Genomic DNA, 56,699 nt, shown 5'->3' on the forward strand with positions numbered 1-56,699 from the left:
GCCGGCGCCACGACCGGGCTGTATCCGTCGACGCTGTTCGAAGGCGATCCACTGTTCAAGGCCGGCCAGGAGCCGAGCAAGGAAGAGCGAGCCTCATACCTGGAGCAGATCTGGACGCCGTACCATGACACCCTGCGCAACGAGCTCGATCGCCTGCGCGACGAGTTCGGTTATGCGCTGCTGTTCGACGCCCATTCGATTCGGGGTCATATTCCGCACCTGTTCAAAGGTCGACTGCCGGATTTCAACCTCGGCACGTTCAACGGTGCCAGCTGCGACGCGTCTCTGGCTCAGCGCCTCGAAGCCACCTGTGCCGCCGCCAGTCACTACAGCCACGTGCTGAACGGGCGCTTCAAGGGCGGCCACATCACCCGTCACTACGGCAATCCCGCCGAACACATTCACGCCGTGCAGCTGGAACTGGCGCAAAGCACCTACATGGATGAGTTCGTCCCGTTCCACTACCGCACCGATCTGGCCGAACCCACCCGCGCAGTACTGAAGGCACTGCTCGAAGACATGATCGCCTGGGGACGCGAGAAATACGGTAGGTAATATGCGCGTGGCCGCCAAGAGGCCGATGCATCCGCTGAAGATGCATCGGCAGACACCCCGCCTTCGTGAGCAAGCTCACTCCCACAAGGGCCCAGCGATGTTCTGCTGATCGTAGCCACGCCGGAGCGCGCTTGCCCGCGAAGAGGCCAGGGCATCCGCTGGGAGATGCATCGCCAGACACTCAGCCTTCGTCAGCAAGCTCACACATGGATCTGCGGGCATTCCAAATTCTCCGGCAAGACACAAATCCCGTGGGAGCGAGCTTGCTCGCGAAGACTGATTTCCAGCCGCTGCATCTCAACAGCCTGCACCGGCCTCTTCCCGGCCGAAGCCGGTCCTACAGACGCCGCAAGCTCTTCGTAGGACCGGCCTTAGCCGGGAAGGCGTCGGGTGTTTCGCCGCTGATCGAAAGGGGCGTTGAAGACAGCAAGCTCACTCCCACAAGAGCCCAGCGATGTTCTGCTGATCGGAGCCACGCCGGAGCGCGCTTGCCCGCGAATAGGCCAGGGCATCCGCTGGGAGATGCATCGGCAGACACCCCGCCTTCGTGAGCAAGCTCACACATGGATCTGCGGGCATTCCAAATTCTCCGGCAAGACACGAATCCCGTGGGAGCGAGCTTGCTCGCGAAGACTGATTTCCAGCCGCTGCATCTCTACAGCCTGCACCGGCCTTTTCCCGGCTGAAGCCGGTCCTACAGCCGCCGCAAGCTCTTCGTAGGACCGGCTTTAGCCGGGAAGGCGTCGCGTGTTTCGCCGCTGATCGAAAGGGGCGTTAAAGACAGCTGGCTCACTCCCACAATGGCCCTGCAGTGTTTTGCTGATCGGAGCCACGCCGCAATTCAGGTAGGAGCGCGCTTGCCCGCGAATAGGCCAGGGCATCCGCTGGGAGATGCATCGTCAGACACCCCGCCTTCGTGAGCAAGCTCACACATGGATCTGCGGGCATTTCAAATTCTCCGGCAAGACACGAATCCCGTGGGAGCGAGCTTGCTCGCGAAGACTGATTTCCAGCCGCTGCATCTCTACAGCCTGCACCGGCCTTTTCCCGGCTGAAGCCGGTCCTACAGCCGCCGCAAGCTCTCCGTAGGACCGGCTTTAGCCGGGAAGGCGTCGGGCGTTACGCCGCTGATCGAACGGGGCGTTAAAGACAACTGGCTCACTCCCACAAGGGCCCTGTGATGTTCTGCTGATCGGAGCCACGCCGCATTCCAACACATTTTGCGCAGCGCATTCACGGAGGACGTCGGACCGCTTACTTCCTCAATAACCGCAAGCCGTTGAACACCACCAGCAGGCTCACGCCCATGTCGGCGAAGACAGCCATCCACATGGTGGCAACGCCGGCAAACGTCACTGCCAGGAAGATCGCCTTGATCACCAGGGCCAGGGCGATGTTTTGCTTGAGCACCGCCGAGGTGTCTCGGGACAGGCGAATGAATGCCGGAATCTTGCGCAGGTCGTCATCCATCAACGCCACATCCGCAGTCTCGATAGCGGTATCGGTTCCCGCAGCGGCCATCGCGAAGCCGATCTCGGCCCGCGCCAAGGCCGGAGCGTCGTTGATGCCGTCGCCGACCATACCGACACGATGATGCTGTGCGTAAAGGTCCTCGATGGCCTGAAGCTTGTCGCCCGGCATGAGGTTGCCGCGGGCCTGATCGATGCCCACCTGCGCAGCAATCGCCTTCGCCGTATGCGGATTGTCGCCGGTCAGCATCACGGTTTTGACACCCAGTGCGTACAGCTGGCCTATGGCTTCGCGGCTGCTTTCCTTGACCGTATCGGCCACTGCGAAAAGCGCCAGAGGACCCGATGCATCGAACAACAGCACCACGGTCTTGCCTTGGGTCTCCAGCGCTTCAAGCCGCTCTTCGAGTGCCGGCGAGCACAGACCGGCGTCGTGCACCAGACGATGATTGCCCAAATGGTACAGACGCCCCTGCACCTCGCCTTTCACACCAAGGCCCGGCAGCGCCTCGAACGCTTCGACCGGCAGCTGCGCAGGCAGCTGCGCCGCATTGGCAACGGCTTGGGAAACCGGATGATCCGAGCGTGCGGCCAGGCTTGCTGAAATCGTCAGCGCCTGTTCGCCCAGGGAGTCGTCAAGCAGCACATAATCGGTCTGCACCGGCTTGCCATGAGTGATCGTCCCGGTCTTGTCCAGCGCCAGATAGTCGAGCTTGTGGCCCATTTCAAGATAGACGCCGCCCTTGACCAGAATGCCTTTGCGCGCCGCAGCCGCCAGCCCGCTGACGATACTCACGGGCGTCGAAATCACCAGTGCGCAAGGGCAGGCAACCACCAGCAACACCAGCGCGCGGTAGATCCAGTCGAACCATGGCGCGCCCATGAACAACGGCGCAATGACTGCCACGGCCAACGCCAGAGCGAACACTGCAGGGGTGTAGATCTTCGAGAAGCTGTCGACGAAGCGCTGGGTTGGCGCCCGCGCGCCCTGCGCTGCTTCGACTGCATGAATGATCCGCGCCAGCGTCGAGTTGTTCGCAGCAGCGGTCACTTTGTATTCCAGCGAGCCGGCCTGGTTGATGGTCCCGGCGAACACTTTGTCGCCCACGCCCTTCTCTACCGGCAGGCTCTCACCGGTGATCGGAGCCTGATCAATGCTCGACTGACCGGCTACAACTTCACCGTCCAGACCAATGCGCTCGCCCGGCTTCACACGGACGGTACTGCCCAGCGCAATGCTCTTGACCTCGACTTCGCGCCACTCACCCTCCTGCAGCACCGTCGCGGTGTCAGGCGTCAGCTGCATCAGCCCGCCAATGGCGTTGCGCGCGCGGTCCAGGGATTTGGCCTCGATCAGCTCGGCCACGGTGAACAGAAACATCACCATGGCCGCTTCTGGCCATTGCCCGATCAATACGGCGCCGGTCACCGCGATGCTCATCAGCGCATTGATATTCAGATTGTAGTTCTTCAGGGCGATCCAGCCCTTTTTATAGGTCGTCAGTCCGCCGCTGAAAATCGCGACCAGCGCAATCAGTGCCACTACCCAGGTCGGCGCGGCGTCCGTGAAGTGGACGACTTCGGCAACCACCGCGGCGATGCCAGACAACGCCAGGGGCCACCAGGGCTTTCTGGCCGCAGGCAGCGATTCGGTGTCCTTGTCTGCGCCTTCTTCAATGACGTCAGCCTGCATGCCCAGCGAGCCAATCGCGTCAGTGATCGGCTCGGTCGAAGGCAACTCGTGCCACACGCCGAGCACGCGATTGATCAGGTTGAACTCAAGCTTCTGAATGCCCGGCATCTTGCCAAGCTTGTTTTGGATCAGCGTCTGCTCGGTGGGGCAATCCATGGCTTCGATGCGAAAACTGCTCAAGCGCCCATCGGCGCTCGAACCATTACCCACCGTCACCACCGCCGGCGCGCTGTCATGGGAGCAGCACGCATGCGCGTGAGGCTCGTGTTTGTGCACGGGTGTGAACTTGCCGGTGGCTTGATTCTGCGCAGGGTCATGCGCTGCGTGATCGTGGCCTGCGTGATCGTGGGGAGAATGCTTGTGTACAGAGTCACTCATCGGTTGAGTCTCTTGGTGTGCGTGTTGCCTAGTGAACACCCTGTAGCCACTATAGGGTCAAGCCACTAATGGAGGTCGACAGCGATGAAAGCGTCTTTCAAGATCGGCGAGCTGGCAAAGCTCACGGATTGCCCGGTGGAAACCATTCGTTACTACGAACGCGAAGGCCTGCTGGCGGAGCCCGCTCGCAGTGAAGGCAACTACCGGCTGTACTCGCAAGAACACGTGGAACGGCTGACGTTCATCCGCAACTGCCGCAGTCTCGACATGACGCTGGATGAAATCCGCAGCCTGCTGGCGCTGCGCGACAGTCCACAGGACCAGTGCGAGAGCGTGAATGCGCTGATTGACGAGCACATCCAGCATGTCAGCGCTCGTATCTCGAGCCTGCTGGCGTTGCAGGAGCAACTGATTGATTTGCGTCAGCGCTGCAGCGAAGGCGCGCCGGATCATTGCGGGATTCTGGATCGGCTGGAAGTGAGCGGTGGCGTTGTTCAGCCTGATATCGAACATTCCCATGTCGGCCGCAGCCACGGTCACTGACCCGAAACGGAAAAGTGCGAGGCACAAATGCACTTGCCCGCGAACAGGTTCAGCCAATCGACTTATCGTCGCTGACAGTCCCCGATCGCGGGCAAGCGTGTTTCAACAACGCTGTCGATCAACCGTGGTGAATGCGCTCGACCGCCTCGGTGACGCCTGCGCCGTACTCAGGATCGGCCAGCGTGCAGTGCTCGATGTGCAGCTGAATGATCGGCGCCGACACACCTCTGAGCGAGCGAGCCGTGTTGTCGAACAACGATTGCTTCTCCTGCGCACTCATCAAGCGGAACAGATTGCCCGGCTGTGAGTAGTAATCACCGTCGACCCGATGGTTCCAGTGGCCCGCCGCACCTTCGATGGACAGCGGAGGCTCTCTGAAGTCGGGTTGTTCCTGGAACGCACCCTTGGTATTTGGCTCGTAAGACGTCATGCCGCCCCGGTTGCCGTCGATACGCATCAGGCCGTCGCGGTGGTAGCTGTTCACATGCAACGCGGCACGCGGCGAGTTCACCGGGATCTGATGGTGGTTAACGCTCAACCGGTAGCGCTGAGCATCACCGTAAGAGAACAGACGACCCTGCAACATTTTGTCCGGCGAGAAACTGATGCCCGGCACCACGTTGGAAGGCGCGAAAGCAGCCTGCTCGACGTCGGCGAAGTTGTTTTCCGGGTTGCGATTGAGCTCCACGACACCCACTTCGATCAGCGGATAATCAGCCTTCGGCCAGACTTTGGTCAGGTCGAACGGGTTGATGTGGTAAGCGCCCGCCTCCTTCTCCGGCATGATCTGCACGAACAGTTTCCAGCGCGGGAAGTTGCCGTTTTCAATGTTTTCGTACAGGTCGCGGTGGTGAGACTCACGATCCTTGCCGACCAGTACTTCGGCTTCGGCGTCGCTCAAGTTGGCGATGCCCTGTTGCGAGACGAAGTGAAACTTGACCCAGAAGCGCTCGTGCTGCGCGTTGAGGAAACTGTAAGTATGGCTGCCGAAACCATGCATCTCGCGGTAGCTGCGCGGGATACCGCGCTCGCTCATGACGATCGTGACCTGATGCAGCGCTTCGGGCAGTTGCGTCCAGAAGTCCCAGTTGTTCTCGGCGCTGCGCATACCGGTGCGCGGATCGCGTTTGACCGCGTGGTTCAGGTCGGGAAACTTCAGCGGGTCGCGCAAGAAGAACACCGGCGTGTTGTTGCCGACCATGTCCCAGTTGCCTTCCTCGGTATAGAACTTGAACGCGAAACCGCGGATGTCGCGTTCAGCGTCCGCAGCGCCCCGCTCGCCGGCGACCGTCGAGAAACGGGCGAACATCTCGGTTTGTTTGCCGATCTGAGAAAAGATTTTGGCGCGAGTAAAGCGCGTGATGTCGTGGGTCACCGTGAAGGTGCCAAATGCGCCCGAACCCTTGGCGTGCATGCGGCGCTCAGGAATGACTTCGCGATCGAAATGCGCCAGCTTCTCCAGGAACCACACATCCTGCAGCAGCGCGGGGCCATTGGGGCCGGCAGTCTGGATGTTCTGGTTGTCAACGACGGGGGCGCCGAAGGCGGTGGTCAATTTGTTGCTCATGCGCATTTCTCCACAAGTGATCGCTGTTCGGAAGGCCCCTTGAGCGGCCTGCCTTTATGTGTTCGATGTGGAGAACGATAAGCAAAACCCGGCGCGTAAGCTCATTGTGATGGCGCACTGGGTGAATAGAGGAATTCAATCGTTTGTTCGTTAGCCGATAGGCAGGACGGATTGCCGGTCCATTAACGATTGCAGGAGCGCACTGGCTTAAGCCGCAATCGTCTGAATGCGACTCAGAGCCAGCGTGCTCCTGCGGAGACGGGGCTTACTCAAATCTGGCTGCGGTGGTATCCATGCGGCACGCCGCCCTTGGACAGCACCCATTGCCACAACTGAATATCACGCGCACGGAAAGCGCCGGCACAGGACAGCAGGTAATAACGCCACATGCGATAGAAGCGCTCACCCAACTGATCCTGGAACTGCGGCCAGGCCTTCATGAAGTTATCGTGCCACGCCATGAGAGTCTTGTCGTAGTCCGCGCCAAAGTTGTGCAAATCTTCGACGACAAACAAGCCATCCATGGCATCGCCCATTTGGCCAATGGACGGCAAGTCGCCATTGGGAAATATGTATTTGTCGATCCATGGGTCAGGATAAGAGTTGCGCTGGTTCTTGCCGATGGTATGCAGGAGGAAAAGACCACCCGGCTTCAAACACCGATGAGCCAGTTCCATGTATTCACGGTGGTTCCTGCGCCCGACATGTTCAAACATCCCCACGCTGGCAATAGCGTCGAACTCTTCATCGAGCTCACGGTAGTCCTGAAAACGAAACTCCAGTGGCAGATGCTTGTAACGCTCCTTAGCCCAGGCGATCTGCTCTTTGGAAATGCTCACGCCAACGGCTTCTACCCCATAGTGCTCCGCTGCATAGCTCATGAAGCTGCCCCAGCCACAGCCGATATCCAGCACGCGCATGCCGGGCTTGAGCTGCAACTTGCGGCAGATGAGGTCCAGCTTGGCGGCCTGCGCTTCTTCCAGATTGCTCGCGTTCTCCCAATAACCACAGGTGTAGGTCATCCGCGAATCGAGCATATTGGAATAGAACTCGTTGCCGAGATCGTAATGCACCTCGCCCACGGTCTTGGAGCGCTGGATGTTCTGCCTGTTCATGAACTTGGCCATGAGCGCGTAGAACACCAGCCGTATTGGCTTGACGTCGTCGGTCATGCCGGTTTTCAGCAGTCGGTGGAAGAATTCGTCGAGTTGCTCACTGTCCCACTGGCCATCCATGTAGGCCTCGCCCAGCCCCAGATTGCCCTGCGCGAAGGCGCGCTCGATGACGCCCGGCCCATTGAAGCGGATATCGGAGGGTGCCGACCCGTTAATCTGAATGCCTGCTTCGTTGAGGATGCGCGCTGCGGTGCGATACAAGCCGGAGGTATGCTCCGAAAAGGTGTCCGTGCTGAAGTTCGTCGTGGTCATGGATGATTAATTCCAAACGCGTGTCAGGCTAAAGACTTATAGGAAGACCTCGACTATAGAACAACCCATCAACGGATTTAAACTCGATAAAGACACTCAATAGATTGAAAATATCTATCGTGCCGATTTTGTTTACGAACGTGCAAAACACTTATTACGCGGCTGCAACAATACGACTTCACCCTAGACCTTCATATGATAGACAGGTGACTTTTAACCAGATGGAACATAGTAAGTATGTGCTCTTTTATATAGCCACATTGCGCGAGAGGACATAACAATTCCGGTAGTCTTCAATATGAACAGCGCATCCCCTGTCACTTGGCATATGACGATAACTGGTTGATTTGGCACAGCAAAAATAACGACGGGAGCACACTGGCTCCCGTCGATTGCATAAAGGCTAGCCTTGCGGCCCCCGGTCAGACGGCGACCGGCGCCTTGATGCTCGGATCCGCTTCGTAACCTACGATCTCGAAATCCTCGAAACGGTAGTCGTAGATGGTGACCGGGCGACGCTTGATGTTCAGCTGCGGCAGCTTTTTCGGCGTGCGGGTCAGCTGAGTGGCGATCTGTTCTTCGTGGTTGGAATACGCATGCGTGTCGCCAAGACTGACGATGATCTCGTGAGGGATCAGGTCGCACTGCTGGGCCAGCATATGGGTGAGCAATGCCAGCGCCGCGATGTTGTAAGGCAAACCAAGGAATACATCGGAACTGCGGATATACAGCTGCATCGACAGCTTGCCGTCAGCAACGAACGCTTGATACAGCAGGTGACACACAGCCAGCGCCTGACGACCCGCCTTCACGTTTTCCTGCGGAGACAGCTTTTCATCCGGCAGGTATTCGGTGTTCCAGCCGTGGAAGAGGATGCGGCGGCTGTTGGGGTTGTTCTTCAGGCAATCGACCATGTAGTCGATCTGGTTGATCTTGCCGCCATCCTTCGTCGGCCAGCCCGTCCACTGCGCGCCATACACCGGGCCCAGATCGCCTTCTTCAGTCGCCCATTCATCCCAGATGGTCACGCCATTGTCGTTGAGCCATTTAGTGTTGGTGTTGCCGCTGAGCATCCAGATCAACTCATTGGCAATGCTTTTGAAGTGCAGCTTTTTGGTGGTCAAAAGCGGAAAGCCATCGGCCAGGTTGTGACGGATCTGACGCCCGAACACCGCAGTGGTGCCGGTGCCGGTGCGGTCGCCCTTACGGGTTCCGTTGGTAATGACGTCCTGTAACAGCTCAAGGTATTGCTTCATGCCCAAAGGCCCTCTGTAGCGTGAATCCGCCGAGCCCGGGGCCCGGCGATTCGAATCAAACGGCTGCGTTGTTGGCAGCAGGCGCGCGGTGGTAAGCCAGCCAGATCAGCACCAGACCACCAATGATCATCGGCAGGCTGAGAATTTGACCCATGGTGACCCAGCCCCAGGCCAGATAACCCAACTGGGCGTCCGGCACGCGGACGAACTCCACGATGAAACGGAAGATCCCGTAGAACAGCGCGAACATGCCGGATACCGCCATGGTCGGACGCGGCTTGCGCGAGAAGAAATAGAGAATGACGAACAATGCCACACCTTCCAGCGCAAACTGATAAAGCTGCGACGGGTGACGCGGCAACTGAGCAGGGTCGCTGTAGGGTGGGAAAATCATGGCCCACGGCAGGTCGGTCGGTTTACCCCATAACTCGCCGTTGATGAAGTTGCCGATGCGTCCGGCGCCAAGGCCGATCGGCACCATCGGTGCGATGAAGTCCATCAGTTGGAAGAACGATTTGCCGTTGCGCTTACCGAACCAGTACGTCGCGATCATCACGCCGATGAAGCCGCCATGGAACGCCATGCCGCCCTTCCAGACTTCGAAGATCAGCAACGGATTGGCGATGTAATTCGGCAGATCGTAGAAAAGCACGTAACCCAGCCGCCCCCCGACAATCACACCCATCGCGACCCAGAAGATCATGTCCGAAAGTTTTTCCTTGGTCCATGTCGGGTCGAAGCGATTCAGGCGACGGGACGCCAGATACCAGGCACTGCCGATACCGACCAGATACATCAGGCCGTACCAGTGAATTTGCAGCGGACCGATGGCCACGGCTACCGGATCAATCTGCGGGTAAGGCAGCATTGCGACTCCTTAAAATAGAACGCTCACTGAGCGACAAAGCAAAACTAGATCAGAAAACTGGTACCGACGACTACGAGCAGCAGCGCGAACAGTCGTTTCAGCAGCCTGGGTGACAGTTTGTGCGCAAGCCTGGCACCGAATCGCGCAAAGAACATGCTGGTCACGGCAATGCCGATCAGGGCCGGCAGATACACGAAACCGAGACTATGCGGTGGCAACAGCGGATCGTGCCACCCAAGAATCATGAAACTTATGGCACTGGCCACCGCGATCGGAAATCCGCAGGCCGACGACGTCGCGACCGCTTGCTGCATGGTCAGGCTGCGCCATGTGAGAAACGGCACTGTCAGCGAGCCGCCGCCTATCCCGAAAATCGCCGAGGCCCAGCCAATGACGATACCTGCTGCGGTCAATCCGGGCTTGCCCGGCACCCCTCGGCTGGCTTTGGGTTTCAAGTCCAGAGCCATCTGAATGGCGACCAGTATGGCGAACACGCCGATGATTTTCTGCAGATGCGGCCCGGCAATGTAGCTGGCTGTCAGCGAGCCCAGGCCCGCACCGATCAGGATACCGACGGTCATCCACGCGAACACCGCCCAGCGCACGGCGCCCATGCGGTGGTGCGCGCGAACCGACTGGATCGAAGTGAAGACAATGGTTGCCAGCGACGTGCCGACCGCCAGATGGGTCAGAACCAAACTGTCGAAACCTTGCAACGTGAAGCTGAACACCAGCACCGGCACGATGATGATGCCGCCGCCCACGCCGAATAATCCCGCCAGCACCCCGGCGCATGCCCCCAAAGCCAGATAGAGCAGAAATTCCATGGGCGTCTCCCGAAATCAGTGCGGCATGTTACCGGAGCGCGCCGATCGGCTCTAGCAGCGTGCGATGGATGTCAGGGCCGGGTGTGGGTAGAGTGGCAAAAAAGGAGTCATTCATGTGCCTGATCGTCTTTGCCTGGCGCCCGACCCATGCGCAGCCGCTGGTGCTGGCAGCCAACCGTGACGAGTTTTACGCGCGACCCACGCTGCCACTGGGCCGCTGGGAGGAAGTACTGCAAGTCTGCGCCGGCCGTGATCTGGAAGCCGGCGGCACCTGGCTTGGCGTGAATGAAGACGGCCGCTTTGCAGCCCTGACCAACATCCGCGATCCGGACCAACCCATGGGCCGGCGGTCGAGGGGGGAGCTGGTTGCTCATTTTCTGACCGGCACGCTGTCCATCGACGACTACCTGCGTGAAGTTGCTGCACGCGCTAGCGAATATGGCGGTTTCAACCTGCTGGTGGGCAACCGCGAGCAGTTGCACTTCCTCAACGCTGCCAACCCGACGCCGTTGCGCTTGCAGGCGGGAATCTACGGCGTCTCCAACGCAGGACTTGATACGCCTTGGCCCAAGCTGGTGAAAGCCAAAGCGCAGCTGTCGGCGCATCTGGACGATCCACGACCTGACGCGCTGCTGCAATTACTCGCCGATCCCCAACCTGCGCCAGACGCAGAACTGCCGAACACCGGTGTCGGGCTGGCGACCGAGAAACTGCTGTCGAGTGTGTTCATCGCCAGCCCCAATTACGGAACGCGCGCCAGCACCGTGCTTTTCGTGAACGCCGACGGCAGCCGCAGGTTGATCGAGCGCAGCTTCGGCCCGTATGGCGGGCGATTGGGAGAGATAGACCTGCAGCTCTGATTGACGCTGCGAACCGAACATTGTGGGACTGGACCCCGTGGAACCCGATTTTGTGGGCGGCCCCTGGCAGGACCGGCCCAGACTCAATGACCCTTGACGGACCCCGGATTGATCATCCGCGCCAACCCCAGGTTTCTCAGCGCCAGCTGCAGCGAACTGCTGATGACCTGCGGGTTGTCGTTCTTCATCAGTTGATCGAGCAGTTCCTTGGCTTTGCTGAGGTTGATCTGGCGCAGCATCCACTTCACTTTTGGCAAGTTGGTAGCGTTCATCGAAAGACTGTCGAAGCCCATCGCCATCAACAGCACCGCCGCTGCCGGATCACCCGCCATTTCGCCACAGATACTCACCGGCTTGCCTTCGGCATGGGCATCGCGAACGACATTCTGCAGCGCCTGCAGCACCGCAGGGTGCAGATAGTCGTACAGATCAGCCACCCGTGGGTTGTTGCGGTCGACCGCGAGCAAGTATTGCGTCAGGTCGTTGGAGCCCACGGAGAGGAAGTCCACCTGACGCGCCAGCTCGCGGGTCTGATACACCGCAGCCGGGACTTCGATCATCACGCCCACCGGCGGCATCGGCACATCGGTGCCTTCGTCACGCACCTCGCCCCACGCACGGTGGATCAGGTGCAGAGCTTCCTCGGTTTCGTGAGTGCCGGAAATCATCGGCAGCAGAATCCGCAGGTTGTTCAGGCCTTCACTGGCCTTGAGCATGGCGCGGGTCTGCACCAGGAAAATCTCAGGGTGATCGAGCGTGACCCGGATGCCGCGCCAGCCCAGGAACGGGTTGTCTTCCTTGATCGGGAAATACGACAGCGCCTTGTCACCGCCGATATCCAGCGTACGCATGGTCACAGGCAGCGGGTGGAAAGCAGCCAGTTGCTCGCGGTAGATCGCCAGCTGTTCCTTTTCGCTCGGGAAACGCTGGTTGATCATGAAGGGGACTTCGGTGCGGTACAGCCCGACGCCTTCTGCACCGCGCTGCTGCGCGCGGGCAACGTCGGCCAGCAGACCGGTGTTGACCCACAATGGCATGCGATGCCCGTCCAGAGTAACGCACGGCAACTCGCGCAGGGCATCGAGCCCCTGGGACAGCTGGCGCTCTTCCTCGACGACCACCGAATACTGCTTGCGCAGCACTTCGCTCGGGTTGGTGTAGACCTCGCCGTGGTAGCCATCGACGATCAGCTCGATGCCATCGACCTTGGAATACGGCAGATCGACCGCGCCCATGACGGTAGGAATACCCATGGCCCGGGCCAGAATCGCCACGTGGGAGTTACCCGAACCCAGTACCGAAACCAGACCGACAAGCTTGCCTTCCGGCACTTCACCCAGCATCGCCGGGGACAATTCTTCACTGACCAGAATGGTGTTGTCGGGATATATCAGTGCCTGCTGACGCGCTTCCTGCAGGTACGCCAGCAAGCGACGGCCGAGGTCTTTGACGTCCGATGCACGTTCGCGCAGGTAGGCGTCGTCCATCAGCTCGAAACGTTTGACGTGTTCGTTGACCACCGAGCGCAGCGCGCCCTGCGCCCACTGGCCGGTCTTGATGACATTGGTGACTTCGCTGCCCAGCGATGCATCGTCGAGCATCATCAGGTAGACGTCGAACAACGCGCGCTCTTCCGGGCGCAATTGCGTAGCCAATTTCGCCGAAAGCGTGCGCATATCGCTACGAACGCCCTCTAGGGCGTTCTGGAAGAGCTTGAGCTCGGCGTCGATGTCGGTGACGGACTTGTCCGGGACCACTTCAAGATCGGCCGGCGGGAGCATGACCAGCGCCGTGCCCACTGCCGCGCCGGGCGAACCTGGCACGCCGACGAATTTGGCTTCCTGAATACCTTTGCCTTGCCGGCCCAGGCCGCGAATCGAGCCGGTGGCTTCGGCATGGGCGATGACGCCCGCGAGCTGCGCGCTCATGGTCACCAGGAAGGCTTCTTCACCTTCGTCGAACTGACGACGTTCCTTTTGCTGAATGACCAGCACGCCCACCACACGCCGGTGGTGGATGATCGGTGCACCGAGGAAGGAGGCAAAACGTTCTTCGCCGGTCTCCGCGAAATAGCGATAACGCGGGTGATCGGCGGCGTTTTCAAGATTCAGCGGCTCTTCGCGCGTACCCACCAGACCGACCAGGCCTTCGTTGGGGGCCATGCTGACTTTGCCGATTGAGCGCTTGTTCAGGCCCTCGGTCGCCATCAGCACGAAGCGATTGGATTCGGGGTCGAGCAAATAGACCGAGCAGACCTGGCTGCTCATGGCCTCCTTGACGCGCAACACAATAATCCCCAACGCCGCCTTGAGATCCTTGGCGGAGTTAACTTCCTGGACGATCTTGCGCAGCGTATTGAGCATGGCTCGGGGTCGAACTCCGTGTCAGTCGCGCGCCAACAGGCGCGGGGCAAGCTCTTTGAGTGCGCGTCGATACACCTCGCGCTTGAATGTCACCACCTGGCCCAACGGATACCAATAACTGACCCAGCGCCAGCCATCGAACTCCGGTTTACCGGTCAAATCCATCCGCACCCGCTGCTCATTGGAGATCAGGCGCAGGAGAAACCATTTCTGCTTCTGGCCGATGCACAGCGGCTGGCTGTGCGTGCGGACCAAACGTTGCGGCAGACGATAGCGCAACCAACCGCGGGTGCAGGCAAGAATTTCAACGTCATGCCTTTCCAGCCCGACTTCTTCATTCAATTCACGATAGAGCGCGTCTTCCGGCGTTTCCTGAGGGTTGATTCCCCCTTGCGGAAACTGCCAGGCATCTTGATTGATACGGCGAGCCCATAAGACCTGGCCAGCATCATTTGTCAGAATTATCCCGACATTAGGGCGGAAACCATCGGGGTCGATCACGGCTACAACCTCGCAAACGCATGTCGCCGCATTGTTCCACAAAGATCGTGAAGGCAGCAACGAGCCGTCGACAGCTTATCGTGACAACTGCATTAATAGATGCGATCTCTTGGTCAAACCTCGTATTCTTGTGCTCTTTTTTCAGCTATTTCAGCGAGTAACCCCATGCGCCTGGCATTATTCGACCTCGACAACACCCTCCTCGGCGGCGACAGCGATCACGCTTGGGGCGACTATCTGTGTGAGCGGGGCATTCTTGATGGCGCCGCCTACAAGGCCCGCAACGACGCGTTTTATCAGGACTATCTGGCCGGAACGCTGAACCTGACCGATTACCTGAATTTCAGCCTGGAAATCCTGGGTCGCACCGAGATGGCGCAACTTGACGAGTGGCATGGGGATTTCATGCGCGACTGCATCGAGCCGCTGATTCTGCCCAAGGCCATGGCTCTGATTGCCAGGCATCGGGATGCTGGCGACAAGCTGGTCGTCATCACCGCGACCAACCGCTTCGTCACTGCGCCGGTAGTTGCGCGCCTGGGCATCGACACGTTGCTGGCGACCGAATGTGAGATAGTCGACGGCCGGTACACAGGTCGCACGACCGACGTACCGTGCTTTCGCGAGGGCAAGGTGACGCGCCTGAACCGCTGGATCGAGGAAAACGGCTTCAATCTGGAAGACAGCTACTTCTATAGCGACTCCATGAATGATCTGCCGTTGCTGGAGCAGGTCGCGAATCCGGTGGCCGTCGATCCTGACGAGAAGCTGCGCGCCGAAGCGACCCGTCGCGGCTGGCCGGTGATTTCGCTGCGCGACTGACGAAGACGATCTGCCGGGGCAAGCCGATCAAGGCTTATTCAGACGGGCTTGGCGCCCATCAACCCGGCAATCGACACGAAGCAGACAGCGCTAAAGATTGCCAGCGCCACCGTGAACCTGGGATTACCCACGATCACCGGACGGCGCAGGCGATTGACGCGCACTGCGAGCCACGCCCAGCTCAGTGCGCCAAAGGTGTACAACACGCTCGCAGCCAGCAGCCAGGTCTGCCCCAAAGGCCAACCGGCGTAATGCACCAGCCACCAGCCACTGACCGGCAAGGTCAGCAGACACAACCCCATCAGCAACCAGACAAACACCCAAGGCTTCTGCATGGCACGATTCTGCACCGTCAGATCCCCGGCCCTGCGGCCGCGAACGATCCAGACGATCATCGCCAGCGCACCAACGAACAAGAGTGCCGTGGTGACCATGTGCAGGATTTTCAATGCGGCGAAGTGTTCCATCGCGGTTTGTTTCCTTATATAGAAGCCATGCTCTGAGCGTAGCCGTACGCGTAGAAGCGCGCTTGTTCTGGGAACGGCCACAGGACCTGTAGGAGTGAGCTTGCTCGCGAAGACTGACTCCCGGGCGCTGAGTATCCGGCGGATGTACCAGCCTCTTTCCGGCTAAAGCCGGTCCTACAGATGCCGCAAGCTTTTCGTAGGACCGGCTTTAGCCGGGAAGGTGTCGGAGTGTTCGCCGCAGACTTACGGGGCGTTAGAGACCGTTGGCTCACTCCCTTCGGGATCCGCAATGGCGACTCAGCCGAGAAACAGTTTGTACGCCGGGTTGTTGCTCTCGTCCCAATACGGATAACCGATTTCCGCCAGCGCTTGCGGCACCAGATGGCGCTCCTCCTCTGGCACAACCAGACCAGCGACCACGCGGCCGTCGGCGGCGCCGTGGTTGCGGTAGTGAAACATCGAGATGTTCCACTTGCCGCCCAGTTTGTTGAGGAAGTTGAACAGCGCGCCCGGCCGCTCGGGGAATTCGAAGCGCAGCACCACTTCATCGCTGACCCGTTCCGAATGCCCGCCGACCATGTGCCGCAGGTGCAGCTTGGCCAGTTCGTTGTCGGTCAGGTCCAGCACCGGAAAGCCCTGCGCTCGCAGGCTGGCGATCAGCGCCTTGCGCGGGTCGTTTTCCGGGTGGGTTTGCACGCCGACGAAGATGTGCGCCTCGCGGTCGGTGTGGTAGCGGTAGTTGAATTCGGTGATCTGGCGCTTGCCGACTGCCTCGCAGAACGCCTTGAAACTGCCCGGCTGCTCGGGGATGGTCACGGCAATGATCGCCTCGCGACCTTCGCCCAGTTCGGCGCGCTCGGCGACATGGCGCAGGCGGTCGAAATTGACGTTGGCGCCCGAGTCGATGGCGACGAACGTCTGCCCGGTGACGCCGTATTCTTCGGTGTACTTCTTGATGCCCGCCACGCCCAGAGCTCCGGCCGGCTCGGTGATCGAGCGGGTGTCGTCGTAGATGTCCTTGATCGCCGCGCAGATTTCGTCGGTGCTGACCGTGATCACCTCGTCGACGTAGTCCTTGCAGATGTCGAAGGTGTGCTGGCCGATCTGCGCCACAGCGACGCCGTCGGCAAACAGCCCGACCTGCTGCAGCACCACGCGCTCGCCGTAGGCCATGGCCTGCTGCAGGCAGTTGGAATCGTCCGGTTCGACGCCGATCACCTTGATCTCGGGACGCAGGTATTTGACGTACGCCGCGATACCGGCGATCAGCCCGCCGCCGCCAACCGGCACGAAGATCGCGTCGAGCTTGCCCTGATGCTGACGCAGGATTTCCATGGCGACCGTGCCTTGTCCGGCGATGGTGTCAGGGTCGTCGTAAGGGTGAATGTAGACGTAGCCTTTTTCCTCGACCAGCTTCAGGGAATACGCCAGCGCCTCGGGGAAAGAGTCGCCGTGCAGCACCACTTTGCCGCCGCGCGAGCGCACGCCTTCGACCTTGATCTCCGGCGTCGTCTTGGGCATGACGATGGTGGCCTTGATGCCCAGCTTTCTGGCCGCCAGCGCCAGCCCCTGCGCGTGGTTGCCCGCCGAAGCCGTGACCACGCCGCGGGCAAGCTCCTCGGCGCTCAGTTGCGCCAGCTTGTTGTACGCGCCGCGAATCTTGAAGGAGAACACCGGCTGCAGGTCTTCGCGCTTGAGCAGCACCTGGTTGCCGAGTCGCTCGGACAACTGACGAGCGCCCTGCAGCGGGGTTTCCACGGCGACGTCGTAGACGCGGGAGGTGAGGATTTTCTTCACGTACTGTTCGAGCATCGGAAAGCATCACTGGCGAAAGGGCAAGACCGGGAAGTCTACCCCGCGTCCCGACGCACGACCACACCAAGAGTCAGGCTTTAACGACGGCATGTCGCTATAATGCCCGCCCTCGGCATATCGCTATCCCTTACAGGAGCGCGCTTGCCCACGAACGCGCAGTGCCAGCCGATCCATTGGCCACAGTCACAACGCCGTCGTGGGCAAACGCGCCTCTGCCGGGGACATTTTTCACTGGAGCCAAACCCCGCATGACCCAGGATCAACTCAAACAGGCCGTCGCCCAGGCCGCCGTCGACTTCATCCTTCCCAAGCTCGACGACAAAAGCATCGTGGGCGTCGGCACCGGCTCCACCGCCAATTGCTTCATCGATGCGCTGGCACAACACAAAGGCGCATTCGACGGCGCGGTCGCCAGTTCCGAAGCCACCGCAGCGCGCCTGAAAGGCCATGGCATTCCGGTGTATGAACTCAACACGGTCAGTGACCTTGAGTTCTACATCGACGGCGCCGATGAAAGCGACGAGCACTTGAACCTGATCAAGGGCGGCGGCGCAGCACTGACCCGCGAAAAAATCGTCGCGGCGGTCGCCAAGACATTCATCTGCATTGCCGATGGCAGCAAGCTTGTGCCGGTGCTGGGTGCGTTCCCGCTGCCCGTTGAAGTCATCCCGATGGCACGCAGTCATGTGGCGCGGCAACTGGTGAAACTGGGCGGTGATCCGGTTTATCGCGAAGGCGTGGTGACGGACAACGGCAACATCATTCTCGACGTTCACAACATGAACATCACCCGTCCGGCGGAGCTTGAAGCACAGATCAACGCCATCGTGGGCGTGGTCACCAACGGCCTGTTCGCAGCGCGCTCAGCCGATCTGCTGCTTTTGGGCACTCAGGAAGGCGTGAAAACCCTGACGCGCTGATCATCAACATATCCCACGCGCCGTGGCAGTTGAGCAACACAGCCTTCGTGATCAGCCTCACTGCCACTGTTCGATGCGCGCGCAAAGCGTGACTGAGCGGCTTATTTCTTCCTGAACGCGTAAAACAGGTTCGGCTCGCTCACCACGTACAGCGTTCCGTCATCACCCATCGCGATGCCCTCGGCCTGAGGCACACTGCGTTCAAGGCCCATGCTGCCTTTGCTCAGCGACACGTTTGCCACCGGCCGCCCCTGAGTATCGAGCTCGAGAATCTGCCGCGATTCATCCGACAGCGCCAGCAAATGCCCGCTGCGCTCATCGAATTGCAAACTGGACAGGTCGCGCACGAACAACCCGGCATAGCGCTGCTTGCTCGAAGTGACTTCCAGAATATTCGTCGGATCGGCATTGGCGCGGGGGAAGCCGCGCACTTCAATGATCTGAACCGGCTTGCGCTCCTTGGCCACAAACAGGCGCTGCCCCTGGTTGTCATAGGCCAATCCTTCAAAACCGCTGTTGCCGCCGGCGCCCACCCCAAGCGTCAGCTGCTCGGCTTGCCCGGCATCGAGGGCGACGGTGGCATCGTCGACCTGCACCTTGATCAAACGCTGACCATGCTCATCGCTGATCACATAAGTGCCGGGGCTGATGTACTCCACCGCTTCGGCATCGCCAAACCCGGTCAGACGAATGCGCCGCAGCACCTGCCCGTCCAGACTCAGCTCGACGAGTTCGGGGTGTTTATTGGTGACGGTGAAGAGGGTTTTGCGCTGCGGGTCGTAGCTGAGTGCTGAAACGTCGTCGAGCCCCTCAATGACTTTGCCTTCGACCACCACTTCGAATTCATCAAGCCCCAGCGCCTGTGCGTTGGTGGATTGCCAGAACACATGCCAGTTGAACCAAAGCCGCTCGATGACGCGGTAGTCGCGGGCGGTGAAGTACAAAGCCGCAAGCACAATGACGACGAGCAAGGTGAGCAGGACGCTCTTGAGAGGCGACAGACGGGTCATGCGAACGGCTCAGCATCGAAAAGGGGCCGCTTTAATACCACTTTTCGATGAAGCCTGGCTTAACAACTGCTGCCGAGGTCATCGGCGGACACAAAAAACAGTGCGGTCAGGTCACTGCTTTTTCTTGAACGAGTAAAACAGGTTCGGCTCGCTCACCATATAAAGAGTGCCGTTTTCATCCATCGTCACGCCTTCTGCGCGCGGGATCGTCTCGCTCAATCCATTGAAGCCGTGCAGCAGGGTCATGAAGCTCACCTGATTCCCCTTCTCGTCCAGCTCCAGCAGCATGTGCGACTCGGCAGACAGCACCAGCAGATGCCCGGTCTTCTGGTGCGCATACAGCGAGGACAGGTTGCGCACGATGAGGTTGTCGTTGATCAGTTTCTTTTTCGTGCCGTCCACTTTGCCGCTGACGTCAGCCTTCAGGCTGTACAGCGCCGGCGGCCGCTCCTCGCCAAACAGGAACTGTTGGTTGCGCGGATCCCAGGCGATCCCTTCGAAGGCTTTGTTCTGATCCTTCGAAGGGCCAAGGTCATATTTGGGGAAGTCAGCAATGTTCAGCGTCTTGGTGTCCGGCGTCACCGTGACCACAGTCACCAGATGCTGACGTTCGTCGACGATCGCGATCTGGCCATTACCCAGAACAGCCAGGGCCTCCGGATTGCTCCAGCCTACGAGCGGAATCTTGCGGATGACATCGCCTGTCAGGGTCAATTGCGACAGGAATGCATTTTTGCCCATGACCGCATACAGCGTCTTGCTCGCCGGGTCGTAGGACACATCGGACGCCTCGTCCTTTTCCATCCCCGCCAGCGGCTTGGCGTCGATGTCGACCTGATAATCCGGCAGCCAGACGCTCGCCGCCCGTTCGGCGGGCGTTACGCCGCGCTCACGCAACCACAACAGCCCCCGGTCATTCCAGTCCCACGCGAACGACAGACCGGCCAGGATCACCAGAACGGCGATCAGTAACCACGCCCAGCGCATGCGCCGGCGGCTCTTGGTTGGGGTCAGCGTTTGAGCATTAACGGCCATCGAAGCAATCCTGAGAAAGTACGTCCATGGGCACAGCGCGGCGCCGCGGTCGGCGAGGAATTATCCAGATCGTTTGTGAAAAAAACGGCAACGCTTGGGTCTGGAACAGGCATTCAACCGGTAAAACAAAAAAGGCCGCCTGCACAGGTTCGCAGGCGGCCTTTACTGGCCGGGCCGGATCGATCAGCGCACGTCGCTTTCAAAACGGCTGTGACCGGGCAGCTCCAGCACGATCTGATCGCCGACGTTGAACGGCCCAACGCCAGCGGGCGTGCCGGTCATGATCAAGTCGCCCGCCTGCAGGGAAAACTGCGAGGCCATGTGCTGAATCATCGGCACGATAGGGTTGAGCATCTGGCTGCTGTTGCCATCCTGACGAACCTTACCGTTGATGCTCAGCCGAATGGCGATATCGGTGAGGTCAGGGTAACGGTCCGCCGAGACGAATGGAGCGATAACCGCCGCACCGTCAAAGGACTTGGCGATTTCCCACGGCAGCCCTTTTTCCTTGAGACGCGATTGCACATCGCGCAGCGTCAGATCCAGCCCCGGTGCGAAGCCGGAAATGGCGTCCAGCACCTCTTCACGGCTCGGATTCTTGCTCAGCGGTTTACCGATCAGCACCACGATTTCGGCCTCGTAATGCACCGAACCGCGATCCTGCGGAATGCTGAACCCGCCTTCGAGCTCGACGACGCAGCTGCCGGGCTTGATGAACAGCAGCGGCTCGGTCGGCACCGGGTTGTCCAGCTCCTTGGCGTGTTCGGCGTAATTGCGGCCGATGCAGACGACCTTGCCCAGTGGAAAGTGCACCTTCGTTCCGTCGACATACTTGTGCTGGTAGCTCATGAGCGCTCCTGAATACGAGATCGGCTTGTTATAGGTGAGAACCGTCGCTTAAACCGCGAAGATCTTGCCCGGGTTCATGATGCCGTTCGGATCGAACACCGCTTTAACTGCCTTCATGTATTCGATTTCCACAGCCGAGCGGCTGTACTCCAGATAGTCGCGCTTGGTCATGCCCACGCCGTGTTCAGCGGAGATGGAGCCGTTGTAGCGCTGAACGATCTCGAACACCCACTTGTTCACCGTCGCACATTTGGCGAAAAACTCATCCTTGCTCAAGTTTTCAGGCTTGAGGATGTTCAGGTGCAGGTTACCGTCGCCGATGTGACCGAACCAGACAATCTCGAAGTCCGGGTAATGCTGGCCGACGATGGCGTCGACATCGGCCAGGAACGCCGGGACTTTCGAGACGGTCACGGAGATGTCGTTCTTGTAAGGAGTGAAGTGCGAGATGGTCTCGGAAATGAACTCGCGCAGCTTCCACAGATTCTGCAGCTGCTGCTCGCTCTGGCTCATCACGCCGTCCAGCACCCAGCCCTGCTCGACGCAGTGCTCGAATGTTTCCAGTGCGTGGTTGGCCACCTCTTCGGTCGTGGCTTCGAATTCGAGCAGCGCATAGAACGGGCACTCGGTCGCAAACGGCGACGGGACATCGCCTCGCGCCATGACTTTGGCCAGCGCCTTGTCGGAGAAGAACTCGAACGCGGTCAGGTCCAGCTTGCTCTGGAAGGCGTGCAGCACCGGCATGATCGCGTTGAAGTCAGTGGTGCCGAGCACCATCGCCGTCAGGTTTTTCGGAGCGCGATCCAGACGCATCGTCGCTTCGACCACAAAGCCCAGCGTGCCCTCGGCGCCAATGAACAGCTGACGCATGTCGTAGCCGGTCGCGTTCTTGATCAGGTCCTTGTTCAGCTCGAGAATGTCGCCCTTGCCGGTGACGACTTTCATGCCAGCGACCCAGTTACGGGTCATGCCGTAACGGATGACCTTGATCCCGCCCGCATTGGTACCGATGTTGCCGCCGATATGACTCGAACCGGACGAGGCGAAGTCGACCGGGTAATACAGGCCGTTCTCTTCCGCCAGGTGCTGCAGCTGCTTGGTGACCACGCCAGGCTGGCAGACAGCGGTACGGTCGGTGAGATTGAGCTCCAGCACCTGATTCATGTAATCGAACGCAACGACCACTTCGCCATTGGACGCCACGGCCGCTGCCGAGAGCCCGGTCCGGCCGCCCGATGGCACCAGTGCGACCTTGCGTTCGTTAGCCCAGCGGACGATGGCCTGAACCTGCTCGGTGGTCTTCGGGAACACGATTGCCATCGGCGCAGGCGCGAAGTGCTTGGTGTGATCCTTGCCGTAAAACTCAAGGGAATCGGCGTCGGCAAGTACTTTGCCAGGCTCAACCAGGGTCTTCAGTTCATCAATCAGGGCAGGATGTGTCATCGACAGAACTCTCGAACAATTCATGGTGATCCTGAGAACGGCTCACGTCGCAGGAGCGGGTATTTAGCGGGGCACATATGCTAGCATACCGCCCCCGCAGAGACGTGCCTGAGGCCGACCTGCGGAGGCGCCGTTGCGCCGTGCGGCCAGCTTTGAGGCTGACCATTCCCTGCCATTTTTTCTCCGGGACACAGGTTTACGCAGATGAGCAAGACTTCCCTCGACAAGAGCAAGATCAAGTTCCTTCTTCTCGAAGGCGTCCATCAATCCGCAGTCGACGTCCTCAAGGCCGCCGGTTACACCAGCATCGAGTACCACACCAAGTCTCTGCCGGAAGCCGAGCTGAAGGAAAAGATTGCCGACGCTCACTTCATCGGTATCCGCTCCCGCACCCAACTGACCGAAGAACTGTTCGACAGTGCCAAGAAACTGGTCGCAGTGGGCTGCTTCTGCATCGGCACCAACCAGGTTGACCTGAACGCCGCCCGCGAGCGCGGCATTGCCGTGTTCAACGCCCCTTACTCCAACACCCGTTCGGTCGCCGAACTGGTGCTGGCAGAGGCGATTCTGCTGCTGCGCGGCATCCCGGAGAAAAATGCGTCCTGCCACCGTGGCGGCTGGATCAAGAGCGCAGCCAACTCTTTCGAAATCCGTGGCAAGAAGCTGGGCATCATCGGTTACGGCTCGATCGGTACGCAGTTGTCGGTTCTGGCCGAAGGCCTGGGCATGCAAGTGTTCTTCTACGATCCACTGACCAAGCTGCCACTGGGCAACGCGACCCAGGTTCCGAGCCTGCATGAGCTGCTGGGTCTGGCTGACATCGTCTCCCTGCACGTACCCGAGCTGCCGTCCACCCAAATGATGATTGGCGAGAGCGAAATCCGCGCCATGAAGAAAGGCGCAATCCTGATCAACGCCGCACGTGGCACCGTGGTCGATCTCGACGCACTGGCCGGCGCGATCAAGGACAAGCACCTCATCGGCGCCGCCATCGACGTGTTCCCGGTCGAGCCGCGCTCCAATGACGACGAGTTCGAAAGCCCGTTGCGTGGCCTGGATAACGTCATCCTGACCCCGCACATTGGTGGCTCGACTGCCGAAGCCCAGGCCAACATCGGTCTGGAAGTGGCGGAAAAACTGGTCAAGTACAGCGACAACGGGACGTCCGTGTCTTCGGTCAACTTCCCTGAAGTGGCCCTGCCTGCTCACCCGGGCAAGCATCGCCTGCTGCACATCCACGAAAACATTCCGGGCGTGCTCAGCGAAATCAACAAGGTGTTCGCGGAAAACGGCATCAACATCTCCGGTCAGTTCCTGCAGACCAACGAGAACGTCGGTTACGTGGTGATCGACGTCGACGCCGAATACTCCGATCTGGCGCAAGAAAAGCTGCAGCAGATCAAAGGCACCATCCGCAGCCGCGTGTTGTTCTAAGCCCTGTTGACGGGCGTAAAAAAGGAGACCTTCGGGTCTCCTTTTTTGTGCCTGGCGATGGCGAGGATCGACGCGTTATTTGACGGTGATCGTGATCTTCTGCGACTCAACCACCGGGTTCAGCGGCACGTGGTTCTTGTCGCCCACCAGCAACTGCAACGTGTGCTGGCCCGGGGTGAGGTTCAGCTCGGTCTCGGTCTGGCCTTTGCCGAAGTGGCGAATATTGTCGGTGGTGGGCAACGGTGCGCTCATGTCAGGCTGGTCTTTGACGTCGATCAGCAAGTGGTGATGACCGGTCTCGGGCACATCGACGCCCGCCGGCGCAACGCCCATGCCTTTCAAACCGAACTGCACTTTAAAGGTGCCGTTCACCGTCGCTCCGTCCTTGGGCGAGATGATGTACACCTCTGCCCCGGCAGGCGAAGGCGTGCGCGGGACATCCGCCGCCTGAGCCACACATGCAGCCCCCAGCAACAGCGCGGCGAAGGCAGTTTTTGCAAATAAGGTCTTCATGATCTCTCCCGTTCTGGATTTTATAGGCGCTCAGTGCTGACGAAAGCTCGGCTCAGCAGGCAGGGAACGCTCAAGTACGGTCTTTACCTTAGCGCTATCCAGCCATGGGCACGTCGGGCGAACGGATTTATGTAGAAGATTTCATTTTTGCAGACGCCGTCATCGGGCAATGCCGTTGCAGCGGCAGCCGTCAGAGTTCCAGCGGATCGTTGCCGCGGCGGCGGAACCATCCGGTCAGCGACAGGCGCTCACGCGTGGACGGCAAGACCTCGTGTGGCATATCGCCCGACAGAAACACCACCAGGCAGCCACCAGTGGGCTGTACGTCGTACTCGATGCCATCCTTGAGGTACATGCGCAACTGACCACCATGCTCGGGCAACCAGGCGTCGTTGAGGTAGATCACCGCAGACACCATGCGCTTGTCGTCATCGCGAAAGCGGTCGACGTGCTTTCGGTAGAAAGCGCCCGGCGGATACAGCGCGAAATGGCTTTCGAAGTCTTCAAGCCCCAGGAACAAGCCGCGATTGAGGGCCTGACGCAAGCTGTCCATCAGTGCCAGATAACGATCGCAAGGCTCGGCCTGACCGGCCTCCAGCCACTGAATGTGATCACCGCGAATGCCCTCGCGAATCTCCTGTGCTGGCCCGCGTCCGACGGCAGCAGGCGCAAGCTCGCCTTCGGCTGCGCGCGTGCGGCACTCGAGCGCCAGCTCGCGGGTCAGGCTGTCGGGCAGGAAGATGTTCTGCTGCGACCAGCCACGCTCGGCCAGGTCGTCGACGATTCGCAACAGCAACGGGTGATCGGGGGATATGTGCATGGCGCGCATAGTATCCATACGCCGGTGAATCCGACAGAGCCCGCGGTCTGCCGGAACAAGAATATTTTGTCACCGGGGAAAACCCGCCGCACACCGACACGAAAACGGCCGAACCCACGGGTTTTCTTGGGGTCTGGCAACTGTTAACTCGACAAATCCCCGCCGCCCCGCCGAGAATAGCTGCCTGCCGACAGGAGTCTCTAATGCGCCGTCTGTTTTTCCTGCTGTTGATGTTCTGCACCATGCCCGTTTGGGCAGACGGCCACGACCAGCTGTACAAGGTCGCCGGCTGGCCAGAACAGCGCGCGCATTTCACCGACGCCCTCAAAGCCGCGCAGCAGCGCTACCGCAACAGCCTGCCGCCGGCGGTCTTCGATGCACTGGTCAACAACAGCAATCAGCGGTTTGCCGCGCAAGCGATGGATCAGCGCGCCGAACAGAAGCTGCGCCAGAGCCTGCAAGACCCCAATCCCGCACTGCAGTTTTTCCAGTCGCCGCTGGGCCGCAAGATCGTCAATGCCGAGCTGACGGCAACCCGCCCCGATCAACTGGCCAAAAACGCTCAGGGACTTCCGCACATTCAGGCCGATGACAATCGCACGCTGATTATCGGCCACCTGGCCAACGCCCTGCCCGCCCGCGAGGCTGGCGCCGAAGTGAGCCTGGCCATCGCCGGCGTCGCAGCCGATAGCCTGAGTTCGATGATTCCGGGACTGATGGGAAGCGGCTCGACCCAGGCCATGCTCGACGGCCAGCGCCAGCGCCTGATGGCGCAGATCGGCAATGACCTCAACAACACGCTGCTGTATGTCTACCGGGACTTGTCCGATGCGGAGCTGGATGAGTTCGCCACGTTCGCCGAGTCCAGCGAAGGCAAGGCTTATTATCAGGCCGCACTGGCCGCGATCCGTGCAGGCCTGGCGGTCGGCCAGAACGTGAAGTAACGCCGCACGCCGAAACCTTTCAACGCACGGCGATCAGGATTGCTTCATCCGCTGCGTCAGAAACTCGAAAAACTGCGCCCGCAATTCCGGCAGCTCATTGGCCAGGTGATGCCGCGCCTCATGCAGCATGAATACTTGCGGCTGCTCGAACTTGTCGTTGAGCACGGCCAGATTGTGGCTCCAGTCCACCGTCATGTCCGACTCGCCCTGAATGATCAAAGGACTGCGACGGCTGCGCGGCGCGCTTTCGATGCGTTCGATCCACTTGGCCAGCGCACCGACCCACGCGGTCGGCAAGCGCCTGGGCTGCAGCGGGTCGGCCATCAGAAACGGCAGAAAAGCGGGCGCGTTGGAGTTTTCGCTGAAACGCCGGTCGATGCCTTTTACGAAGGCGCGCAGCAGGTAATAGCTGACCTTGGACAACGTCCAGCCACGCGGGCGCACCAGAGGCGCTAGCAGAATCGACTGGCCTTGCGCCGGACTTTCATTGCCACGACTGAGCAGATGATCGATGACGATCGCACCGCCGGTGCTCTGCCCGCAGAGATGCCATGGCTTGGGCAACTGCAGCGTGGCGGCTTCGACGAACAGACGCTCCAACACCAGCTGGTATTCGGCGAAATCAGTAATGCTCGCCCTCGTTCCGCTGGACAGGCCATGGCCTGGCAAGTCACAGGAAATCACCGCAAATCCCAGCTCCAGCGCCCATTCGACGACGTGACGATACAGCCCCATGTGATCGTAGAAACCATGCACCAGCACGAGGGTAGCCACAGGCCGTTCTGGCATCCACAGCTGAGTGACGATTTCATAGCCGCCAATTTCGAAACGCCCCAGCCGGCTGTTTACCGCACCCTCGCGGCCCAGCCCCAGCATGTTGTAGAAACGCTGGTACGCCAGACCTTCTTCGGAAAGCGCCAGGTTCGCACTGAGCGGCTGAAGCCCGGCGCGCAGGTGATCGGGGTCGAACGAGTCGGACATCGGTATTCCAGATCAGGCAGGTTTAGGGTTTGGGGGCGCCGCTGCTTGCGAGTTTCTTCTGTCCGTCAAGGCGTGGCAAGCTACGGCATCCAAATCGAAGCCGCCTCATGACTGCTCATTCCCGCATTCGACGCCGCACTGTAATCGCGCTGATCGCCCTCGCCTGCGCGGCAGTTCTGTGGCTTGGCTTCACGTGGTTTGAGGGTCGATACCTTCGGACGTTCAGTGACACGACCGCCTTGTTCGCCGGGGACAGCTTGAGGCTACCGCCAGAGCTTGCCGGCCCCGGACCGATCCGTGTCGTGCATTTCTGGGACCCTGCCTGCCCGTGCAACGTCGGTAATCAGGAGCATCTGAGCGAACTGGTCGCGCATTACGCCGGGGTCGGCGGCGTGGCGTTTTACGCGGTGCAAAAACCAGGCACTCGCGGGCAATTGCCGGTCACGCTGAACGCGATCAAACCGCTGAGCCACCTGCCCGGCGCCGAGCGAATGACATCCAGCCCGGCCATTGCCATCTGGGATCGCCAAGGCAAACTGGCGTATTTCGGCCCTTACAGCGAGGGGTTGGTGTGCAATTCACAGAACAGCTTCGTCGAGCCCATTCTTCAAGCGCTCAGCGCCAATCGCCCGGTCAACGCCACACACACCATGGCGGTGGGGTGTTATTGCCCATGGCAAACCCCCGACTGAAACGCCCTGCCGTGGTCAGTGCGTGCTCTTGTAGTCGATCACATAGGGCAGCTTTTCACTGGCGGTCCTGGTCAGGACCTTGCGCTTGACCGACTTGAATCCACCGAGCTGCCTGGCGGTCATGCCGCCGCCCACCGACTTGCTCGACGGCGGCTTGACCATCAGATCACTCGCCGCCTGCAATGCCTGGTGATAGCCGCTGCGCTCGCTGAGGTTGAAGTCCGCCAACTTGAGCCGGTCACGCAGCCAGTCTGCCCAGTAGAACTCCAGAAACTCGGGCGACACCTCGCCTGCCTTTGGCTTGTCGTAGGCAGCGCCACGCACGAAGTACACAATGCTGCGCAGGATGTCGTTCTGCATGGATTTGAGGCCGACATGGGCCGGCAATTGATCGGGCGCGATGGCCTGACCGTTGCCGTCCTTGAGCCAGACCTTGTGTGTCTGCTGCATGCGCGCCCAGAAGGCAGGCATGTCGGCGCTGTCGCTGAAGACATCGGTGATGCGTACCTTCATTTTCATCTGCGGACCTGCGCCGGGCTGTTCCCACAGCGCGCTGAACGTGTGGTGTCCGTCGGTGAGATAAAAATCGCCGCCCGGGCCCACGACCATGGTCTTCATCTGTTGCGGATGGGCATTGGGCTCGTCCTTGCAGGCAAAGCTTTCCGGCTTCAAAGGGTCGGCAGACTCACTTACCGGCCGGGCCTTGACCTGGCCATTGCTCTCGCAGATCTCGTCGAACAGCGCCTGCCGGTCTTTGGCGAAACGCTCCAGCTTGTAATAGACCTGATCGAAGCCGATCACCGCCTGCGTGGGGTGGACCTGATCAAGCGTGACCTCAACGACGTCACCCGGCTTGGGCCCAGTGAAGGCACACGCCTGAGCTGAAAGCAGGAGCAAAAGGATCGTAAGCCTGCAGGATTGGATGCGCATGGTTCGGGACTCTCCAGGACGTCGGCTCAGCTTAATGCAATAACCACCTGACACAACCTGCATGCGGCGCGATTAATCCAGCGCACGAAGACGCTCCCGGTGATCACCTTCTACCCAGCCAGGCGACAAATCTGTAGCCTGCCAATCCTTCTCGATCCTTTTTTGAGTCCCGCATGAAACGCAGTTTCTACGTCATTGCCGTCGTGCTTGTCCTCATCGCGGGCGGCGGCGCCTGGTACGTCCACAGCAAGCAACCGGTGCGCGACGGCGAGATGAAGCTGGCGCACTTGAACGCGCCGGTCAGCGTGCGCTACGACGAGCGCGGCGTGCCGCATATCAAGGCCGATAACGAAGACGATCTGTACCGCGCGCTGGGCTACGTGCATGCGCAGGATCGCCTGTTTCAGATGGAAATCCTGCGCAGGCTGGCGCGCGGCGAGCTGGCTGAAATCCTCGGTCCGAAGCTGGTGAATAACGATAAATTGTTCCGCAGCCTGCGTATTCGCGAGCACGCAGACGAGTACGTTGCCCGCCAGGACAAGAACACCCCGGCGTGGAAAGCACTTCAGGCCTATCTGGATGGCGTGAACCAGTATCAGGATACGCATTCCAGCCCCATTGAGTTCGACGTACTGGGCATCGAAAAGCGTCCGTTCACGGCGCAGGACACGCTGAGTATCGGCGGTTATCTGGCTTACAGCTTTGCAGCAGCTTTTCGCACCGAACCGTTGATGACGTTCGTGCGTGATCGGCTCGGCCCGGATTACCTCAAGGTTTTCGACCAGCCCTGGCAGCCCGACGGCGCGCTGACGCAGGCAGCCGTCTTGAGCGACAGGGATTGGCAAGGTTTGGGTGATCTTGCGCTGCTGAGCCATCAGGCCCTGGAAAAAGCCGGCCTGCCGCAGTTCGAGGGCAGCAATGCCTGGGCCGTGTCGGGCAGTCGTACACAGAGTGGCAAGCCGCTGCTGGCGGGTGATCCGCATATTCGCTTTTCAGTGCCCGCGGTGTGGTACGAGGCGCAGCTCTCGGCGCCCGGTTTCGAGCTCTATGGTCACTTTCAGGCGCTCAACCCCTTCGCGCTGCTGGGCCACAACATGGATTTCGGTTGGAGCCTGACCATGTTCCAGAATGACGACCTGGATTTGATCGCCGAAAAGACCAATCCCGACAATCCCGGTCAAGTCTGGTATCACGGCGCCTGGGCGGACATGACATCGCGCCAGGAGCAGATCAAGGTCAAAGGCCAGGCGCCTGTCACGTTCATGTTGCGTCAGTCCCCACACGGTCCGATCGTCAATGACGCGCTCGGCAACGCTGCGCCCGACACGCCTGTTGCGATGTGGTGGTCATTTTTGGAGTCGGAGAACCCGATCCTTCAGGGCTTCTACGAGGCGAACCGCGCCGACACGCTGGAAAAGATGCGCACTGCCGCTCAAAAGATCCAGTCACCGGGCCTCAACGTGGTCTACGCCAATGCCCACGGCGACATCGGTTGGTGGGCCGCCGCTCAGTTGCCCGCACGTCCGGCGGGCGTGAATCCGACATTCATACTCGACGGCAGCACCGATCAGGCCGACAAGAATGGCTTTTACCCCTTCACAGCCAATCCGCAGGAAGAAAACCCTGCACGTGGCTATATCGTCTCGGCCAATTTCCAGCCGGTCTCGCCGACCGGCATCGAAATTCCAGGCTATTACAACCTTGCCGAGCGCGGCCGTCAGCTCGACAAACAGCTGAGCGACCCTGAGGTGAAGTGGACGCTGGAAAAGAGTAAAGCCTTACAGTTGGGCACGACGACTGACTACGCAGCGCAGATCCTGACGCCACTGATTCCGGTGCTGCGCCGGGTCATCAGCGACTCCGAAGAGCACGATCTGATCGAGCGCCTTGCAGCCTGGAAGGGTGACTACCCGGTGGATTCGGTAGGGGCCACGCTGTTCAACCAGTTCCTGTTCAATCTGAGCGATCAGGCGTTCCATGACGAACTGGGCGACGGGCTGTTCACGACCTTGCTGTCAACCCGAATGATCGACATGGCGCTGCCGCGACTGGCCGCCGATGCGAATTCTGTGTGGTGGAACAATCGCAATTCGAACGAACCCGAAAGCCGGGACAACACCGTGAAAGTGGCCTGGCATGCGACGGTTTCGCATCTTAAATCTCTCTACGGCGTGAACCCGGACGAATGGACCTGGGGCAAGGCGCACACGCTGACCCACGAACATCCGCTGGGCCGTCAGCCGCCGCTGGACATGCTGTTCAACGTCGGCCCGTTCGCTGCACCGGGCACCCATGAAGTGCCGAACAACCTCTCGGCCGGCATCGGCAATGCGCCATGGCCTGTGAGTTATGGGCCTTCGACGCGACGACTGATCGACTTCGCCGACCCGGCACACGCGCTGGGTATCAACCCGGTCGGACAAAGCGGCGTGCTCTTCGACAAACACTATGCCGATCAGGCAACGCGCTACATCAACGGCGAATACGTGCCGGAGCGTTTCAGCGAACAGGATGTGGAGGGGAACAGCGAGGCGGTATTGAAGTTAGTGCCAGGGCGATAACCCCGTCAGACCTGCAGCCCGACAGCAGTCCCCAACGTGTAAGACAGGCTGGAGTTCGAACCCGTAGGACCGGCTTTAGCCGGGAAGACTCTGGAGTTCCAAACCGTAGGACCGGCTTTAGCCGGGAAGGCGTCGGGCGTCACACCGCAGAATCTCAGCGCTCACACTGGCCTCTTCCCGGCTGAAGCCGGTCCTACAACAAACATCGCGTACATTCAGCGGGACCTATTGGAATACCAACCCGAGGACCGGCTTTAGCCGGGAAGACTCTGGAGTTCCAAACCGTAGGACCGGCTTTAGCCGGGAAGGCGTCGGGCGTAACGCCGCAGAATCTCAGCGCTCACACTGGCCTCTTCCCGGCTCCTACAACAAACATCGCCTGCATCCTGCGGGATGCATCCCATTGAAACTGCGCTGATCAAACCGATTCGACCACCTTCGCGCGTCGTACATCAGGCTGTTTCCAGCCGTCTGCGGCAGCTTCTTCGATGGCTTGTTGAATGGCCTTCTTGCGCTTTTCTTCGGCGCGGCGGCTGAAGAACCACACCAGGAAGGTCGCGATCGACACGGCAAGTAGAATCAAGCTCGCAATCGCGTTGATCTCAGGCTTGACGCCCAGTCGCACCGCCGAGAAGACTTCCATCGGTAGCGTGGTAGAGCCCGGTCCGGACACGAAGCTGGCGAGTACCAGATCGTCCAGCGACAAGGCGAAGGACATCATCGCACCCGCCGCCAGCGACGGCGCGATCATCGGAATGGTGATCAGGAAGAACACTTTCCACGGCCGCGCACCCAGATCCATCGCGGCTTCCTCGATGGACATGTCGAGCTCACGCAGGCGTGCCGATACCACAACCGCCACATACGCCGCGCAGAACGTCGTGTGGGCGATCCAGATGGTGACGATGCCCCGCTCCTGCGGCCAGCCGATCAACTGCGCCATGGCCACGAACAGCAGCAACAGCGACAGACCGGTGATGACCTCCGGCATGACCAGCGGCGCGGTGACCAGACCACCAAAGAACGTACGCCCTTTGAAACGAGTGACGCGGGTCAGCACGAAGGCCGCCATCGTCCCCAGGGCCACGGCCGCGATCGAGGTGTACAGCGCGATTTCCAGCGAGCGCATGACCGCACTCATCAGTTGGGTGTTGTCCAGCAGACCGACGTACCACTTCACCGACCAGCCGCCCCACACGGTCACCAGCTTGGAGGCGTTGAACGAGTAGATCACCAGAATGACCATCGGCGCGTAGATGAACGTCAGCCCGAGTACCAGCATCAGGTTCGAGAATCGGAAGCCTCTCATGCTTTGCCCTCCAGTTCTTTGGCCTGGCTGCGGTTGAACAGGATGATTGGCACGATCAGGATCAGCAGCATGACCACCGCCAGCGAAGATGCCACCGGCCAGTCGCGGTTGTTGAAGAACTCTTGCCACAGGACCTTGCCGATCATCAGCGTCTCGGGACCGCCGAGCAATTCAGGGATGACGAACTCGCCCACCACCGGAATGAACACCAGCATGCAGCCGGCAATGATGCCGTTCTTGGACAGCGGAACGGTGATTTTCCAGAAACTGTTGAAGGTGCTCGAACCCAGGTCGGACGCCGCCTCCAGCAGGCTCTGATCGTGCTTCACCAGGTTGGCGTACAGCGGCAGAATCATGAACGGCAGGTACGAATAGACCACGCCGATGTACACCGCCAGGTTGGTGTTCAGAATCTGCAGCGGCTCACTGATAACACCCAGCCACATCAGGAAGGCGTTGAGCAGACCGTTGTTGCTCAGAATCCCCATCCACGCATAAACGCGGATCAGGATGGCCGTCCAGGTCGGCATCATGATCAACAGCAGCAGCACCGTCTGCATCTCTTTGCGCGCGATGGAGATGCCGTATGCCATCGGGTAGCCGATCAACAGGCACAGCAAGGTGCTGAAGAAGGCCATCTTCAACGAGCCCAGATACGCCGAAATGTACAGATCGTCGCCGGTCAGCAATGCGTAATTGGCGAAATTGAGCACGATGTCGAGCTTCTGCTCGGCGTAGGTGAAGATCTCGGTGTAGGGCGGAATCGCGACGTCGGCCTCAGCGAAACTGATCTTGATGACGATCAGAAATGGCAGCGCGAAGAACAGAAACAGCCACAGGAACGGAACGCCGATGACCGCCTGACGGCCATTGGGCGTTATGCGATTGAGCGCGCGTTTGATCTTGCGGATTTTCATGAGCGAAGCACCACGCCGCTGTCATCTTCCCACCAGACGTACACTTCGTCGTCCCAGGTCGGACGCGCGCCGCGGCGCTCGGCGTTGGCGACGAAGGACTGCACCAGCTTCCCACACGCCAGCTGCACGTAGAACACCGAGTGGCCGCCCAGGTAGGCGATGTCGTGGACCTTGCCGCGCGACCAGTTGTATTGGTAGGTGGGCTGTTCGGTGGTGATCAACAGCTTTTCCGGGCGAATTGCGTAAGTGATGTGCTTGTCTTCGACCGAGGTGCTGATGCCGTGACCGACATAGATCTCGCGCTCCAGCTCAGGACTGCGGATCAGCGCGTGGCCTTCCATGTCTTCGATGACTTCGCCGTCGAACAGATTGACGTTGCCGATGAATTCACAGACCAGCCGGCTGGTCGGGGTTTCGTAGATGTCCACCGGACTGCCGATCTGGGCGATCCAGCCCAGGTGCATGATCGCGATGCGCTGAGCCATGGTCATGGCTTCTTCCTGGTCGTGGGTCACCATGACGCAGGTCACGCCCACACGCTCGATGATTTCCACCAACTCCAGTTGCATCTGCGAGCGCAGCTTCTTGTCCAGCGCGCCCATGGGCTCATCGAGCAGCAGCAGCTTCGGTTTCTTAGCCAGTGAGCGCGCCAGTGCCACACGTTGACGCTGACCGCCCGACAACTGATGCGGCTTGCGCTTGGCGTACTGGGTCATCTGCACCAGCTTGAGCATTTCGGTCACGCGTGCGTCGATCTCGGCCTTGGGCAGTTTGTCCTGCTGCAGGCCGAAGGCGATGTTCTGTGCCACGGTCATGTGCGGGAACAGCGCATAGGACTGGAACATCATGTTGATCGGACGCTCGTATGGCGGCATGTCGGTGATGTCGACGCCATCGAGAAAAATGCGGCCTTCGGTCGGCCGTTCAAAACCGGCAAGCATGCGCAGCAAGGTGGATTTCCCCGAGCCCGATCCGCCGAGCAAGGCGAAGATTTCACCCTTGTTGATCTGCAGAGACACATCGTCCACAGCAACCGTCTCGTCGAACTTTTTCGTGACCCGATCGATTTTGACCAGCACCGGTTTCGGTTGCTGACCACCCTCAAGGGCTTTCTTGTAGGCGCCGGAGGCAACTGCCATGGGTGAAACTCCCAACTGTTTGTGCGCCCGGCCGACGGGGCCGGGCGCCTTGGTCTTTATTTACCGGTTTTGATCTTGGTCCAGCTGCGCGTCATGGCACGCTGAATCTTGGGCGGCAGCTCAGAGTTGACGTACAGACGTTCCTGCACCTCTTTGGACGGGTAGACCGATTCGTCGGTGCGGATTTCCTGGTCCATCAGTTCACCCGATGCAGGGTTCGGGTTGGCGTAACCGACCTGATCGCTGACCTTGGCGATCACATCAGGCTTGAGGATGTAGTTGATGAACGCGTGAGCCGCCTTGACGTCCGGCGCATCGGCGGGGATCGCCAGCATGTCGAACCAGAGGTTGCCGCCCTCTTTGGGGATCGAGTAAGCGATGTTGACGCCCTTGCCTGCTTCCTCGGCACGCGCCTTGGCCTGGAAGATGTCACCGGAGAAACCTGCCGCGATGCAGATGTCACCGTTGGCCAGGTCAGTGATGTATTTGGAGGAATTGAAGTAGGTGACGTATGGCCGCACCTTCAGCAGCTTCTCCTCAGCCTTTTTGTAGTCTTTCTCGTCGGTGCTGTTCGGGTTCAGGCCCATGTAGTTGAGCACCGCAGGCAGCATTTCGTCCGCCGAATCCAGGAACGCGACGCCGCACTGCTTCAGCTTTTTCATGTTCTCGGGTTCGAACAGCACGGCCCAGGAATCGATGGTGTCGACGCCCAGCACTTTTTTGATCTTGTCGACGTTGTAACCAATCCCGTTGGTGCCCCACAGGTACGGCACGGCGTACTGATTGCCCGGATCGTTCTTCTCCAGGCGCTTCATCAGCTCGGGGTCGAGATTGGAGTAGTTGGGGAGTTGCGACTTGTCGAGTTTCTGAAACGCACCTGCCTTGATCTGCTTGCCAAGGAAGTGGTTGGAAGGGACTACCACGTCATAACCGGTGTGGCCGGCGAGCAGCTTGCCTTCCAGGGTTTCGTTGGAGTCGAAGACGTCGTATTTGGTCTTGATGCCGGTGGTGGATTCGAAATCCGCCAGCGTCGTGGTGCCGATGTAATCGGACCAGTTATAAATGCGGACAGTGGAGCTTTCCGCGTAGGCGCCGACGGCTAGCGTCAGGCCGGCTCCGATAAGCAAGCCTTTGGAAAATAAAGAAATAGACACGATTGCAGTCCTTTTTTAGTAGGTGGGCCGTTGCCCGTGCCGACGACAGTACCGACTGCCTGTGACAAATCCGGCGCGCAACTTACCTTCGATAAACCCTTCTCGCAAAATAATTTTTCGTAACGCGTGCGCGGTAAATCCTGACCTCGGAATCTGGAACATCACTCGGCAGTCGGTAGACACCGTTCCTGTGGGAGTGAGCTTGCTCGCGATAGCGCTGTGTCAGTCGACATTTCCATTTCTGACAAGGTGCAATCGCGAGCAAGCTCACTCCTACACAGCTTAAGCACGTGCCGTCATGGACGGCACGCTCGGACCAGGCTTATTTGCCCGATTTGATGTTGGTCCAGCTGCGGGTCATCAGACGCTGAGTGGCCGCTGGCAAGTCTGCAATCGCGTACAGCTTGGACAGCACGTCCGCAGGTGGGTAAACGCCCGGATCGGAGGTGATGTCCTTGTCCACGAACTCGGTCGCTGCCTTGTTGCCGTTCGGGAAGTGCACGGCGTTGGTGATTTCGGCCATCACTTTAGGCTGCAGGATGAAGTTCATGAACTTGTAGGCGCCTTCGACGTTTTCGGCGTCTTTAGGAATGGCAACCATGTCGTAGAAGCTGCCAGCACCTTCTTTCGGAATGTTGTAGCTGACCTTGACCTTGCCGCCTGCTTCTTCAGCGCGCGCCTTGGCCTGATACACGTCACCCGAGTAACCGACGGCTACGCAGATGTTGCCGTTGGCCAGGTCCGAGATGTATTTGGACGAGTGGAAATAGGTCACTGAAGGACGAATTTTCTTGAACAGATCTTCGGCTTTCTGGATGTCTTCTTTCTTCTGGCTGTCGGTTGGCAGACCCAGGTAATGCAGCGCCACTGGCAGCATTTCGGTCGGCGAATCGAGGAAGCTGATGCCACAGGATTTCAGCTTGGCGGCGTTTTCAGGCTTGAACAGCAGGTCCCAGGAATTGACCGGCGCGTCTGCGCCCAGAGCAGCCTTGACCTTGTCCGGGTTGAAGCCGATACCGATCGAACCCCACATGTATGGGAAGGCGTGCTTGTTGTCCGGGTCGCTGACCGACACGGCCTTGAGCAGCGCAGGGTCGAGGTTTTTGTAATTCGTCAGTTTGGACTTGTCCAGTTCCTGATAAACACCGGCTTTGATCTGTTTGGCCAGGAAGTTGTTCGACGGGACGACGATGTCGTAACCCGACTTACCGGCCAGCAATTTGGCTTCCAGCGTCTCGTTGCTGTCGAAGACGTCGTACACCACCTTGATGCCCGACTCTTTTTCAAAATCGGCAATGGTGTTCGGCGCGATGTAATCGGACCAGTTATAGACGTGCAGAACTTTGTCGTCGGCGTGTGCCGCTGCGGCCACTGCGCCCATCAGGGACAAGGCGAGGAGGGTTTTGCCAAATTTCTTCATTCGTACAGCTCCAGTGTTTTATGTTAGCGGCAACCAAACCGCCGATAGTCTGGCAATTTCCTGGGCGGGCTTACAAGCGAAGCGGCCTGCCTTATTGCATAGCTTTCAAAGATTTCATCTGCACGCCAGCGCATCGAACTCCGTAGGAGTGAGCTTGCTCGCGATTGCGTATCGTCAGGCACCGACGATGTCGAATGTGCCGACGCTATCGCGAGCAAGCTCACTCCTACAAAAGATGATCGTTTACCGCACGATCACCTCACCTTCAGCGCTGCAACGCCTCAAGGGTCAGGTCCAGGCATGTGCGGGCCTTCTCCACCAACTCATCGATCTGCGCGAAGCTGATCACCAGCGGCGGCGCAATGATCATCGTGTCGCCCACCGCGCGCATGATCAGCCCGTTATCGAAGCAGAACGTGCGGCAGATCATGCCTACACCTTGACCGACATAGCGCTCACGAGTTGCTTTGTTTTTCACCAGTTCGATGGCGCCCAACATCCCGACGCCACGCACCTCGCCCACCAGCGGATGATCGCTCAACTCGCGCAAACGCTTTTGCAAGTATGGTGCCGTTTCCGCCTTGACTCGCTCGACAATCTTCTCTTCGCGCAGGATGCGAATGTTCTCCAGACCCACCGCCGCCGCCACCGGGTGACCGGAGTAGGTGAAGCCGTGGTTGAAGTCACCGCCCTCGTTCAGCACCTTCACTACTTCGTCGCGCACGATGACGCCACCCATCGGGATGTAGCCGGAGGTAAGGCCTTTGGCGATGGTCATCAGATCAGGCTTGAGGCCGTAGAAATCGCTACCGAACCACTCACCGGTGCGACCGAAGCCACAAATCACCTCATCGGCGACGAACAAAATGTCGTACTTGGCGAGAATCTCCTTGATCTTCGGCCAGTACGTTTCCGGTGGCACGATCACGCCACCGGCGCCCTGAATCGGCTCGGCAATGAACGCGCCGACGTTCTCCTCGCCCAGTTCGAGAATCTTCTTCTCCAGCTGCTCGGCGGCCCATACGCCGAACTCGTCCGGCGTCATGTCGCCACCCTCACCGAACCAGTAAGGCTGGGGAATGTGCACGATGCCCGGAATCGGCAAGTCGCCCTGTTCGTGCATGTAGGTCATCCCGCCCAGGCTCGCGCCGGCAACGGTGGAGCCGTGATAGCCGTTGATGCGGCTGATGATGACCTTTTTGGCCGGCTTGCCCTTGACCGCCCAATAGTGACGAACCATGCGCAGCACGGTGTCATTGCCTTCGGAACCTGATCCGGTGAAGAACACGTGGTTCATGCCTTCCGGCGCGATCTCGGAAATCGCCTTGGCCAACTGCAGCGCCGGCGGGTGAGCGGTCTGGAAGAACAGGTTGTAATAAGGCAGCTCACGCATCTGTTTGCTGGCGGCTTCGGCCAGTTCGTTACGACCATAACCGATCGCAACGCACCACAGGCCGGCCATGCCGTCGAGGATCTTGTTGCCTTCGCTGTCCCAGAGATAGACGCCCTTGGCGTTGGTGATGATGCGCGGGCCTTTCTCTTTGAGCTGTTTGAAGTCGCTGAACGGCGCCAGGAGATGATCGCTGCTGAGGGCTTGCCATTCGCGGGTTTGCGGGTTGTTGGAACTCATGAAGCACTCCATTGACTGGGTATCGCGTGTCGGACGCCGCTGGCCCTGAAAAGCCCACGGCGCCCGGAATCGTCAGACGGCGAAGAGCAGGAATTCCCGCTCCCACGAACTGATCACACGCTTGAAGTTTTCGTGCTCGGCGCGCTTGACCGCGACATAGCCGGTGATGAACTTCTGGCCGAGGTATTTCTCGATCGTCTTGCTGTTTTCCATGCGCTCGAGGGCGTCCTCGATCGTCAAGGGCAGGCGCAGGTTACGGCGCTCATAACCACGACCGACCACCGGCGCGCTCGGGTTAATGCCCTCGACCATGCCGATGAAGCCACACAGCAGACTGGCGGCGATCGCCAGATAGGGGTTGGCGTCCGCGCCGGGCAGGCGGTTTTCCACGCGGCGGTTCTGCGGGCCGGCATCCGGTACGCGCAGGCCAACGGTACGGTTCTCTTCACCCCACTCCACGTTCACCGGCGCCGAGGTGTCCGGCAGGAAGCGCCGGAACGAGTTGACGTTCGGCGCGAACAGCGGCAACAACTCGGGGATCAGCTTCTGCAGACCTCCAATGTGCTGCAGGAACAGCTGACTCATGGTCCCGTCTTCGTTGGAGAAGATGTTCTTGCCGGTCTCGATGTCGATGATGCTCTGGTGCAGGTGCATGGCGCTGCCAGGCTCACCGGTCATGGGCTTGGCCATGAAGGTGGCGGCCACGTCGTGCTTGAGCGCTGCTTCGCGCATGGTGCGTTTGAACACCAGAATCTGATCGGCCAGCGACAGCGCATCGCCGTGACGGAAGTTGATCTCCATCTGTGCCGTGCCGTCTTCGTGAATCAGCGTGTCCAGGTCCAGGTTTTGAAGCTCGCACCAGTCGTAGACGTCTTCGAACAAGGGGTCGAATTCGTTGGCGGCTTCGATAGAGAAGGACTGACGCCCGGTTTCCGGACGCCCGGAGCGGCCAACCGGTGGCTGCAACGGATAGTCGGGGTCGTCGCTGCGCTTGGTCAGGTAGAACTCCATCTCAGGCGCGACGATGGGCTGCCAGCCCTGGTCCGCGTAGAGCTTGAGCACTTTCTTGAGGACGTTGCGCGGAGACAACTCGATGGGGTTGCCTTGCTTGTCGTAGGTGTCGTGAATCACCTGCGCGGTGGGCTCTATGGCCCAGGGCACCAGATACACCGCGTTCTGGTCTGGGCGGCAAAACATGTCGATGTCTGCGGGGTCCAGCAATTCATAGTAAATGTCGTCTTCGACATAGTCACCGGTCACGGTCTGGAGCAGTACGCTTTCCGGCAAGCGCATGCCCTTTTCGGCAATGAACTTGTTGGTCGGTGAAATCTTGCCCCGCGTGATACCGGTGAGGTCGGAGATCATGCACTCGACTTCGGTAATCCTGTGTTCTTTCAACCAATCGGTGAGCTGGTCGAGGTTGGTACTCATAAATACCTCAGGGGTTCATTACTCTGATGATCATCATGATCGTCAGGCGCTTTTGGACGCTTGTGCGTCGCGTTGTGTTGCCCGTTTTCGACAGGCATCGCCAAATGCCTGGAAGATTGAAAGATAGTCGGGGTTCTGTGTCACTTGCCACTCCGGATGCCACTGTACGCCGAGTGCGAATACGTCAGTTGAAGCAAAAGCCGCGCCCGCGGGGACCGAGATCGCTTCGATCAGACCGTCCGGTGCGGTTGCTTCCACGCGCAGACCCGGCGCAAGGTGCTCGATTCCCTGACCATGAATTGAATTGACACGAATTTCTCCTGGCAATCCCAGACCGGCCAATATGCCGCCCTGCGCAATGTACATGGCGTGGCTCGCAGCGTATTGATTTTCAACGGGTTCGTTGTCTGGCTCGCGATGATCCATGAAGGTTCCGGTCTCATGAACCTTTTGATGGAGACTGCCGCCAAACGCGACATTCATCTCTTGAAATCCCCGGCAAATTCCCAGCACCGGCACGCCTGCGGCCACAGCGGCGCGAATAAGAGGTAAGGTGGTGGCGTCGCGCGCAGGATCGTGAGCCGTGCCAGGCGCGCTGGCAGGACCGCTATAGTGATAGGGTTCGACGTTGGATGGAGAACCGGTGAAGAGCAGACCATCGACTGTGGAGAGGATGTCCGCCGGGTCGATCAGCTCGGCCAGTGATGGCAGGATCAACGGCAGGCCCTTTGCGGCTATTGCTACCGCCCGGACGTATTTATCGCCACTGATATGGTAGGCATGCGAGCCAATTTGCTGAGTGCAGGCGGTGACGCCGATCAGCGGAAGGCGAGCCATGTGACCCCCGGTATTATTGCTGTTATGGGTTGCAATCGAGCTTAGCGTTGTTCATTTTTTTACACAACAGCCCCGTAAAAAATAAAACACGCCTCGCTCAAGCCCGCACTTCGCCCCTCTTCCAACGCACAATATTTGCCCTAAACTGCGGCAAAAAAGGCGTTTCGGCGCCCTTTTAGGGCAAAACAGGGCTCTCTTGACTTCGTCAGGGCTTTCGGATTGACTGAAACCCGTAATGCTCGATGATTGATATTTTCAACAACAAAGGTGTTGCATCATGTCGGTACCCCCGCGTGCCGTTCAGCTCAACGAAGCGAACGCGTTCCTTAAGGAACATCCTGAGGTTCTATACGTTGACCTTCTGATTGCAGATATGAATGGAGTGGTGCGCGGCAAGCGCATCGAACGCACTAGCCTCCATAAGGTTTACGAAAAAGGCATCAACCTCCCAGCTTCTCTTTTTGCACTGGATATCAATGGCTCGACGGTGGAAAGCACCGGCCTGGGTCTGGACATCGGTGACGCTGACCGAATCTGTTATCCCATCCCTGACACGCTCTGCAACGAACCCTGGCAGAAGCGCCCTACCGCTCAACTTCTGATGACCATGCACGAACTGGAAGGCGATCCTTTCTTTGCCGATCCAAGGGAAGTGCTGCGTCAGGTCGTGGCCAAGTTCGACGAGATGGGCCTGACTATCTGCGCGGCCTTCGAGCTTGAGTTTTACCTGATCGACCAGGAAAACGTGAACGGTCGCCCTCAACCGCCACGCTCGCCCATTTCCGGCAAACGTCCGCACTCGACTCAGGTTTACCTGATCGACGACCTGGACGAATACGTCGACTGCCTCCAGGACATTCTGGAAGGCGCGAAAGAGCAAGGGATTCCGGCCGACGCGATCGTCAAGGAAAGTGCGCCTGCGCAGTTCGAAGTCAACCTGCACCATACTGCTGACGCCCTGAAAGCCTGCGACTACGCAGTGCTGCTCAAGCGTCTGATCAAGAACATTGCCTACGACCATGAAATGGACACGACCTTCATGGCCAAGCCGTATCCTGGCCAAGCGGGTAATGGCCTGCACGTCCACATCTCGATCCTCGATCGCGATGGCAAGAACATCTTCACCAGCGAGGATCCCGAGCAGAACGCCGCATTACGTCATGCGATCGGCGGTGTGCTCGAGACCCTACCGGCGCAGATGGCGTTCCTTTGCCCGAACGTCAATTCGTATCGCCGGTTTGGTGCTCAGTTCTACGTTCCCAACTCGCCGACCTGGGGTCTGGATAACCGTACCGTCGCCGTGCGCGTGCCAACTGGCACTGCCGATGCCGTGCGTATCGAGCACCGGGTTGCCGGGGCGGATGCCAACCCTTACCTGCTGATGGCCTCGGTGCTGGCGGGCATTCATCACGGCCTGACCAATAAGGTCGAGCCCGGCGCGCCGGTCGAAGGCAACTCGTACGAGCAGCACGAACAGAGCCTGCCGAACAACCTGCGCGATGCGCTGCGCGAGCTGGACGACAGCGAAATCATGGCCAAGTACATCGATCCGAAGTACATCGATATTTTTGTCGCGTGCAAGGAAAGTGAGCTGGAAGAGTTCGAACACTCTATCTCCGACCTCGAATACAACTGGTATCTGCACACGGTCTGACGGTTTGAGATATCGGTGTGAAATAAAAAGAACGCCCCCGATTCGCGAGGATCGGGGGCGTTTTTTATTTTGGACGGCAGCTTCGGCAAGGTCTGCATTCTGCCCGGCACCGCTGTAGAATGCCCCCCGGCCCAGTCCGAGAGAACTAGCAATGACCCGCCCCGCTACACCCCGCAAACCCCGCGCACGCAGTCAGGCACGGATCGATTCGATCCTCGATGCCGCACGCACGCTGCTGGCGTCCGATGGCGTGGCGAGCCTGTCGATCTATAGCGTGGCTGAACGCGCGGGGATTCCGCCGTCTTCGGTCTATCACTTCTTTGCCAGCGTTCCGGCGTTGCTCGAAGGGCTGACGGCAGACATTCACGGCGCCTTCCGCGAGAGTCTGCAACAGCCTATCGATCACGCGCAGCTGAACACCTGGCATGACCTGTCGCGACTGGTCGAGACGCGCATGCTCACGATCTATAGCGAAGACGCCGCCGCTCGACAGCTGATCCTCGCTCAGCACGGGCTGACCGAAGTCACTCAGGCGGATCGTCAGCACGACGTCGAACTGGGCAACCTCATGCACGCGCTGTTCGCCAGACACTTCCAGCTGCCGGCCTTGCCAGACGACATCGAAGTGTTCGCCCTCGCCCTCGAACTCGCCGACCGCGTTTATGCACGCTCGGTGCAACTGCACAGCGCAATCACCCCGCGTATGGCCGAAGAAGGCCAGCGGGTCTTTGACGCCTACCTCGGGCTTTACCTGCCGCCCTTCTTGCCCAAGCGCTCAGTAGAGCTGTAACCCATCACCCTTGCGCGGCATCTTCACAGCATGCACCGGCCTCTTCCCGGCTAAAGCCGGTCCTACAGACGCTGAATCTCCACAACACGCACCGCCCTCTTCCCGGCTAAAGCCGGTCCTACGGACGTTGCACGCTTTTCGTAGGACCGGCTTTAGCCGGGAAAGCGTCGGGTGTTACGGCTTGGATCGAAGGGGTGTTGAAGGCACTTGCCTCACTCATACAGGGTGCCGGCGAGCCGACTGATCAGGTTGCCCACAGCAAAAAACCCCGAAGGGCTCGCGCCCTTCAGGGTTGTTCACAACGCATGGATCACAACTTGGCGATCGACACCTCGGTCGATTTCACGAACGCGATCACTTCGCTGCCCACGACCAACTCCAGCTCTTTGACCGAGCGGGTGGTGATCACGGAGGTGACGATGCCCGAAGCGGTCTGAACGTCGATTTCGGACAGCACGTCGCCGGTGACGATTTCCTTGATGGTGCCTTTGAACTGGTTACGGACGTTGATGGCTTTGATTGTCATGGTATGGCTTCCTTTTTGAGATCAGTGCCGGGCGCAACATTGCGCCTGGATTCAGTTCGCCCAACGCAGCTGCGTGGGCAGTGGTGAGGTGGGTTCGGGTTCTGGCGGGCTGCCGGGAATCGACAGCACGCGGTTAAGCACTTCGGTTTCCAGAGCCGCCAGACGATAGGAACCGCGAGCACGCGGCCGGGCCAGGTCGACTTGCAGATCGAGACCGATGCGGCCTTCTTCGATCAACAGAACACGGTCGGCGATGGCGACCGCTTCGCTGACATCGTGAGTGACCAGCAACACCGTGAAGCCATGCTGCTGCCAGAGTCGTTCGATCAACTGCTGCATTTCGATACGGGTGAGTGCGTCCAGCGCGCCGAGCGGTTCATCCAGCAGCAACAGCCGCGGCTGGTGAATCAGCGCACGGGCCAGTGCGACACGTTGCTTCTGGCCGCCCGACAAGGCAGCCGGCCATTCGTTGGCGCGCTCGGCCAGGCCGACGGCATCCAGGGCTTCCAGAGCCTTGCCCCGCCAGTCACCGCTCAGGCCCAGACCGACGTTGTCGATGATCTTTTTCCAGGGCAGCAGCCGCGCCTCCTGAAACATCAGCCGGGTGTCTTCGCGCGCATCGGCCAGCGCCGCGTTGCCCGCCAGCAGTTGACCGCTGGTGGGCAGATCAAGACCTGCCAGCAGGCGCAGCAAAGTACTTTTGCCGCAGCCGCTGCGGCCGACCACTGCCACGAACTGCCCGGCCGGAATGTGCAGGTCGATGTCTTTCAACACTTCTCGCGAGCCGAATGTCTTTTTCAGCTTGCGCACTTGCAAGGGAATCCCGCGCAACAGGTTTGCCGGTTGTTGGAGATTGCTCATCGGGCGCCACCTTTAGCCACTTGATACGCCGGGTGCCAACGCAGGCAGACCCGTTCCAGACCACGCGCCGCGAGGTCTGCCAATTTGCCGAGTACGGCGTACAGAACGATCGCCAGTACCACGACGTCGGTCTGCAGAAACTCCCTGGCGTTCATCGCCAGATAGCCGATGCCGGAGCTTGCGGAAATGGTTTCCGCGACGATCAGCGTCAGCCACATGAATCCCAGCGCGAAGCGCACGCCGACCAGAATCGAAGGCATTGCGCCGGGCAGGATCACATGCCAGAACAAGGCAAATCCGGACAGGCCATAGCTGCGCGACATTTCCACCAGCGCTGGGTCGATGTTGCGAATGCCGTGATAGGTGTTCAAATAAATCGGGAACAAGGTTCCCAGCGCGACCAGAAAAATCTTCGCGCTTTCATCGATGCCGAACCACAGGATCACCAGCGGAATCAGCGCCAGGTGCGGTACGTTTCGAATCATCTGCACTGAGCTGTCGAGCAGGCGTTCGCCCCATTTCGACAGGCCGGTGATGAAGCCCAGTGCCAGACCGATACCGCCGCCGATGGCAAAGCCGATGCCTGCGCGCCAGCCGCTGATGGCCAGGTGGTTCCAGATTTCGCCGCTCTTGACCAGCGTCACGCCTGCCTCGATCACAGCGCTCGGCGCCGGTAGGATCCGGGTAGACAGCCAGCCCGCGCTGACCGCCAGTTGCCAGATAGCCAGCAACAAGACGGGCAGCAGCCAGGGCGCCAGTTTGTGTGTCACTTTTTCCACGCTCATGGAGTTGTCTCCTCTCATTGCCTTGGCTTACTGCGCTTTCGCGACAGCGGCGGGTGGCGTCCAGATCACATCGGCGATGCTGAGCGGTTTGGGGATCAACTTGAGCTGATAGAACGTATCGGCGATCTTCTGTTGGGCGGCGATGGTTTCAGGGGTGATGAACAATGCACCATAGCCCTGGCGCTTGACTGACACCTTCGTGATGTCTTCGGGCAAGCCCAGCAGAGGCGCAACTTGTTTGGTCACTTCGTCCGGGTTGGCCTTGGACCATTCGCCCACTGCCCGCACTTCTTCAACCAGGGTCTGGATGACTTTCGGGTGCTGTTGCGCGTATGGCCTGGTTGCCAGGTAGAACTGGTTGTTGTCGACGATGCCTTTGCCATCGCGCAAGGTGCGCGCCTGAAGTTGTTGCTCGGCGGCAGCCTGATACGGGTCCCAGATCACCCACGCATCGACACTGCCGCGCTCGAACGCTGCCCGCGCATCGGCCGGCGGCAGGAACACGGTCTGGATGTCGGTGTACTTGAGGCCTGCCTCTTCCAGCGCCCGCACCAGCAGGTAATGCACGTTTGAGCCTTTATTGAGGACGACTTTTTTGCCCTTGAGGTCTTTGACCGACGTGATCGTCGAATCCTTGGGGACCAGAATCGCCTCGCTGGTTGGCGCGGGCGGCTCGGAGGCAACGTACAGCAGGTCGGCTCCAGCGGCCTGCGCGAAGACCGGTGGCGTTTCGCCGGTGACGCCGAAGTCGATCGAGCCGACATTCAGCCCTTCGAGCAATTGCGGTCCGCCCGGAAACTCGGTCCATTGCACCTGGACGCCCTGATCCGCGAGTTTCTTTTCCAGTGAGCCCTTGGCTTTGAGCAGAACCAGCGTGCCGTATTTCTGATAGCCGATCCGCAAGGTGTCGGCTTGAGCTTGGGTGAGGACGCCGAAAGTGACCGCCGCAGCAAACAGAGCGACCAGGCCTCGACGCAAAATGACGGTGCCCATGGCACGCTCCTTTGCTGTGTAGCTAACAGGTTGCACCTGCTCGTCCGATGGCGGACCAGTGAGGTGTTGAGTGGGATTCATTGCCCGCGATTTCAGCGAGACGGACAGACCTTAACAGGGCTTTGTTATTCACTAAAATCATATTTATTCATTTGGTTAGCACCAAAGCGAATATGGGTGCAAGTCTTGGATGAGCCCCAAGCCAGGCAGTCCACTCGATCACGGCAACCAAGGCCGGTTGCCGCTGGTGGAAGTGAGCCCGCTGACGAACAGCCTGGAGCACCCACGTTGAATACAGAACCTACGTGACCACGCTCAATCCCCACGCTGGCGGCGCTTGGCTCAAGCGGCGATTTCGGCTTTCGAAAAAAAAGGGCCGATAAATCGGCCCGAATGTCGTGGTTGAAACGGTGGATCAGCGGTTGGGCTGAGGCGTCAGACGCAGGTAAGGGGTAACGGCTTTATAGCCTTTTGGAAAACGCTGCTTGATCTCGTCCTCGTCCTTGATCGAGGGAACGATGACCACGTCCTCGCCATCCTTCCAGTTCGCAGGCGTCGCGACTTTGTAGTTGTCGGTCAACTGCAACGAGTCGATCACCCGCAGGATTTCATGGAAGTTACGGCCGGTGCTGGCGGGATAGGTAATGGTCAGGCGCACTTTTTTGTTCGGGTCGATCACGAACAACGAGCGAACCGTCAGCGTCTCGCTGGCGTTGGGATGAATCAGGTCGTAGAGCTCGGACACCTTGCGATCAGCGTCCGCCAGAATCGGGAAATTGACGAGTGTGTTCTGCGTGGAGTTGATGTCATCGATCCATTTCAGGTGTGAATCGACCGGGTCCACGGAGAGCGCGATGGCTTTGACGTTGCGCTTGTCGAATTCGTCCTTGAGCTTTGCGGTGAAGCCCAACTCGGTGGTGCAAACGGGCGTGAAATCGGCCGGGTGAGAAAACAGCACGGCCCACTTGCCGCCCAGCCACTCGTGAAACCTGATGCGTCCCTGGCTGGAATCCTGTTCGAAGTCGGGGGCGATATCGCCAAGTTTGAGGCCCATGTGGTCAGCTCCTTTGGTGATGTTTTATCGCCCTACTGTGCATGCCTGCGTGGAAAAAATAAAAGACCGAATGGCAATGGCGAGCAGCCTTTCCGGTATAAAAAAAGTAGCGATGCTAATGGACGGGCATAAAAAAGCCCCGCCGAAGCGGGGCTCTTTTCAACTCAACGACTCGCTACGCTTATTTGAAGGCGTAGGTGTAGTTGAAGATAACGCGGGTCTGGTCAGTGTTAGCTTGGCTGCCAACAAGATCATCATCCGAGCGCAGGTTTGCACGACGTACAGTCACGCCGAAGCCCTTCATGAAGCCATCTTGGAAGACGTAGTCCACACGCATGTCACGTTCCCACTCCGAGCCACGGCCGGCAGTTGCGCTGTTCAGACGCACCTGATCACCGTGCAAGTAAGCGATGGCAGCTTTCAGGCCTGGAACGCCCAAGCGAGCGAAGTCATACGAGTACTGACCAAAACGGGTCTTCTCACCGGCACGGGTGAAGTTGGTGATCATACTGTCGGTGAACAGGTAGACGCTGGAACCGCCCTCACCTTCGTTACGACCACGGTTGTCAACTACACTGCCGTTGCTGATAAACGGCATACCGCCGTCGTCGCTGACGCTCTGATAACCCAGCAGGAATGCGTTGCCACCCAGGGTATAGGTGAACATTGCGGTCCAGGTGTTGTTATCGACTTCGCCGTTATCGTTATAACCGTTGGCGAACTTGTAACCCGTGTTGGTGGTTTGGCTGTTCTTGCCGTCGGACGTGCTGTGGAAATAGCGCAGGTCAGTCTTGAAAGACTGATCTTCAGCGATCGGCAGGACGTGCACCAGACCGAAGAACTGCTGCTTGTAGTAGTCTTCCAGGTTGGCGTAGTAGTACTGCAGCGTCAGGTCTTTGGTAGCTTTCCAGTCAGCACCGGCGAACTGGAAATTGTTGGAGCCTTTAGTACCGCCGCCTACTGACAGGTTGTCATAGTTGCTGGAAGCACGACCCGCTGCTTTGGTCAACTTACCTGCAGTCAGTGTCAGGGTGTCGATATCCTTGGAAGTCAGGATGCCGCCTTCAAAGGTTTGTGGCAGCAGACGGCCGTCGTTCGCAACCAGGATCGGCAGGTTTGGCTGAAGAGCATTACCTACTTTCAGCTCGGTTTTGGAAATCTTGACCTTGGCGTTAGCACCGCCACGGCTCCACGAACTTACAGCAGAGCCATCGCTGTCGCTTGGGAAGAAGTTGCTGTTATCCGGGTGGTGACCTTTACCACCATCCAGATGAAGGCCGTAGATGCCTTGAACATCAAGACCGAAGCCCACAGTACCTGGCGTATAGCCAGAGATGAAGTTGAAAATAAGGCCTTCGCCCGCTTCACGCTGGTCGGCACCACCATCACGGTTGTCGCCTTCAAACCACATGGTACGGGAACTGATCGATGCTTTGCTGTCGTCGATGAAACCAGCTGCACCAGCCTGCGTGGCCAAAACACTGACAGATACGGCCAAGGCCAGGGTGGACTTCTTCATTGTGTATCGCTCCTCTTGAATCTAATTTTTGTATTTCCTTGGTTCTGAGACCGAAGGCTCAAGACCGCGGATGCGCGATTAGCGCTGGACCTGACTCGGCGAGTCAATGGCCCCAAGACTAATTGACTAGACCGCCTTTTCAGCTGGCTGCAAGGTAAGGGAAATCCTTTAAACCTAAAAAGACTTGTTTGACCTGCTTTTATGCCAAGCAGTTATATGTCACAAGTCGTTTCAGCCGTCCGATGCGGAGTGTATCGGCCTCGAAAGCTAATTCCCAAAAAATATTTCTACCCCGTTCGTCAGATCGATAAGTTTTGCCACATCGTACGACCGGTTCTCGACCGCCCAGTCACGGGCAGCTTGCGAAATAACATGAGAAACACCAAATCAACTCTCTGAAAAATAAGACTTTTATAGCCGCGTAGACGCAATTGTTACAGTTGTCACCCTGCTATTCGTCTCTTTTTTCCGAGAGAGCGAGAGCGCATTCGTCGGATGACTGTGAACGCCAACCGTCTGGTTCTCTCGCTTGAAAAATCCATGATGGCCCCTGCGCAGCCTTGCGATGCGAAGCATGCGGGTGTAGGGCAAAAGCATCCCTGGAACGGACCTCGCGATCCTATTTACAGTTTGTGACATTTCGATGAAATCTCGTCAAGCGATTGCATCTTTTTGATTTTCTGTGGTCCCGCGCTGCGCCGCTTAGAAAATTCTCTCTAAGCACATGCGAAAAAGTTATTTATTTCCGGATTCTTAGATCATTTACGCTCCGCGACATCCAGTCCTCGGCCTGCCCTGATCCGGAGCGTCATCATGAAACTGCTTAAACCCCTTCGCCTGTTTGCTGCGCTTTCACTGGCAGGTTCAGCTTTGCTCGCCCACGCCGCGGACTTCACGGTTGCATACCAGACGACCGTGGATCCGGCCAAGGTTGCCCAGGCCGATGGCGCCTACGAAAAAGCAACCGGTTCAGATATCTCCTGGCGCAAGTTCGATAACGGTGCTGACGTGATCACTGCGATCGCCAGTGGCGACGTGCAGATCGGCTACCTCGGTTCAAGCCCGCTGACGGCGGCAGCGACGCGCAAGGTGCCGGTGGAGACCTTCCTGATCGCCACGCAAATTGGCGCGGCCGAAGCGTTGGTGGCGCGTAACGGCTCCGGCATCAACAGCCCGCAGGATCTGGTCGGTAAAAAAGTGGCCGTGCCATTCGTTTCCACTGGCCACTACAGCCTGCTGGCAGCGCTGAAACACTGGAACATCGACCCGGCGAAAGTGACGATCGTTAACCTTGCGCCACCCGCGATTGCAGCTGCCTGGAAGCGCGGCGACATCGACGCAACCTACGTGTGGGATCCGGCGCTGGGCGTCGCTAAGGAAACCGGGAAGGTACTGATCACCTCCGGTGAGCTCGCAAAAGTCGGCGCACCGACATTCGATGCCTGGATCGTGCGCAAGGATTTCGCCGACAAACACCCCGACATCGTCAAAGCCTTCGCCAAAACCACGCTTGATGCTTATGCCGAATACCGCAAGGACCCTGCCGCGTGGCTCGCCAACAGCAGCAATGTCGACAAGTTGGTGAAATTGTCCGGCGCCAAACCGACCGATATCCCTGGCCTGCTGCAAGGCAACGTCTATCCGCTGGCAGCCGATCAGGCCACAGAGCTGGGCGCCCCCACCACCGAGGCGATCACCAAAACCGCTGCGTTCCTGAAAGAGCAAGGCAAGGTCGACGCAGTGCTGGCCGATTACACCCCGTACGTGAGCGCGAAGTTCGTGACGCAGTAAGCGGCGTCCCGCCCCCCCCACGCAGCACACACCTATATATAGAAGCGGAGTCATTGCCATGGCCTTATTGCAGCTGGAGCGCATCAGCGCACAGTACCCCGGTGCGGCCAAACCGGTGCTGTCGGACATTTCCCTGAGTCTTGGCCCCAAGCAATTGCTGGTAGCGCTCGGGCCATCCGGCAGCGGCAAGACTTCACTGCTCAATCTGATTGCCGGTTTCGTCACGCCCAGCGCAGGGCGTATCACCCTGGACAATGTCCCGGTCGAAGGCCCGAGCGCGGAGCGTGGCGTGGTTTTTCAGGATGACGCGCTGCTGCCTTGGCAAGACGTGCTGGCCAACGTTGCCTTTGGTCTTGAACTGGCCGGCGTACCCCGCGAACAGCGTGAAACCAAAGCGCGGGAGATGCTGGCGCTGGTTGACCTCGCCGGCTTCGACAAGCGCCGCATCTGGCAGTTGTCCGGCGGTCAAAAGCAGCGCGTCGGCCTGGCGCGCGCGCTGGCTGCCGATCCACGCGTCCTGTTGATGGACGAACCCTTCGGCGCGCTGGACGCATTCACTCGCGAACAGATGCAGGAACTGCTCCTGCAAATCTGGCAACGCAGCGCCAAACCCGTTTTCCTGATTACCCACGACATCGAAGAAGCGGTCTTCCTGGCGACCGACCTGATTCTGCTGGCACCTGATCCTGGGCAAATCGTCGAGCACCTGCAGCTGGACTTCGGCCAACGCTACAGTGCGGGCGAGTCGGCACGCGCGATCAAGTCGGACCCACGCTTCATCGAAACCCGCGAGCACGTGCTCGCCAAAGTGTTTTCCCAGCGCCAGACAATTCGGGAGCAATTGGCATGAGTGGCTTCCAGACGCCCAGCCCGGCCGACACGATCACCACCCGTCTGCCGACCAAGCCCCATCGAGCATCAGGCTTTCACCTCAGCACTCGCAGCATCAGCGTGCTGACGCTCGCCGTTCTGCTAGGCAGCTGGTGGCTGGTAACCGCACTGGAGTGGGTCGAACCCTTGTTTCTTCCGCCGCCATCGGCCGTGCTCGAAAAAGCCTGGCTGCTGATGACCAAAGGCTACATGGAGTCCACGCTCTGGCAGCATCTGGGGGCGAGTTTGCAGCGCATTGGCCTGGCGCTGCTGTTCGCGGTGCTCACGGCCATTCCCGTGGGAATCGCCATCGGTCATAACCGGATCGCTCGCGGGATTTTCGATCCGCTGATCGAGTTCTATCGACCGATCCCTCCGCTGGCCTACCTGCCGCTGATCGTGATCTGGTGCGGGATCGGCGAATTCTCCAAGGTCCTGCTGATTTATCTGGCGATCTTTGCGCCGATTGCGATCGCCACCGCGACGGGCGTGCGCACTGTCGACAGCGCAAAAATACGCGCCGCGCAATCACTCGGCGCCAGCCGCTGGCAGCTGATTCGCCACGTCATCGTGCCCAGCGCGATGCCCGACATCCTCACCGGCGTACGCATCGGGCTGGGCGTCGGCTGGTCGACACTGGTCGCTGCCGAATTGATCGCAGCCACCAGCGGGCTGGGCTTCATGGTTCAGTCGGCCGCGCAGTTTCTGGTCACCGACGTTGTGGTGCTAGGGATCCTCGTGATCGCCCTGATCGCCTTCGCGCTGGAAATGGGCCTGCGCGCACTGCAGCGCAAGCTGGTGCCGTGGCACGGCCAGACTCACTGACTGAAACCACGACCGAACCCGATGACTGACCACGCCGACACTTCGGCGCCCAACACACGAGAACCCTCATGAGCATTCATATCACCACGCTCAGCCCGTCATTGGGCGCGCAAATCAGCGGCGTGGACCTGAGCCGGGACCTGACGAGCGCAGAACGCGATGCCATCGAACGCGCCTTGCTCGAACATCAGGTGCTGTTCTTCCGGGACCAACCAGTGACGCCGCAACAACAGGCGCGCTTCGCGGCCCATTTCGGCGACCTGCATATTCATCCGATCTACCCGAACGTCCCTGAGCAGCCAGAAGTGTTGATCCTCGACACGGCAGTGACTGATGTGCGCGATAACGCCATCTGGCACACCGACGTCACGTTTCTGCCGACGCCTGCCTTGGGCGCGGTCCTCAGCGCCAAGCAGCTGCCGGCTTATGGTGGGGACACGCTGTGGGCGAGCGGGATCGCGGCGTTCGAGGCGTTGTCGGCGCCGATGCGAGCGCTGCTCGACGGTTTGACCGCCACCCACGACTTCACTCGCTCATTTCCTCTGGAACGCTTTGGCAGCACGGCCGAAGACCTCGCGCGCTGGGAGGAAACCCGGCGCAAGAATCCGCCGCTGTCGCACCCGGTGATACGCACGCATCCGGTCAGCGGGCGTAAGGCGCTATTCGTGAATGACGGCTTCACGACACGGATCAACGAACTGGAACCCGCAGAAAGCGAAGCCATTTTGAAAATGCTCTTCGCCCATGCCACGCGGCCGGAGTTCACCATTCGCTGGCGTTGGCAGGAAAACGACGTGGCGATGTGGGACAACCGCGTGACGCAGCATTACGCGGTGGACGACTACCGCCCGCAACGCCGGGTGATGCATCGCGCCACGATTCTGGGAGATGCGCCGTTCTGATAGGGGGCTCGATGCCGCTCTACGTGTGCACGTTCGCCTTCACAGGCTGAGCCGTGCATCACTTTGGTCACCCGTCACCGGAAAATGCGCGAATAGCGTGCAAAACTGATCAATAAACACCCAAATCTGAACGCGAGAACGAAAGAGGAAACGCCCTCCTTGAGCACGGCACAGCAGGGTTGAGGCTATAAAACCGGGGTATTGCGGGGCACTTTCACCTTTCCCGCGCAGGATTTCCAAAACTGGCACGCTGCCTGCAATAGGTTAAGCATCACCAGTTTTGGGGACCTTGGTACAGGCAGGCCGGGGATTCCCCTCTTTTATTCCTCCCGCAGACTCACCTCGAGTCTCCAGCGCCCGTCCTGAGTTGCACCGCGCCATTGGCCGTGCAACGGACGGGCCGCCAGCAGGTTCAGCAGCAATCCCTTATCGCTTCTTTGCACTCTCCAGCGCACGTCTTTGCCGTTGAGCTTGAGCTCGCCGTGCTGCGCTTGCCCCTGGGCGTTGAACAGCAAGGCCACGGCGCCGTCGATGTGTTCGCCATGCAGCTGCGGCTCTCGGTTGAACCACACCGCAACGCCATCTTGCAGCACCTCTATCTGCTGCAACGCCACGGGATCGGGCGTGGTCAGCCGGCCGATCATCAAGCCGATCATGAATCCGATAATCGCGATGGAGCCTAAAACACGAGGCCATAGCTTCGGCCTCGGGTCCTCTTCGGGGGTAGAATGCACCCCATCCTTATGTTCGGAGCCGTGCATGTTTCACGTGATCCTTTTTCAACCAGAAATTCCGCCGAATACCGGCAACATCATCAGGCTTTGCGCCAACAGCGGCTGCAGCCTGCATTTGATCGAACCGTTGGGTTTCGAACTCGATGACAAGCGACTGCGTCGTGCCGGTCTCGATTACCACGAGTACGCCACACTGCATCGCCACGCCGACCTGGCGAGTTGCCTTAAGAGCATCGGTCAACCGCGGCTGTTCGCTTTTACCACAAAGGGTTCGCGACCCTTTCACGATGTGGCGTTTCAGGAAGGCGATGCGTTCCTTTTCGGCCCGGAGAGCCGCGGCCTGCCACCGGAAGTGCTGGACCCGTTGAGCAGCGAACAGCGCCTGCGTTTGCCAATGCGTGAAGGATGCCGCAGTTTGAACCTCTCGAACACCGTGGCCGTTGCGGTTTACGAGGGCTGGCGGCAATTGGGGTTCAAATGACCTTGAAGGGCGTGCAATCCACGGCTGTAGGAGCGTGGCTTGTCCCGCGATCTGCCGGGCACTGGCAGCAAATGCAGGGTTCACGGTGCATCCAGTTCACCGCATCACACGATTTCACGACGGGTTCCCCGCCGATCGCGGGACAAGCCGCGCTCCTACCACTTCAACATTCGCCGTTATAAAAAAAGCGCCCATAAAGGGCGCTTTTTCCTTGCAGCAAACGCTTACTGAACGGTCGGGGTCTCGCCCGCTTCCTGCATGCGTTGCAGCTCTTGAGCGTACAGTGCGTCGAAGTTCACCGGCGCCAGCATCAGCGCTGGGAACGAGCCACGGACAACCAGGCTGTCGATGGTTTCGCGCGCGTACGGGAACAGAATGTTCGGGCAGAAGGCGCCAAGGGTGTGGCTCATGGACGCGTCGTCCAGGCCCTTGATCAGGAAGATACCCGCCTGCTGGACTTCCGCGATGAACGCGATTTCGTCGCCGTTCTTCACTTCGACCGACAGGGTCAGAACGACTTCGTAGAAATCGTTTTCCAGCTGCTTCTGGCGAGTGTTCAGGTCCAGGCTCACGCTTGGGGTCCACTCCTGACGGAAGATCGCCGGGCTTTTCGGCGCTTCGAACGACAGGTCGCGAACGTAGATGCGCTGCAGGGAAAACTGTGGAGCTTCTTCGTTGGAAGTGGCGCCGTTATTCGGTTGATCGGTCATCTCAGATCCTTACTTTTGAGGTCTTGTAGGGTTCGAATTCAGGCGCTCAGCAGCGCGTCGAGCTTGCCGGCGCGCTCCAGTGCAAAGAGGTCATCGCAACCGCCGACGTGGACCGAACCGATCCAGATCTGCGGAACCGAGGTACGCCCGGCTTTTTTGGTCATTTCAGCGCGAAGCTGGGGCTTGCCGTCGACCTTGATCTCTTCGAAGTCGACATTCTTGCTCGCCAGCAGGTACTTGGCGCGGGAGCAATAAGGGCAATAATCGCTGGAGTAGACGACGACTTCAGCCATTTCACTTCACCAGCGGCAGGTTGTCAGCACGCCACGACGAAATGCCGCCCGACAGCTTGGCGGCGGTGAAGCCGGCCTTGAGCAGCTCGCGAGCGGTGTGGCCCGCGTGCTGGCCTGCGGCATCGACGATGATGAGGGTCTTGGACTTGTATTTTTCAAGCTCGGAGGTGCGAGTCAGCACCTTGTCCTGAGGGAAGTTCAGCGCGCCGACAATGTGCCCGGTGGCGTAATCCTTCTTGGCCCGTACGTCGATGACAACCGCTTCATCGCGATTGACCAGTGCGGTCAGCTCACCGGTGCTCAGGCTACGGCCGCCTTTGCTAAGCTCCGTTGCAATCAACAGCGCCAGCAGGATGACAAAAGCGCCAGCCAGTAAATAGTGGTTAGTGGCAAATTCAATCAGGTGAGCAACCATCATCAGGTTCCAGGGCGTTAAAATGTCGGCCAGTATACACAGCCCCCAAGGTCGGCCAAAGCCCGTACGGCAGTGACGCCGTTTGAACTTCAACCTAAACTGTCGATCTTTTTTCT

The 56,699-nt window shown here is 59.4% G+C and carries 52 protein-coding genes (1 of these 52 only partly in view); 16 read left to right on the plus strand and 36 right to left on the minus strand.

The features are described from left to right. Positions 1 to 555, plus strand: partial view of an N-formylglutamate deformylase gene (gene hutG / locus AAGQ88_RS24990; protein ID WP_342653893.1) — the 3' portion only. 249 nt of this gene lie to the left of the window's left edge; 555 of the gene's 804 nt are visible here — the last part of the coding sequence; the start codon falls outside the window, past its left edge; it ends in the stop codon at positions 553 to 555. Positions 556 to 1,809: 1,254 nt separating this feature from the next. Here hutG and AAGQ88_RS24995 read toward each other — a convergent pair. Beyond that, positions 1,810 to 4,095 (minus strand): heavy metal translocating P-type ATPase, encoded by a 2,286-nt coding sequence (locus AAGQ88_RS24995; RefSeq protein ID WP_342653894.1) that lies wholly within the window; start codon positions 4,093 to 4,095, stop codon positions 1,810 to 1,812. A gap of 84 nt (positions 4,096 to 4,179) precedes the next feature. Between AAGQ88_RS24995 and cadR the strand changes: the two genes are divergently transcribed. Continuing rightward, positions 4,180 to 4,638: a Cd(II)/Pb(II)-responsive transcriptional regulator gene (cadR, locus tag AAGQ88_RS25000; RefSeq protein ID WP_342653895.1), complete on the plus strand. Its 459-nt coding sequence runs from the start codon at positions 4,180 to 4,182 to the stop codon at positions 4,636 to 4,638. 118 nt (positions 4,639 to 4,756) lie between these two features. Here the strand turns inward: cadR and AAGQ88_RS25005 are convergent, their stop codons facing one another. The 5 genes from AAGQ88_RS25005 to AAGQ88_RS25025 form a co-directional block, all read right to left on the minus strand. Continuing rightward, a complete protein-coding gene (locus tag AAGQ88_RS25005) occupies positions 4,757 to 6,205 on the minus strand; it encodes a catalase (protein WP_285426288.1) in 1,449 nt (482 codons plus the stop codon). Positions 6,206 to 6,474: 269 nt separating this feature from the next. Then, entirely contained in the window at positions 6,475 to 7,560 is a 1,086-nt protein-coding gene (gene cfa / locus AAGQ88_RS25010) for a cyclopropane fatty acyl phospholipid synthase (RefSeq protein WP_342655883.1), read from the minus strand. 494 nt (positions 7,561 to 8,054) lie between these two features. After that, positions 8,055 to 8,888 carry a thymidylate synthase gene (locus AAGQ88_RS25015; RefSeq protein ID WP_342653896.1) on the minus strand — a complete coding sequence of 278 codons (834 nt, stop codon included), beginning with the start codon at positions 8,886 to 8,888 and terminating at the stop codon, positions 8,055 to 8,057. Positions 8,889 to 8,943: 55 nt separating this feature from the next. Beyond that, positions 8,944 to 9,756: a prolipoprotein diacylglyceryl transferase gene (gene lgt / locus AAGQ88_RS25020; protein WP_342653897.1), complete on the minus strand. Its 813-nt coding sequence runs from the start codon at positions 9,754 to 9,756 to the stop codon at positions 8,944 to 8,946. Between the two features lie 44 nt (positions 9,757 to 9,800). Next, on the minus strand, positions 9,801 to 10,583 hold the full coding sequence (locus AAGQ88_RS25025) for a sulfite exporter TauE/SafE family protein (RefSeq protein WP_342653898.1): 783 nt from the start codon (positions 10,581 to 10,583) through the stop codon (positions 9,801 to 9,803). A 113-nt stretch (positions 10,584 to 10,696) separates the two neighbouring features. On the opposite strand from AAGQ88_RS25025, the gene AAGQ88_RS25030 reads away from it, so the two are divergent. After that, complete coding sequence (locus tag AAGQ88_RS25030) at positions 10,697 to 11,443, plus strand: NRDE family protein (protein ID WP_342653899.1); 747 nt, start codon at positions 10,697 to 10,699, stop codon at positions 11,441 to 11,443. 83 nt (positions 11,444 to 11,526) lie between these two features. Here the strand turns inward: AAGQ88_RS25030 and ptsP are convergent, their stop codons facing one another. Both ptsP and AAGQ88_RS25040 read right to left on the minus strand, forming a co-directional pair. Further along, positions 11,527 to 13,806: a phosphoenolpyruvate--protein phosphotransferase gene (gene ptsP / locus AAGQ88_RS25035; RefSeq protein WP_342653900.1), complete on the minus strand. Its 2,280-nt coding sequence runs from the start codon at positions 13,804 to 13,806 to the stop codon at positions 11,527 to 11,529. Positions 13,807 to 13,827: 21 nt separating this feature from the next. After that, entirely contained in the window at positions 13,828 to 14,307 is a 480-nt protein-coding gene (locus AAGQ88_RS25040) for an RNA pyrophosphohydrolase (RefSeq protein WP_062379340.1), read from the minus strand. Between the two features lie 165 nt (positions 14,308 to 14,472). Between AAGQ88_RS25040 and AAGQ88_RS25045 the strand changes: the two genes are divergently transcribed. Next, positions 14,473 to 15,129 (plus strand): HAD family hydrolase, encoded by a 657-nt coding sequence (locus tag AAGQ88_RS25045; protein WP_342653901.1) that lies wholly within the window; start codon positions 14,473 to 14,475, stop codon positions 15,127 to 15,129. Positions 15,130 to 15,167: 38 nt separating this feature from the next. On the opposite strand, the gene AAGQ88_RS25050 is transcribed toward AAGQ88_RS25045, so the two are convergent. Then, the gene (locus tag AAGQ88_RS25050; RefSeq protein WP_342653902.1) at positions 15,168 to 15,596 is read right to left on the minus strand and encodes a DUF2269 family protein; all 429 of its coding nucleotides are present in this window, start codon (positions 15,594 to 15,596) and stop codon (positions 15,168 to 15,170) included. A gap of 297 nt (positions 15,597 to 15,893) precedes the next feature. After that, positions 15,894 to 17,408, minus strand: coding sequence for a threonine ammonia-lyase, biosynthetic (ilvA, locus tag AAGQ88_RS25055; RefSeq protein ID WP_342653903.1), 1,515 nt, complete (start codon positions 17,406 to 17,408; stop codon positions 15,894 to 15,896). A gap of 251 nt (positions 17,409 to 17,659) precedes the next feature. Here ilvA and rpiA point away from each other — a divergent pair, with 251 nt between their 5' ends. Then, on the plus strand, positions 17,660 to 18,331 hold the full coding sequence (gene rpiA / locus AAGQ88_RS25060) for a ribose-5-phosphate isomerase RpiA (protein ID WP_093465639.1): 672 nt from the start codon (positions 17,660 to 17,662) through the stop codon (positions 18,329 to 18,331). A gap of 101 nt (positions 18,332 to 18,432) precedes the next feature. On the opposite strand, the gene AAGQ88_RS25065 is transcribed toward rpiA, so the two are convergent. From AAGQ88_RS25065 to AAGQ88_RS25080, 4 genes are all read right to left on the minus strand, one after another. Beyond that, entirely contained in the window at positions 18,433 to 19,341 is a 909-nt protein-coding gene (locus AAGQ88_RS25065; RefSeq protein ID WP_342653904.1) for an SdiA-regulated domain-containing protein, read from the minus strand. A 111-nt stretch (positions 19,342 to 19,452) separates the two neighbouring features. After that, positions 19,453 to 20,376 (minus strand): SdiA-regulated domain-containing protein, encoded by a 924-nt coding sequence (locus AAGQ88_RS25070; RefSeq protein WP_342653905.1) that lies wholly within the window; start codon positions 20,374 to 20,376, stop codon positions 19,453 to 19,455. A 183-nt stretch (positions 20,377 to 20,559) separates the two neighbouring features. Beyond that, positions 20,560 to 21,225, minus strand: coding sequence for a fumarylacetoacetate hydrolase family protein (locus AAGQ88_RS25075; protein ID WP_342653906.1), 666 nt, complete (start codon positions 21,223 to 21,225; stop codon positions 20,560 to 20,562). 48 nt (positions 21,226 to 21,273) lie between these two features. Further along, positions 21,274 to 22,668 (minus strand): FAD-binding oxidoreductase, encoded by a 1,395-nt coding sequence (locus AAGQ88_RS25080; protein ID WP_177182166.1) that lies wholly within the window; start codon positions 22,666 to 22,668, stop codon positions 21,274 to 21,276. Positions 22,669 to 22,872: 204 nt separating this feature from the next. Between AAGQ88_RS25080 and serA the strand changes: the two genes are divergently transcribed. Beyond that, complete coding sequence (gene serA, locus AAGQ88_RS25085) at positions 22,873 to 24,102, plus strand: phosphoglycerate dehydrogenase (protein ID WP_342653907.1); 1,230 nt, start codon at positions 22,873 to 22,875, stop codon at positions 24,100 to 24,102. Between the two features lie 75 nt (positions 24,103 to 24,177). Here the strand turns inward: serA and AAGQ88_RS25090 are convergent, their stop codons facing one another. Continuing rightward, positions 24,178 to 24,615 carry a DUF4399 domain-containing protein gene (locus tag AAGQ88_RS25090; protein WP_093465658.1) on the minus strand — a complete coding sequence of 146 codons (438 nt, stop codon included), beginning with the start codon at positions 24,613 to 24,615 and terminating at the stop codon, positions 24,178 to 24,180. Positions 24,616 to 24,805: 190 nt separating this feature from the next. Further along, positions 24,806 to 25,444 carry a 2OG-Fe(II) oxygenase gene (locus AAGQ88_RS25095; protein WP_342655884.1) on the minus strand — a complete coding sequence of 213 codons (639 nt, stop codon included), beginning with the start codon at positions 25,442 to 25,444 and terminating at the stop codon, positions 24,806 to 24,808. A 194-nt stretch (positions 25,445 to 25,638) separates the two neighbouring features. On the opposite strand from AAGQ88_RS25095, the gene AAGQ88_RS25100 reads away from it, so the two are divergent. Then, positions 25,639 to 26,379, plus strand: coding sequence for a DUF2059 domain-containing protein (locus AAGQ88_RS25100; RefSeq protein ID WP_285426275.1), 741 nt, complete (start codon positions 25,639 to 25,641; stop codon positions 26,377 to 26,379). Between the two features lie 33 nt (positions 26,380 to 26,412). On the opposite strand, the gene AAGQ88_RS25105 is transcribed toward AAGQ88_RS25100, so the two are convergent. Then, a complete protein-coding gene (locus tag AAGQ88_RS25105; protein WP_285426274.1) occupies positions 26,413 to 27,360 on the minus strand; it encodes an alpha/beta hydrolase in 948 nt (315 codons plus the stop codon). 107 nt (positions 27,361 to 27,467) lie between these two features. Here AAGQ88_RS25105 and AAGQ88_RS25110 point away from each other — a divergent pair, with 107 nt between their 5' ends. After that, positions 27,468 to 28,052, plus strand: a complete 585-nt coding sequence (locus AAGQ88_RS25110) for a DUF6436 domain-containing protein (RefSeq protein WP_342653908.1) — start codon at positions 27,468 to 27,470, stop codon at positions 28,050 to 28,052. A 15-nt stretch (positions 28,053 to 28,067) separates the two neighbouring features. On the opposite strand, the gene AAGQ88_RS25115 is transcribed toward AAGQ88_RS25110, so the two are convergent. After that, a complete protein-coding gene (locus tag AAGQ88_RS25115; RefSeq protein WP_342653909.1) occupies positions 28,068 to 28,982 on the minus strand; it encodes a ParB/Srx family N-terminal domain-containing protein in 915 nt (304 codons plus the stop codon). Between the two features lie 173 nt (positions 28,983 to 29,155). On the opposite strand from AAGQ88_RS25115, the gene AAGQ88_RS25120 reads away from it, so the two are divergent. Continuing rightward, on the plus strand, positions 29,156 to 31,543 hold the full coding sequence (locus tag AAGQ88_RS25120) for a penicillin acylase family protein (protein WP_342653910.1): 2,388 nt from the start codon (positions 29,156 to 29,158) through the stop codon (positions 31,541 to 31,543). A gap of 418 nt (positions 31,544 to 31,961) precedes the next feature. On the opposite strand, the gene AAGQ88_RS25125 is transcribed toward AAGQ88_RS25120, so the two are convergent. The 8 genes from AAGQ88_RS25125 to AAGQ88_RS25160 all read right to left on the minus strand — a co-directional run bounded on the left by AAGQ88_RS25125 (position 31,962) and on the right by AAGQ88_RS25160 (position 41,380). Next, on the minus strand, positions 31,962 to 32,852 hold the full coding sequence (locus AAGQ88_RS25125; RefSeq protein ID WP_285425316.1) for an ABC transporter permease subunit: 891 nt from the start codon (positions 32,850 to 32,852) through the stop codon (positions 31,962 to 31,964). Beyond that, positions 32,849 to 33,769 carry an ABC transporter permease subunit gene (locus AAGQ88_RS25130; RefSeq protein WP_093465677.1) on the minus strand — a complete coding sequence of 307 codons (921 nt, stop codon included), beginning with the start codon at positions 33,767 to 33,769 and terminating at the stop codon, positions 32,849 to 32,851. Before AAGQ88_RS25130 ends, AAGQ88_RS25125 begins: the two co-directional genes overlap by 4 nt. Next, positions 33,766 to 34,908 (minus strand): polyamine ABC transporter ATP-binding protein, encoded by a 1,143-nt coding sequence (gene potA, locus AAGQ88_RS25135; RefSeq protein WP_285425315.1) that lies wholly within the window; start codon positions 34,906 to 34,908, stop codon positions 33,766 to 33,768. The genes AAGQ88_RS25130 and potA overlap by 4 nt, the downstream gene beginning before the upstream one ends. 56 nt (positions 34,909 to 34,964) lie before the next feature. Next, a complete protein-coding gene (locus tag AAGQ88_RS25140) occupies positions 34,965 to 36,062 on the minus strand; it encodes a polyamine ABC transporter substrate-binding protein (RefSeq protein ID WP_342653911.1) in 1,098 nt (365 codons plus the stop codon). A gap of 322 nt (positions 36,063 to 36,384) precedes the next feature. Next, the gene (locus AAGQ88_RS25145; RefSeq protein WP_285425313.1) at positions 36,385 to 37,482 is read right to left on the minus strand and encodes a polyamine ABC transporter substrate-binding protein; all 1,098 of its coding nucleotides are present in this window, start codon (positions 37,480 to 37,482) and stop codon (positions 36,385 to 36,387) included. A 265-nt stretch (positions 37,483 to 37,747) separates the two neighbouring features. Next, entirely contained in the window at positions 37,748 to 39,112 is a 1,365-nt protein-coding gene (locus tag AAGQ88_RS25150) for an aspartate aminotransferase family protein (protein WP_342653912.1), read from the minus strand. A 72-nt stretch (positions 39,113 to 39,184) separates the two neighbouring features. Next, complete coding sequence (locus tag AAGQ88_RS25155; RefSeq protein WP_093465689.1) at positions 39,185 to 40,543, minus strand: glutamine synthetase family protein; 1,359 nt, start codon at positions 40,541 to 40,543, stop codon at positions 39,185 to 39,187. 42 nt (positions 40,544 to 40,585) lie between these two features. Then, positions 40,586 to 41,380, minus strand: a complete 795-nt coding sequence (locus tag AAGQ88_RS25160; protein ID WP_342653913.1) for a gamma-glutamyl-gamma-aminobutyrate hydrolase family protein — start codon at positions 41,378 to 41,380, stop codon at positions 40,586 to 40,588. Positions 41,381 to 41,657: 277 nt separating this feature from the next. Here AAGQ88_RS25160 and AAGQ88_RS25165 point away from each other — a divergent pair, with 277 nt between their 5' ends. Both AAGQ88_RS25165 and AAGQ88_RS25170 read left to right on the plus strand, forming a co-directional pair. Continuing rightward, positions 41,658 to 43,034: a glutamine synthetase family protein gene (locus AAGQ88_RS25165; protein WP_285425310.1), complete on the plus strand. Its 1,377-nt coding sequence runs from the start codon at positions 41,658 to 41,660 to the stop codon at positions 43,032 to 43,034. A gap of 151 nt (positions 43,035 to 43,185) precedes the next feature. After that, positions 43,186 to 43,824: a TetR/AcrR family transcriptional regulator gene (locus tag AAGQ88_RS25170; RefSeq protein WP_342653914.1), complete on the plus strand. Its 639-nt coding sequence runs from the start codon at positions 43,186 to 43,188 to the stop codon at positions 43,822 to 43,824. 310 nt (positions 43,825 to 44,134) lie between these two features. Here the strand turns inward: AAGQ88_RS25170 and AAGQ88_RS25175 are convergent, their stop codons facing one another. The 6 genes from AAGQ88_RS25175 to AAGQ88_RS25200 form a co-directional block, all read right to left on the minus strand. Further along, positions 44,135 to 44,350: a TOBE domain-containing protein gene (locus AAGQ88_RS25175; protein ID WP_062379390.1), complete on the minus strand. Its 216-nt coding sequence runs from the start codon at positions 44,348 to 44,350 to the stop codon at positions 44,135 to 44,137. Positions 44,351 to 44,401: 51 nt separating this feature from the next. Further along, positions 44,402 to 45,211 carry an aliphatic sulfonates ABC transporter ATP-binding protein gene (ssuB, locus tag AAGQ88_RS25180; RefSeq protein ID WP_093465700.1) on the minus strand — a complete coding sequence of 270 codons (810 nt, stop codon included), beginning with the start codon at positions 45,209 to 45,211 and terminating at the stop codon, positions 44,402 to 44,404. After that, a complete protein-coding gene (gene ssuC / locus AAGQ88_RS25185; RefSeq protein WP_285425307.1) occupies positions 45,208 to 45,996 on the minus strand; it encodes an aliphatic sulfonate ABC transporter permease SsuC in 789 nt (262 codons plus the stop codon). Before ssuC ends, ssuB begins: the two co-directional genes overlap by 4 nt. Before the next feature lie 27 nt (positions 45,997 to 46,023). Further along, the gene (locus AAGQ88_RS25190) at positions 46,024 to 46,989 is read right to left on the minus strand and encodes a sulfonate ABC transporter substrate-binding protein (protein WP_342653915.1); all 966 of its coding nucleotides are present in this window, start codon (positions 46,987 to 46,989) and stop codon (positions 46,024 to 46,026) included. Between the two features lie 415 nt (positions 46,990 to 47,404). Then, positions 47,405 to 48,043 carry a peroxiredoxin gene (locus tag AAGQ88_RS25195; RefSeq protein WP_342653916.1) on the minus strand — a complete coding sequence of 213 codons (639 nt, stop codon included), beginning with the start codon at positions 48,041 to 48,043 and terminating at the stop codon, positions 47,405 to 47,407. A gap of 181 nt (positions 48,044 to 48,224) precedes the next feature. Then, positions 48,225 to 49,562, minus strand: coding sequence for an OprD family porin (locus AAGQ88_RS25200; RefSeq protein ID WP_285425304.1), 1,338 nt, complete (start codon positions 49,560 to 49,562; stop codon positions 48,225 to 48,227). 813 nt (positions 49,563 to 50,375) lie between these two features. Between AAGQ88_RS25200 and tauA the strand changes: the two genes are divergently transcribed. The 4 genes from tauA to tauD all read left to right on the plus strand — a co-directional run bounded on the left by tauA (position 50,376) and on the right by tauD (position 53,950). Then, positions 50,376 to 51,353 carry a taurine ABC transporter substrate-binding protein gene (gene tauA / locus AAGQ88_RS25205; protein WP_285425303.1) on the plus strand — a complete coding sequence of 326 codons (978 nt, stop codon included), beginning with the start codon at positions 50,376 to 50,378 and terminating at the stop codon, positions 51,351 to 51,353. Between the two features lie 58 nt (positions 51,354 to 51,411). After that, a complete protein-coding gene (gene tauB / locus AAGQ88_RS25210) occupies positions 51,412 to 52,203 on the plus strand; it encodes a taurine ABC transporter ATP-binding subunit (protein WP_342653917.1) in 792 nt (263 codons plus the stop codon). Positions 52,204 to 52,235: 32 nt separating this feature from the next. Beyond that, the gene (tauC, locus tag AAGQ88_RS25215) at positions 52,236 to 53,048 is read left to right on the plus strand and encodes a taurine ABC transporter permease TauC (RefSeq protein ID WP_342655885.1); all 813 of its coding nucleotides are present in this window, start codon (positions 52,236 to 52,238) and stop codon (positions 53,046 to 53,048) included. Positions 53,049 to 53,116: 68 nt separating this feature from the next. Next, entirely contained in the window at positions 53,117 to 53,950 is an 834-nt protein-coding gene (gene tauD, locus AAGQ88_RS25220) for a taurine dioxygenase (protein WP_342653918.1), read from the plus strand. A gap of 320 nt (positions 53,951 to 54,270) precedes the next feature. Here tauD and AAGQ88_RS25225 read toward each other — a convergent pair whose 3' ends face one another. After that, the gene (locus AAGQ88_RS25225) at positions 54,271 to 54,711 is read right to left on the minus strand and encodes a hypothetical protein (RefSeq protein ID WP_342653919.1); all 441 of its coding nucleotides are present in this window, start codon (positions 54,709 to 54,711) and stop codon (positions 54,271 to 54,273) included. Between AAGQ88_RS25225 and trmL the strand changes: the two genes are divergently transcribed. Further along, positions 54,710 to 55,165 (plus strand): tRNA (uridine(34)/cytosine(34)/5-carboxymethylaminomethyluridine(34)-2'-O)-methyltransferase TrmL, encoded by a 456-nt coding sequence (gene trmL / locus AAGQ88_RS25230; protein ID WP_342653920.1) that lies wholly within the window; start codon positions 54,710 to 54,712, stop codon positions 55,163 to 55,165. The genes AAGQ88_RS25225 and trmL overlap by 2 nt on opposite strands. A gap of 224 nt (positions 55,166 to 55,389) precedes the next feature. Here the strand turns inward: trmL and secB are convergent, their stop codons facing one another. The 3 genes from secB to AAGQ88_RS25245 are packed head-to-tail and all read right to left on the minus strand — an operon-like array spanning position 55,390 to position 56,583. Then, positions 55,390 to 55,875 (minus strand): protein-export chaperone SecB, encoded by a 486-nt coding sequence (secB, locus tag AAGQ88_RS25235; RefSeq protein WP_093465722.1) that lies wholly within the window; start codon positions 55,873 to 55,875, stop codon positions 55,390 to 55,392. A 38-nt stretch (positions 55,876 to 55,913) separates the two neighbouring features. Beyond that, positions 55,914 to 56,168, minus strand: coding sequence for a glutaredoxin 3 (gene grxC / locus AAGQ88_RS25240; protein WP_093465724.1), 255 nt, complete (start codon positions 56,166 to 56,168; stop codon positions 55,914 to 55,916). Position 56,169: 1 nt separating this feature from the next. Continuing rightward, positions 56,170 to 56,583, minus strand: a complete 414-nt coding sequence (locus AAGQ88_RS25245) for a rhodanese-like domain-containing protein (RefSeq protein ID WP_093465726.1) — start codon at positions 56,581 to 56,583, stop codon at positions 56,170 to 56,172. Positions 56,584 to 56,699: the final 116 nt, after the last annotated feature.

This window comes from Pseudomonas sp. F3-2, assembly GCF_038804275.1.
In the GTDB taxonomy this organism is placed as follows: domain Bacteria; phylum Pseudomonadota; class Gammaproteobacteria; order Pseudomonadales; family Pseudomonadaceae; genus Aquipseudomonas.

Coding starts and splice junctions, on each gene's coding strand:
- ssuB (WP_093465700.1), bottom strand. CDS start 45,211: ATGAGCAATCTCCAACAACCGGCAAACCTGTTGCGCGGGATTCCCTTG.
- rpiA (WP_093465639.1), top strand. CDS start 17,660: ATGACCCAGGATCAACTCAAACAGGCCGTCGCCCAGGCCGCCGTCGAC.
- AAGQ88_RS25015 (WP_342653896.1), bottom strand. CDS start 8,888: ATGAAGCAATACCTTGAGCTGTTACAGGACGTCATTACCAACGGAACC.
- AAGQ88_RS25095 (WP_342655884.1), bottom strand. CDS start 25,444: ATGCGCGCCATGCACATATCCCCCGATCACCCGTTGCTGTTGCGAATC.
- grxC (WP_093465724.1), bottom strand. CDS start 56,168: ATGGCTGAAGTCGTCGTCTACTCCAGCGATTATTGCCCTTATTGCTCC.
- AAGQ88_RS25115 (WP_342653909.1), bottom strand. CDS start 28,982: ATGCGCATCCAATCCTGCAGGCTTACGATCCTTTTGCTCCTGCTTTCA.
- AAGQ88_RS25160 (WP_342653913.1), bottom strand. CDS start 41,380: ATGGCTCGCCTTCCGCTGATCGGCGTCACCGCCTGCACTCAGCAAATT.
- trmL (WP_342653920.1), top strand. CDS start 54,710: ATGTTTCACGTGATCCTTTTTCAACCAGAAATTCCGCCGAATACCGGC.
- tauA (WP_285425303.1), top strand. CDS start 50,376: ATGAAACTGCTTAAACCCCTTCGCCTGTTTGCTGCGCTTTCACTGGCA.
- AAGQ88_RS25245 (WP_093465726.1), bottom strand. CDS start 56,583: ATGGTTGCTCACCTGATTGAATTTGCCACTAACCACTATTTACTGGCT.
- AAGQ88_RS25080 (WP_177182166.1), bottom strand. CDS start 22,668: ATGACACATCCTGCCCTGATTGATGAACTGAAGACCCTGGTTGAGCCT.
- secB (WP_093465722.1), bottom strand. CDS start 55,875: ATGACCGATCAACCGAATAACGGCGCCACTTCCAACGAAGAAGCTCCA.
- AAGQ88_RS25165 (WP_285425310.1), top strand. CDS start 41,658: ATGTCGGTACCCCCGCGTGCCGTTCAGCTCAACGAAGCGAACGCGTTC.
- AAGQ88_RS25170 (WP_342653914.1), top strand. CDS start 43,186: ATGACCCGCCCCGCTACACCCCGCAAACCCCGCGCACGCAGTCAGGCA.
- AAGQ88_RS25225 (WP_342653919.1), bottom strand. CDS start 54,711: ATGCACGGCTCCGAACATAAGGATGGGGTGCATTCTACCCCCGAAGAG.
- AAGQ88_RS25110 (WP_342653908.1), top strand. CDS start 27,468: ATGACTGCTCATTCCCGCATTCGACGCCGCACTGTAATCGCGCTGATC.
- AAGQ88_RS25195 (WP_342653916.1), bottom strand. CDS start 48,043: ATGGGCCTCAAACTTGGCGATATCGCCCCCGACTTCGAACAGGATTCC.
- tauB (WP_342653917.1), top strand. CDS start 51,412: ATGGCCTTATTGCAGCTGGAGCGCATCAGCGCACAGTACCCCGGTGCG.
- AAGQ88_RS25190 (WP_342653915.1), bottom strand. CDS start 46,989: ATGGGCACCGTCATTTTGCGTCGAGGCCTGGTCGCTCTGTTTGCTGCG.
- AAGQ88_RS25025 (WP_342653898.1), bottom strand. CDS start 10,583: ATGGAATTTCTGCTCTATCTGGCTTTGGGGGCATGCGCCGGGGTGCTG.
- AAGQ88_RS25070 (WP_342653905.1), bottom strand. CDS start 20,376: ATGGCCGTTAATGCTCAAACGCTGACCCCAACCAAGAGCCGCCGGCGC.
- AAGQ88_RS25155 (WP_093465689.1), bottom strand. CDS start 40,543: ATGAGTACCAACCTCGACCAGCTCACCGATTGGTTGAAAGAACACAGG.
- AAGQ88_RS25065 (WP_342653904.1), bottom strand. CDS start 19,341: ATGACCCGTCTGTCGCCTCTCAAGAGCGTCCTGCTCACCTTGCTCGTC.
- cadR (WP_342653895.1), top strand. CDS start 4,180: ATGAAAGCGTCTTTCAAGATCGGCGAGCTGGCAAAGCTCACGGATTGC.
- AAGQ88_RS25100 (WP_285426275.1), top strand. CDS start 25,639: ATGCGCCGTCTGTTTTTCCTGCTGTTGATGTTCTGCACCATGCCCGTT.
- AAGQ88_RS25200 (WP_285425304.1), bottom strand. CDS start 49,562: ATGAAGAAGTCCACCCTGGCCTTGGCCGTATCTGTCAGTGTTTTGGCC.
- AAGQ88_RS24995 (WP_342653894.1), bottom strand. CDS start 4,095: ATGAGTGACTCTGTACACAAGCATTCTCCCCACGATCACGCAGGCCAC.
- AAGQ88_RS25175 (WP_062379390.1), bottom strand. CDS start 44,350: ATGACAATCAAAGCCATCAACGTCCGTAACCAGTTCAAAGGCACCATC.
- AAGQ88_RS25150 (WP_342653912.1), bottom strand. CDS start 39,112: ATGAGTTCCAACAACCCGCAAACCCGCGAATGGCAAGCCCTCAGCAGC.
- AAGQ88_RS25090 (WP_093465658.1), bottom strand. CDS start 24,615: ATGAAGACCTTATTTGCAAAAACTGCCTTCGCCGCGCTGTTGCTGGGG.
- AAGQ88_RS25075 (WP_342653906.1), bottom strand. CDS start 21,225: ATGAGCTACCAGCACAAGTATGTCGACGGAACGAAGGTGCACTTTCCA.
- tauD (WP_342653918.1), top strand. CDS start 53,117: ATGAGCATTCATATCACCACGCTCAGCCCGTCATTGGGCGCGCAAATC.
- serA (WP_342653907.1), top strand. CDS start 22,873: ATGAGCAAGACTTCCCTCGACAAGAGCAAGATCAAGTTCCTTCTTCTC.
- potA (WP_285425315.1), bottom strand. CDS start 34,908: ATGGCAGTTGCCTCCGGCGCCTACAAGAAAGCCCTTGAGGGTGGTCAG.
- AAGQ88_RS25050 (WP_342653902.1), bottom strand. CDS start 15,596: ATGGAACACTTCGCCGCATTGAAAATCCTGCACATGGTCACCACGGCA.
- AAGQ88_RS25120 (WP_342653910.1), top strand. CDS start 29,156: ATGAAACGCAGTTTCTACGTCATTGCCGTCGTGCTTGTCCTCATCGCG.
- AAGQ88_RS25105 (WP_285426274.1), bottom strand. CDS start 27,360: ATGTCCGACTCGTTCGACCCCGATCACCTGCGCGCCGGGCTTCAGCCG.
- AAGQ88_RS25130 (WP_093465677.1), bottom strand. CDS start 33,769: ATGAAAATCCGCAAGATCAAACGCGCGCTCAATCGCATAACGCCCAAT.
- ptsP (WP_342653900.1), bottom strand. CDS start 13,806: ATGCTCAATACGCTGCGCAAGATCGTCCAGGAAGTTAACTCCGCCAAG.
- AAGQ88_RS25125 (WP_285425316.1), bottom strand. CDS start 32,852: ATGAGAGGCTTCCGATTCTCGAACCTGATGCTGGTACTCGGGCTGACG.
- ssuC (WP_285425307.1), bottom strand. CDS start 45,996: ATGAGCGTGGAAAAAGTGACACACAAACTGGCGCCCTGGCTGCTGCCC.
- AAGQ88_RS25145 (WP_285425313.1), bottom strand. CDS start 37,482: ATGAAGAAATTTGGCAAAACCCTCCTCGCCTTGTCCCTGATGGGCGCA.
- AAGQ88_RS25030 (WP_342653899.1), top strand. CDS start 10,697: ATGTGCCTGATCGTCTTTGCCTGGCGCCCGACCCATGCGCAGCCGCTG.
- ilvA (WP_342653903.1), bottom strand. CDS start 17,408: ATGCTCGAACAGTACGTGAAGAAAATCCTCACCTCCCGCGTCTACGAC.
- AAGQ88_RS25005 (WP_285426288.1), bottom strand. CDS start 6,205: ATGAGCAACAAATTGACCACCGCCTTCGGCGCCCCCGTCGTTGACAAC.
- lgt (WP_342653897.1), bottom strand. CDS start 9,756: ATGCTGCCTTACCCGCAGATTGATCCGGTAGCCGTGGCCATCGGTCCG.
- AAGQ88_RS25045 (WP_342653901.1), top strand. CDS start 14,473: ATGCGCCTGGCATTATTCGACCTCGACAACACCCTCCTCGGCGGCGAC.